This is a genomic window from Rhizobium sp. 01L410 (assembly GCF_056400165.1).
The window spans coordinates 219,770-274,513 of the sequence record NZ_JBFTST010000007.1 but is presented as its reverse complement, the minus strand read 5'-3'; the positions used below and the strand labels follow the sequence as shown (position 1 = coordinate 274,513).

Annotated in this window: 57 protein-coding genes and 1 pseudogene (1 of these 58 running past the window's edge); 32 read left to right on the top strand and 26 right to left on the bottom strand. The window is 61.9% G+C overall.

Annotated features, from left to right (window positions below):
• The 3 genes from mmsB to chvE form a co-directional block, all read right to left on the bottom strand.
• Positions 1 to 131 carry the beginning of a multiple monosaccharide ABC transporter permease gene (gene mmsB / locus AC1DV9_RS17635; protein WP_477949426.1) on the bottom strand. Its footprint begins 1,075 nt before the window's first position, so only the first 131 of its 1,206 coding nucleotides appear in the window; the start codon lies at positions 129 to 131; its stop codon lies off the left edge, out of view.
• Complete coding sequence (gene mmsA / locus AC1DV9_RS17630; protein ID WP_477949424.1) at positions 128 to 1,666, bottom strand: multiple monosaccharide ABC transporter ATP-binding protein; 1,539 nt, start codon at positions 1,664 to 1,666, stop codon at positions 128 to 130. The genes mmsB and mmsA overlap by 4 nt, the downstream gene beginning before the upstream one ends.
• A 97-nt stretch (positions 1,667 to 1,763) precedes the next feature.
• Complete coding sequence (gene chvE, locus AC1DV9_RS17625; RefSeq protein WP_112515571.1) at positions 1,764 to 2,828, bottom strand: multiple monosaccharide ABC transporter substrate-binding protein; 1,065 nt, start codon at positions 2,826 to 2,828, stop codon at positions 1,764 to 1,766.
• Between the two features lie 273 nt (positions 2,829 to 3,101).
• On the opposite strand from chvE, the gene AC1DV9_RS17620 reads away from it, so the two are divergent.
• Both AC1DV9_RS17620 and AC1DV9_RS17615 read left to right on the top strand, forming a co-directional pair.
• The gene (locus AC1DV9_RS17620) at positions 3,102 to 4,106 is read left to right on the top strand and encodes a LysR family transcriptional regulator (RefSeq protein WP_477949422.1); all 1,005 of its coding nucleotides are present in this window, start codon (positions 3,102 to 3,104) and stop codon (positions 4,104 to 4,106) included.
• Between the two features lie 59 nt (positions 4,107 to 4,165).
• Positions 4,166 to 4,669 (top strand): hypothetical protein, encoded by a 504-nt coding sequence (locus AC1DV9_RS17615; protein ID WP_477949420.1) that lies wholly within the window; start codon positions 4,166 to 4,168, stop codon positions 4,667 to 4,669.
• On the opposite strand, the gene AC1DV9_RS17610 is transcribed toward AC1DV9_RS17615, so the two are convergent.
• Positions 4,670 to 4,915, bottom strand: coding sequence for a hypothetical protein (locus tag AC1DV9_RS17610; protein ID WP_477949525.1), 246 nt, complete (start codon positions 4,913 to 4,915; stop codon positions 4,670 to 4,672).
• 154 nt (positions 4,916 to 5,069) lie between these two features.
• Here AC1DV9_RS17610 and iolG point away from each other — a divergent pair, with 154 nt between their 5' ends.
• Entirely contained in the window at positions 5,070 to 6,062 is a 993-nt protein-coding gene (iolG, locus tag AC1DV9_RS17605) for an inositol 2-dehydrogenase (RefSeq protein ID WP_112390249.1), read from the top strand.
• Between the two features lie 171 nt (positions 6,063 to 6,233).
• A pseudogene (locus AC1DV9_RS17600) lies at positions 6,234 to 7,120 on the top strand (DMT family transporter).
• Here the strand turns inward: AC1DV9_RS17600 and AC1DV9_RS17595 are convergent.
• The 3 genes from AC1DV9_RS17595 to dctP all read right to left on the bottom strand — a co-directional run bounded on the left by AC1DV9_RS17595 (position 7,121) and on the right by dctP (position 12,261).
• The gene (locus AC1DV9_RS17595) at positions 7,121 to 8,905 is read right to left on the bottom strand and encodes a B12-binding domain-containing radical SAM protein (RefSeq protein WP_477949418.1); all 1,785 of its coding nucleotides are present in this window, start codon (positions 8,903 to 8,905) and stop codon (positions 7,121 to 7,123) included.
• A 261-nt stretch (positions 8,906 to 9,166) separates the two neighbouring features.
• On the bottom strand, positions 9,167 to 10,822 hold the full coding sequence (locus AC1DV9_RS17590; protein ID WP_477949416.1) for a DEAD/DEAH box helicase: 1,656 nt from the start codon (positions 10,820 to 10,822) through the stop codon (positions 9,167 to 9,169).
• 365 nt (positions 10,823 to 11,187) lie between these two features.
• A complete protein-coding gene (dctP, locus tag AC1DV9_RS17585; RefSeq protein WP_477949414.1) occupies positions 11,188 to 12,261 on the bottom strand; it encodes a TRAP transporter substrate-binding protein DctP in 1,074 nt (357 codons plus the stop codon).
• A gap of 168 nt (positions 12,262 to 12,429) precedes the next feature.
• On the opposite strand from dctP, the gene AC1DV9_RS17580 reads away from it, so the two are divergent.
• Positions 12,430 to 13,014 carry a TetR/AcrR family transcriptional regulator gene (locus AC1DV9_RS17580; RefSeq protein WP_162702690.1) on the top strand — a complete coding sequence of 195 codons (585 nt, stop codon included), beginning with the start codon at positions 12,430 to 12,432 and terminating at the stop codon, positions 13,012 to 13,014.
• A 70-nt stretch (positions 13,015 to 13,084) separates the two neighbouring features.
• On the top strand, positions 13,085 to 13,486 hold the full coding sequence (locus tag AC1DV9_RS17575) for a GFA family protein (protein WP_477949412.1): 402 nt from the start codon (positions 13,085 to 13,087) through the stop codon (positions 13,484 to 13,486).
• Between the two features lie 43 nt (positions 13,487 to 13,529).
• Here the strand turns inward: AC1DV9_RS17575 and AC1DV9_RS17570 are convergent, their stop codons facing one another.
• The gene (locus tag AC1DV9_RS17570; protein ID WP_477949410.1) at positions 13,530 to 13,832 is read right to left on the bottom strand and encodes a hypothetical protein; all 303 of its coding nucleotides are present in this window, start codon (positions 13,830 to 13,832) and stop codon (positions 13,530 to 13,532) included.
• 322 nt (positions 13,833 to 14,154) lie between these two features.
• Here AC1DV9_RS17570 and AC1DV9_RS17565 point away from each other — a divergent pair, with 322 nt between their 5' ends.
• Complete coding sequence (locus AC1DV9_RS17565) at positions 14,155 to 17,535, top strand: response regulator (RefSeq protein WP_477949408.1); 3,381 nt, start codon at positions 14,155 to 14,157, stop codon at positions 17,533 to 17,535.
• On the opposite strand, the gene mnmC2 is transcribed toward AC1DV9_RS17565, so the two are convergent.
• Positions 17,530 to 18,249, bottom strand: a complete 720-nt coding sequence (gene mnmC2, locus AC1DV9_RS17560) for a tRNA (5-methylaminomethyl-2-thiouridine)(34)-methyltransferase MnmC2 (RefSeq protein WP_477949406.1) — start codon at positions 18,247 to 18,249, stop codon at positions 17,530 to 17,532. The two genes, AC1DV9_RS17565 and mnmC2, sit on opposite strands and share 6 nt — an antisense overlap.
• Between mnmC2 and AC1DV9_RS17555 the strand changes: the two genes are divergently transcribed.
• From AC1DV9_RS17555 to AC1DV9_RS17500, 12 genes are all read left to right on the top strand, one after another.
• Entirely contained in the window at positions 18,248 to 19,423 is a 1,176-nt protein-coding gene (locus tag AC1DV9_RS17555; RefSeq protein WP_477949405.1) for an NAD(P)/FAD-dependent oxidoreductase, read from the top strand. The genes mnmC2 and AC1DV9_RS17555 overlap by 2 nt on opposite strands.
• Before the next feature lie 115 nt (positions 19,424 to 19,538).
• The gene (locus AC1DV9_RS17550; RefSeq protein WP_112390259.1) at positions 19,539 to 20,246 is read left to right on the top strand and encodes a DUF1045 domain-containing protein; all 708 of its coding nucleotides are present in this window, start codon (positions 19,539 to 19,541) and stop codon (positions 20,244 to 20,246) included.
• A gap of 47 nt (positions 20,247 to 20,293) precedes the next feature.
• Complete coding sequence (locus AC1DV9_RS17545; RefSeq protein ID WP_112515595.1) at positions 20,294 to 21,151, top strand: AraC family transcriptional regulator; 858 nt, start codon at positions 20,294 to 20,296, stop codon at positions 21,149 to 21,151.
• Positions 21,152 to 21,257: 106 nt separating this feature from the next.
• Positions 21,258 to 21,923, top strand: a complete 666-nt coding sequence (locus tag AC1DV9_RS17540; protein WP_477949523.1) for an AzlC family ABC transporter permease — start codon at positions 21,258 to 21,260, stop codon at positions 21,921 to 21,923.
• Positions 21,920 to 22,225 carry an AzlD family protein gene (locus tag AC1DV9_RS17535; protein ID WP_112537966.1) on the top strand — a complete coding sequence of 102 codons (306 nt, stop codon included), beginning with the start codon at positions 21,920 to 21,922 and terminating at the stop codon, positions 22,223 to 22,225. Before AC1DV9_RS17540 ends, AC1DV9_RS17535 begins: the two co-directional genes overlap by 4 nt.
• 87 nt (positions 22,226 to 22,312) lie before the next feature.
• Complete coding sequence (gene puuE, locus AC1DV9_RS17530; protein WP_477949402.1) at positions 22,313 to 23,236, top strand: allantoinase PuuE; 924 nt, start codon at positions 22,313 to 22,315, stop codon at positions 23,234 to 23,236.
• Entirely contained in the window at positions 23,236 to 23,733 is a 498-nt protein-coding gene (gene uraD / locus AC1DV9_RS17525; protein ID WP_477949400.1) for a 2-oxo-4-hydroxy-4-carboxy-5-ureidoimidazoline decarboxylase, read from the top strand. The genes puuE and uraD overlap by 1 nt, the downstream gene beginning before the upstream one ends.
• 65 nt (positions 23,734 to 23,798) lie before the next feature.
• Positions 23,799 to 24,089, top strand: coding sequence for a nucleotidyltransferase family protein (locus AC1DV9_RS17520; protein ID WP_477949398.1), 291 nt, complete (start codon positions 23,799 to 23,801; stop codon positions 24,087 to 24,089).
• A gap of 32 nt (positions 24,090 to 24,121) precedes the next feature.
• Positions 24,122 to 24,448: a HepT-like ribonuclease domain-containing protein gene (locus tag AC1DV9_RS17515; protein ID WP_477949396.1), complete on the top strand. Its 327-nt coding sequence runs from the start codon at positions 24,122 to 24,124 to the stop codon at positions 24,446 to 24,448.
• A 2-nt stretch (positions 24,449 to 24,450) separates the two neighbouring features.
• On the top strand, positions 24,451 to 24,951 hold the full coding sequence (locus AC1DV9_RS17510) for an ureidoglycolate lyase (RefSeq protein WP_477949394.1): 501 nt from the start codon (positions 24,451 to 24,453) through the stop codon (positions 24,949 to 24,951).
• Positions 24,948 to 25,304 (top strand): hydroxyisourate hydrolase, encoded by a 357-nt coding sequence (gene uraH / locus AC1DV9_RS17505; protein ID WP_477949392.1) that lies wholly within the window; start codon positions 24,948 to 24,950, stop codon positions 25,302 to 25,304. Before AC1DV9_RS17510 ends, uraH begins: the two co-directional genes overlap by 4 nt.
• A 3-nt stretch (positions 25,305 to 25,307) precedes the next feature.
• Entirely contained in the window at positions 25,308 to 26,045 is a 738-nt protein-coding gene (locus AC1DV9_RS17500) for a metallophosphoesterase family protein (RefSeq protein WP_477949390.1), read from the top strand.
• A 1-nt stretch (position 26,046) separates the two neighbouring features.
• On the opposite strand, the gene AC1DV9_RS17495 is transcribed toward AC1DV9_RS17500, so the two are convergent.
• Together AC1DV9_RS17495 and AC1DV9_RS17490 are read right to left on the bottom strand one after the other, a co-directional pair.
• Positions 26,047 to 27,183 (bottom strand): alpha-hydroxy acid oxidase, encoded by a 1,137-nt coding sequence (locus AC1DV9_RS17495; protein WP_477949521.1) that lies wholly within the window; start codon positions 27,181 to 27,183, stop codon positions 26,047 to 26,049.
• A 71-nt stretch (positions 27,184 to 27,254) separates the two neighbouring features.
• Positions 27,255 to 27,647 (bottom strand): winged helix-turn-helix transcriptional regulator, encoded by a 393-nt coding sequence (locus tag AC1DV9_RS17490; RefSeq protein WP_477949389.1) that lies wholly within the window; start codon positions 27,645 to 27,647, stop codon positions 27,255 to 27,257.
• Positions 27,648 to 27,733: 86 nt separating this feature from the next.
• Here AC1DV9_RS17490 and AC1DV9_RS17485 point away from each other — a divergent pair, with 86 nt between their 5' ends.
• Complete coding sequence (locus AC1DV9_RS17485; protein ID WP_477949387.1) at positions 27,734 to 28,537, top strand: SDR family oxidoreductase; 804 nt, start codon at positions 27,734 to 27,736, stop codon at positions 28,535 to 28,537.
• 31 nt (positions 28,538 to 28,568) lie between these two features.
• On the opposite strand, the gene AC1DV9_RS17480 is transcribed toward AC1DV9_RS17485, so the two are convergent.
• Genes AC1DV9_RS17480 through puuD form a run of 3 tightly spaced genes read right to left on the bottom strand, consistent with a single transcriptional unit; the run spans position 28,569 to position 32,062 of the window.
• Positions 28,569 to 29,486, bottom strand: a complete 918-nt coding sequence (locus AC1DV9_RS17480; protein WP_477949385.1) for an adenylate/guanylate cyclase domain-containing protein — start codon at positions 29,484 to 29,486, stop codon at positions 28,569 to 28,571.
• A gap of 27 nt (positions 29,487 to 29,513) precedes the next feature.
• Positions 29,514 to 30,821 carry a guanine deaminase gene (gene guaD, locus AC1DV9_RS17475; protein ID WP_477949383.1) on the bottom strand — a complete coding sequence of 436 codons (1,308 nt, stop codon included), beginning with the start codon at positions 30,819 to 30,821 and terminating at the stop codon, positions 29,514 to 29,516.
• Positions 30,818 to 32,062 (bottom strand): urate hydroxylase PuuD, encoded by a 1,245-nt coding sequence (puuD, locus tag AC1DV9_RS17470; protein ID WP_477949381.1) that lies wholly within the window; start codon positions 32,060 to 32,062, stop codon positions 30,818 to 30,820. The genes guaD and puuD overlap by 4 nt, the downstream gene beginning before the upstream one ends.
• A 128-nt stretch (positions 32,063 to 32,190) precedes the next feature.
• On the opposite strand from puuD, the gene AC1DV9_RS17465 reads away from it, so the two are divergent.
• Positions 32,191 to 32,901, top strand: coding sequence for a Type 1 glutamine amidotransferase-like domain-containing protein (locus tag AC1DV9_RS17465; RefSeq protein WP_477949379.1), 711 nt, complete (start codon positions 32,191 to 32,193; stop codon positions 32,899 to 32,901).
• Here the strand turns inward: AC1DV9_RS17465 and AC1DV9_RS17460 are convergent.
• Positions 32,871 to 33,350: a hypothetical protein gene (locus AC1DV9_RS17460; protein WP_477949377.1), complete on the bottom strand. Its 480-nt coding sequence runs from the start codon at positions 33,348 to 33,350 to the stop codon at positions 32,871 to 32,873. The genes AC1DV9_RS17465 and AC1DV9_RS17460 overlap by 31 nt on opposite strands.
• Before the next feature lie 178 nt (positions 33,351 to 33,528).
• Between AC1DV9_RS17460 and AC1DV9_RS17455 the strand changes: the two genes are divergently transcribed.
• Positions 33,529 to 33,861, top strand: a complete 333-nt coding sequence (locus AC1DV9_RS17455) for a hypothetical protein (RefSeq protein WP_477949375.1) — start codon at positions 33,529 to 33,531, stop codon at positions 33,859 to 33,861.
• Here the strand turns inward: AC1DV9_RS17455 and AC1DV9_RS17450 are convergent.
• Entirely contained in the window at positions 33,855 to 34,760 is a 906-nt protein-coding gene (locus AC1DV9_RS17450) for a LysR substrate-binding domain-containing protein (protein ID WP_477949374.1), read from the bottom strand. The genes AC1DV9_RS17455 and AC1DV9_RS17450 overlap by 7 nt on opposite strands.
• A gap of 103 nt (positions 34,761 to 34,863) precedes the next feature.
• Here AC1DV9_RS17450 and AC1DV9_RS17445 point away from each other — a divergent pair, with 103 nt between their 5' ends.
• Positions 34,864 to 35,067, top strand: coding sequence for a hypothetical protein (locus AC1DV9_RS17445; protein ID WP_477949372.1), 204 nt, complete (start codon positions 34,864 to 34,866; stop codon positions 35,065 to 35,067).
• Here AC1DV9_RS17445 and xdhC read toward each other — a convergent pair.
• The 8 genes from xdhC to AC1DV9_RS17405 all read right to left on the bottom strand — a co-directional run bounded on the left by xdhC (position 35,046) and on the right by AC1DV9_RS17405 (position 44,144).
• Positions 35,046 to 35,852, bottom strand: coding sequence for a xanthine dehydrogenase accessory protein XdhC (xdhC, locus tag AC1DV9_RS17440; protein ID WP_477949370.1), 807 nt, complete (start codon positions 35,850 to 35,852; stop codon positions 35,046 to 35,048). The genes AC1DV9_RS17445 and xdhC overlap by 22 nt on opposite strands.
• 223 nt (positions 35,853 to 36,075) lie before the next feature.
• Positions 36,076 to 38,415, bottom strand: a complete 2,340-nt coding sequence (xdhB, locus tag AC1DV9_RS17435) for a xanthine dehydrogenase molybdopterin binding subunit (protein WP_477949368.1) — start codon at positions 38,413 to 38,415, stop codon at positions 36,076 to 36,078.
• A 177-nt stretch (positions 38,416 to 38,592) separates the two neighbouring features.
• Positions 38,593 to 40,059, bottom strand: coding sequence for a xanthine dehydrogenase small subunit (xdhA, locus tag AC1DV9_RS17430; protein WP_477949366.1), 1,467 nt, complete (start codon positions 40,057 to 40,059; stop codon positions 38,593 to 38,595).
• Between the two features lie 29 nt (positions 40,060 to 40,088).
• Entirely contained in the window at positions 40,089 to 40,865 is a 777-nt protein-coding gene (locus AC1DV9_RS17425) for a 3-hydroxybutyrate dehydrogenase (protein WP_477949365.1), read from the bottom strand.
• A 77-nt stretch (positions 40,866 to 40,942) separates the two neighbouring features.
• Entirely contained in the window at positions 40,943 to 41,962 is a 1,020-nt protein-coding gene (locus tag AC1DV9_RS17420; protein ID WP_477949363.1) for an ABC transporter substrate-binding protein, read from the bottom strand.
• Positions 41,959 to 42,723, bottom strand: coding sequence for an ABC transporter ATP-binding protein (locus tag AC1DV9_RS17415; RefSeq protein ID WP_477949362.1), 765 nt, complete (start codon positions 42,721 to 42,723; stop codon positions 41,959 to 41,961). The genes AC1DV9_RS17420 and AC1DV9_RS17415 overlap by 4 nt, the downstream gene beginning before the upstream one ends.
• The gene (locus AC1DV9_RS17410) at positions 42,720 to 43,508 is read right to left on the bottom strand and encodes an ABC transporter permease (RefSeq protein WP_477949360.1); all 789 of its coding nucleotides are present in this window, start codon (positions 43,506 to 43,508) and stop codon (positions 42,720 to 42,722) included. The genes AC1DV9_RS17415 and AC1DV9_RS17410 overlap by 4 nt, the downstream gene beginning before the upstream one ends.
• Before the next feature lie 27 nt (positions 43,509 to 43,535).
• Positions 43,536 to 44,144 carry a YkoF family thiamine/hydroxymethylpyrimidine-binding protein gene (locus AC1DV9_RS17405; RefSeq protein WP_477949359.1) on the bottom strand — a complete coding sequence of 203 codons (609 nt, stop codon included), beginning with the start codon at positions 44,142 to 44,144 and terminating at the stop codon, positions 43,536 to 43,538.
• 242 nt (positions 44,145 to 44,386) lie between these two features.
• Between AC1DV9_RS17405 and glpK the strand changes: the two genes are divergently transcribed.
• The 3 genes from glpK (at position 44,387) to AC1DV9_RS17390 (ending at position 47,227) form a co-directional block, all read left to right on the top strand.
• On the top strand, positions 44,387 to 45,880 hold the full coding sequence (gene glpK / locus AC1DV9_RS17400; RefSeq protein WP_477949357.1) for a glycerol kinase GlpK: 1,494 nt from the start codon (positions 44,387 to 44,389) through the stop codon (positions 45,878 to 45,880).
• A gap of 315 nt (positions 45,881 to 46,195) precedes the next feature.
• On the top strand, positions 46,196 to 46,657 hold the full coding sequence (locus AC1DV9_RS17395) for a nuclear transport factor 2 family protein (RefSeq protein ID WP_477949355.1): 462 nt from the start codon (positions 46,196 to 46,198) through the stop codon (positions 46,655 to 46,657).
• Between the two features lie 12 nt (positions 46,658 to 46,669).
• Positions 46,670 to 47,227: a TetR/AcrR family transcriptional regulator gene (locus AC1DV9_RS17390; RefSeq protein ID WP_477949519.1), complete on the top strand. Its 558-nt coding sequence runs from the start codon at positions 46,670 to 46,672 to the stop codon at positions 47,225 to 47,227.
• On the opposite strand, the gene AC1DV9_RS17385 is transcribed toward AC1DV9_RS17390, so the two are convergent.
• A complete protein-coding gene (locus tag AC1DV9_RS17385) occupies positions 47,217 to 48,170 on the bottom strand; it encodes a hypothetical protein (RefSeq protein ID WP_477949353.1) in 954 nt (317 codons plus the stop codon). The genes AC1DV9_RS17390 and AC1DV9_RS17385 overlap by 11 nt on opposite strands.
• Before the next feature lie 187 nt (positions 48,171 to 48,357).
• Here AC1DV9_RS17385 and AC1DV9_RS17380 point away from each other — a divergent pair, with 187 nt between their 5' ends.
• The 6 genes from AC1DV9_RS17380 to AC1DV9_RS17355 all read left to right on the top strand — a co-directional run bounded on the left by AC1DV9_RS17380 (position 48,358) and on the right by AC1DV9_RS17355 (position 54,029).
• Positions 48,358 to 48,732 carry a YciI family protein gene (locus AC1DV9_RS17380; protein WP_477949351.1) on the top strand — a complete coding sequence of 125 codons (375 nt, stop codon included), beginning with the start codon at positions 48,358 to 48,360 and terminating at the stop codon, positions 48,730 to 48,732.
• Positions 48,729 to 49,988 (top strand): RNA polymerase sigma factor, encoded by a 1,260-nt coding sequence (locus AC1DV9_RS17375; protein WP_477949349.1) that lies wholly within the window; start codon positions 48,729 to 48,731, stop codon positions 49,986 to 49,988. The genes AC1DV9_RS17380 and AC1DV9_RS17375 overlap by 4 nt, the downstream gene beginning before the upstream one ends.
• Before the next feature lie 101 nt (positions 49,989 to 50,089).
• The gene (locus tag AC1DV9_RS17370; RefSeq protein WP_477949348.1) at positions 50,090 to 50,557 is read left to right on the top strand and encodes an SRPBCC family protein; all 468 of its coding nucleotides are present in this window, start codon (positions 50,090 to 50,092) and stop codon (positions 50,555 to 50,557) included.
• A 198-nt stretch (positions 50,558 to 50,755) separates the two neighbouring features.
• A complete protein-coding gene (locus tag AC1DV9_RS17365) occupies positions 50,756 to 51,817 on the top strand; it encodes an LLM class flavin-dependent oxidoreductase (RefSeq protein WP_112390295.1) in 1,062 nt (353 codons plus the stop codon).
• Between the two features lie 43 nt (positions 51,818 to 51,860).
• Complete coding sequence (gene map / locus AC1DV9_RS17360; protein WP_112390296.1) at positions 51,861 to 52,619, top strand: type I methionyl aminopeptidase; 759 nt, start codon at positions 51,861 to 51,863, stop codon at positions 52,617 to 52,619.
• A 177-nt stretch (positions 52,620 to 52,796) separates the two neighbouring features.
• Positions 52,797 to 54,029 (top strand): acyltransferase family protein, encoded by a 1,233-nt coding sequence (locus tag AC1DV9_RS17355; protein ID WP_477949346.1) that lies wholly within the window; start codon positions 52,797 to 52,799, stop codon positions 54,027 to 54,029.
• A gap of 17 nt (positions 54,030 to 54,046) precedes the next feature.
• Here AC1DV9_RS17355 and AC1DV9_RS17350 read toward each other — a convergent pair whose 3' ends face one another.
• Positions 54,047 to 54,637, bottom strand: coding sequence for a PadR family transcriptional regulator (locus AC1DV9_RS17350; protein ID WP_477949344.1), 591 nt, complete (start codon positions 54,635 to 54,637; stop codon positions 54,047 to 54,049).
• Positions 54,638 to 54,744 lie beyond the last annotated feature (107 nt).

Sequence of the window (54,744 nt, the reverse complement as noted above, 5' to 3'; positions counted from 1 at the left end):
GTATAGATCTGGAAGAACAGCATGATCGCGACCAGCGCAATCAGCATGCCGTATTCGCGAATGTTGCCGCGGATGTAGTCAACAACGGAAACGACGTTGCTTTCCTCGGTTGTTGGGTTGACCGGAGTCATTGTTTCTTCTCCCCTGAGCGCATGATAGCGCGCATGATGGTTTCCTGGCTCGCTTCTCCCTTCGGCAGTTCCGCGACGATCCGTCCTTCGTTCATGACGTAGATACGGTCGCACGTACCGAGAAGCTCGGGCATTTCCGATGAGATCATCAGAACGCCTTTACCGTCGGCGGCAAGCTGGTTGATGATAGTATAGATTTCATATTTCGCACCCACGTCGATACCGCGGGTCGGCTCGTCCAGGATCAAAACATCGGGATCGGAGAACAGCCACTTGGAGAGAACAACCTTCTGCTGGTTGCCGCCCGAGAGATTGACCGTTTCCTGGAAGATGCCCGACGAGCGGATGCGCAGCTTCGACCGGTAGTCGGTCGCGACCCTGCTTTCCTTGATGTCGTCGATGATCGTGTTGTTGGAAATGCCGGCGAGGTTGGCAAGCGAGGTGTTGTGCAGGATGCTGTCGTTCAGCACCAGGCCGAGATGCTTGCGGTCTTCGGTGACGTAGGCGAGGCCCGCGTCGATCGCCTTGCGGACGGTGCTGACGTCGACGGGCTTGCCGTGCATCAGAACGTCGCCGGTGATCTTGTGGCCGTAGGCCTTGCCGAAGACGCTCATGGCGAACTCGGTGCGTCCGGCACCCATCAGGCCGGCAATGCCGACGACTTCGCCCTTGCGGACGTTGATGTTGATGTCGTGCAGCACCTGGCGGTCGCGGTGGTGCTGGTGATAGGCGTTCCAGTTCTTCACTTCGAGAATGGTTTCGCCGATCGGCACCGAGCGCGGCGGATAGCGGTCTTCGAGATCGCGGCCCACCATGTTGCGGATGATGATGTCTTCGCTGACTTCGTCGGCGTGACAGTCGAGCGTCTTGACGGTCATGCCGTCGCGCAGGACCGTGATGTGGTCCGCGACTTTGCGGATCTCGTTCAGCTTGTGCGAGATGATGATCGAGGTGATGCCCTGATTGCGGAACTCGATCAGCAGATTGAGAAGCGCGTCGGAATCGCTTTCGTTCAGCGATGCCGTCGGTTCGTCGAGGATCAGCAGCTTGACGCTCTTCGACAGCGCCTTGGCGATTTCAACGAGCTGCTGCTTGCCGACGCCGATATCGGTCACCAGCGTATCAGGGGATTCGCGCAGGCCCACCTTGGCGAGCAGCTGGCGCGTGCGATTGAAGGTTTCCTGCCAGCTGATGACGCCGTTCTTGGCGTTCTCGTTGCCGAGGAAGATGTTTTCGCCGATCGAGAGCAGCGGCACCAGGGCCAGCTCCTGATGGATGATGACGATGCCGATCTCTTCGGAGTCCTTCAGGACCTTGAAGTTGCGGACGTCACCTTCATAGACGATTTCGCCCTCGTAGCTTCCGGACGGATATACGCCGGAGAGAACTTTCATGAGGGTAGACTTGCCGGCTCCGTTTTCGCCGACCAATGCGTGGATTTCACCCTGGCGAACCTTGAGGTTCACATTCTCGAGCGCTTTGACACCCGGGAACGTCTTGGTGATGTTCCGCATTTCGAGGATTGTATTGTCCATAGTCAAAAATCCAGCGCCGTGACCTAAAAACTGCCAGGCGATCATAGAATCGAAGACCGGAACCCGCAATGAAGCGGGTTCCGGCCGACTTCTGAAATTACTTCAGCTGGTCTTCTTTGTAGTAACCGCTGTCGATCAGGACGGTCTTGTAGTTGTCCTTGGTGACAGCTACCGGCTTCAGCAGGTAGGACGGAACGACCTTGACGCCATTGTCGTAGGTCTTGGTGTCGTTCACTTCCGGCTCCTTGCCAGACATGACGGCATCAACCATGGCAACGGTGACCTTGGCGAGTTCGCGGGTATCCTTGAAGATCGAGGAATACTGCTCGCCAGCGATGATCGACTTGATCGACGGAACTTCCGAGTCCTGGCCGGAAACGACCGGGAGCGGCTGGTCCGGGGTGCCGTAGCCAACGCCCTTCAGCGACGAAATGATGCCGATGGAGAGACCGTCGTAAGGCGACAGAACAGCGTCGACCTTGGCGTCGGTGTAGTTGGCCGAGAGCAGGTTGTCCATGCGAGCCTGGGCCGTTGCCGGATCCCAACGCAGCGTGCCAACCTTGTCCATGCCGGTCTGGCCGGACTTTACGACGAGCTTGCCGCTGTCGATATAAGGCTGAAGAACCGACATTGCGCCGTCATAGAAGAAGAAGGCGTTGTTGTCGTCCGGCGAACCGCCGAAGAGTTCGATGTTGAACGGGCCCTTGCCGTCCTTGAGGCCGAGCTTGTCGACGATCGTGCCAGCCTGGAGAACGCCAACCTGGAAGTTGTCGAACGTTGCGTAGTAGTCAACGTTGCCGGAATCGCGGATCAGGCGGTCATAAGCGATGACCTTGATGCCGGCGTCATGAGCCTTCTGGAGAACGTCCGAAAGGGTCGTGCCGTCGATCGAAGCGATAACGAGAACCTTGGCACCCTTGGTGACCATGTTTTCGATCTGCGAAAGCTGGTTCGGAATATCGTCGTCAGCGTACTGGAGGTCGGTCTGGTAACCGGCGTCCGTGAGCTGCTTGACGATGTTGTTGCCGTCGTCGATCCAGCGAGCCGAAGACTTGGTCGGCATTGCGATGCCAACGAGGCCCTTGTCAGCTGCCATTGCCGGCACAACGAACGAAGCGACGCCGAAGGCAGCCGCAGCCATCAATGAGATAATGGATTTCATTTCTCTCTCCCTTGTTAATAGATCGGCGGACGAAAAATCGCCCACCACGAAACTGTGGCAGGTTCCGTAGATCGGATAGTTACTTCAGATGGTGAGAAACGAAGTAGGTCTCCTCCACGATCTCACACGTGTTGAGTGCCAACCAGCACACGGCGGCAAACTCGTACGGAATCCTATAACTGTCAAATAGAATAAGTGGTAAAGTGCATAACAAATTTGGTATATCGTTAAAAAGTATTACTTTTAATGGAAGGCGGAGGGGAGGCCGCAACCATGCCGATCATTTCCGAGCCACTTTCGCTGGATCACGTCGATATCCACAGCGATAATTTTGCCGACGATGCCTTTCTGCGTGCGGGTTTAAAGCTGAATCACCTGCGTATGATCGTCGCAATCGAAGATAGCGGCCAGATTTCCGCCGCCGCGGAGACGCTCGCCATCTCGCAGCCCGCCGCATCGCGGATGCTGTCCGAAATGGAATCAATCCTGAAGACCGCGCTCTACGAGCGGGTGGCACGCGGCGTGGTACTGACAACCTTCGGAGAAGCACTCGCCAGACGTGCACGCAAGATCCTGCTGGAGCTGCGCGAGGCGGGCCGGGAGATCGCCGAACTGAAGAGCGGGAAGGGCGGCTCGGTGTTCATCGGCGCGGTCACGGCGCCGGCAATGAGCCTCGTCGTTCCGGCCATCGACAAGGTGCGTAAGAGCTTCCCGGGGATCGAAGTCAACATCCAGGTGGAGACCAGCAACGTGCTGGCGCGCGAGCTCCTGGCGGCGCGGCACGACTTCATCATCAGCCGCATCCCCGACGATCTCAATCCGCGGCTTTTCGAGGTGCGCGAGATCGGCATCGAGAAGGCCTGCCTGATCGTGCGCAGCGGCCATCCGCTGTTGCAGGGCGGCCCGAGCAGCCTGTCCGACCTCAGCGACTATGACTGGGTGTTCCAGCCGCCGGGTACGCTGCTGCGCCGTACGGTCGAGGACATCTTCCTGGGCGCGGGTGTTCCGGTGCCCGGAAATATCGTCAACACCTCGTCGCTGCTTCTGACCTGCGCCATCGTCTGCAAGACCGATGCGATCGCGCCGGTGGCGATCGACGTCGCGCAGTTCCTGGCGAGCCAGAATTCGCAGGCCGCTGACGTGCGCATCCTGCCGACCGAATTCGAGATCAACGTGAAGCCTTACAGCCTGATCACGGCGCGAGAGCGGGCGCTGCCGCCGAGCGCGCGGCTGCTGTACGACCTGATCCTCGAGGAGGCGATGGCGCTGTCTCCATAGCCGCAAGCCCGGCGCCATGTTGGGACGCGAGACTGCGCCCTTCGAAACGGGAAGGCGACATGCTGTTCGGACAATCGGTGTTCCAGTCGGTTCTGGAGCGCCTGAAGGCGGAAGAAGGCGAGGAAGACGACGAGGCTGGCGATCAGCCCGCGGCATATCGCGTTCGCGGCTTCGCGACCGGTCTTGCCTTCGATGTGATGGAAGGGGTGTCGACAGCGGGGGAGCAGAAGCCCGGCCAGGGCTATTTCGACAATCTCGAATTCGAAGCGCCACCACCCGCGCCGGAAACGCCTGTGGCCGTGCCCGAGCCTGAACCCGCACCGGAGCCTGAGCCGGAACCCGTCATGCCCGAACATCTGTCTCGCATCGCCCCGGCCGACATTGCGGCGGAGCTGGCGATCTCATCGACGGATACGGTGCAGTCGCTCGGCGAAAAGCGCCGCGCCTTTGCCAAGGCCAATCATCCCGATCGCGTGCTGCCGCAGTTCCGCGACAACGCGACGCGGCGCATGACACTGGCGAATCTTCTGATCGATGAAGCGGTGCGCCGCCTCAGCCGCTGATCACTCCGGATCTTTGTCTTCGGCGACGGGCTCCGCAGTTGCCGTCTTCTCTTCTGCAGGCGGCTGCGGCTTGAAGGTCCAGAACAGCATATAGAAGGCGTAGATACCCGCGGCACCCGACAGCACGCCCCAGAAGGGATCGCCGCCGAAAAATTCCACACCCGCCCAGCCAAGGCAGACTGCAACGATGAGCGCACGTACCCAGACGTTGCGATAGGCGGGATGGGTTGGATCAATCAGCTGCATAAGTTCCCCGGTCATATTTCCATCACTTGTCTTTAGGATGGATTTCACAAATGTGAAAGGGTGGCGGGCTTGACGGCTCGCACAGAAAATGGAATGAAAATTCCAGAAATATTGCAATTCGGTCCATTTGTTCCGAATTCTCAGGGAGGTTCTCATGACTGTCAGATTTGGTCTTCTCGGTGCCGGCCGTATTGGCAAGGTGCATGCCAAGGCCGTAAGCGGCGATGCGAATGCCAAGCTCGTCGCCGTCGCCGATGCATTTCCGCAGGCAGCAGACGCCATCGCTTCGGCCTATGGCTGCGAAGTGCGCACGATCGAGGCGATCGAAGCCGCCAAGGATATCGATGCCGTCGTCATCTGCACGCCGACGGATACGCATGCCGATCTGATCGAGCGCTTCGCGCGCGCCGGGAAGGCGATCTTCTGCGAAAAGCCGATCGATCTCGATGTCGGCCGCGTCCGGGCCTGCATGAAGGTCGTGGAAGAGAACAAGGGCAAGCTGATGGTTGGCTTCAACCGGCGCTTCGACCCGCATTTCATGGCCGTTCGCAAGACGATCGACGATGGCCGCATCGGCGATGTCGAGATGGTGACGATCACCTCGCGTGATCCCGGCGCGCCGCCGGTCGACTACATCAAGCGTTCGGGCGGCATCTTCCGCGACATGACGATCCATGACTTCGACATGGCGCGCTTCCTGCTCGGCGAAGAGCCGGTCTCGGTCTTCGCAACGGCTGCCGTTCTCGTCGATAAGGCGATCGGCGAAGCTGGCGACTACGACAGCGTTTCGGTTCTGTTGCAGACGAAATCCGGCAAGCAGGCGATGATCTCCAACTCGCGTCGCGCCACCTATGGCTACGACCAGCGCATCGAAGTGCATGGTTCGAAGGGCATGGTCGCTGCGGAAAACCAGCGTCCCGTTTCGATCGAGGTCGCCAATGGCGACGGCTATACCCGCCCGCCGCTGCACGACTTCTTCATGACCCGCTACACCGAAGCCTATGCCAACGAGATCGCCAGCTTCATCGCCGCGATCGAAAAGGGCAGCAAGATTGCGCCTTCGGGTGCCGATGGCCTGGCAGCGCTGGCGCTTGCCGATGCCGCGGTCCAGTCCGTCAAGGAAGGCAAGCTCATCAAGATCGGCTGACGGCCTTCTCCCGACCGAAAGCTGACCATGAGATGGCCGGGCAATCGCCCGGCCATTTCGGTTTCTGGGCATCAGCCGGATTTGAATTTAGCATCAACGTTTCGCCTTTGACGCAGCGGAGCGGGGAGGCTATCAGCCGGGGATATTCTTGCTCTTGCCCCGAGCCGCATCATGACCCTCGACCGCTTCGCTCCCGCCATCTTCGTGCTTCTCTGGTCGACCGGCTGGGTCGTGGCGAAATATGCGGCGATGCATTCGGAGCCGTTCACGTTTCTCGTCATGCGCTACACGCTGTCGGCGCTCGCCTTCCTGGCGCTCTGTCTGGTGCTGAAGGCGAAGTGGCCCGACCGCGCAACCATCTGGCGGGCGATCTATTCCGGATTTTTCCTGCACGGCTTTTATCTTGCCGCCATATGGTGGGCGATCGCCAATGGCGTACCGGCCGGCATCTCTGGCGTGATTGCCGCCATGCAGCCGCTGCTGACGGCGATGGCCGCACCCTTCCTGATCGGTGAGCGTCTGCAACTGGCGCAGAAGCTCGGCCTGGCGCTCGGTTTCCTCGGCATCATCATTGCCGTGTCGCCCAAGCTTCTCGAACCGGCGACCGCCGATCTGATGCGGCGGTGCCGCTGACGATCAACCTGATCGGCATGGCCTCGGTCACCTACGGAACGATCTATCAGAAGAAGCATCTCCACAGCGGCGACCTGAAGACCATCGCGACACTGCAATATCTCGGCGCGCTCATCATCACAGTGCCGCTGGCGCTCGCCTTCGAAAGCCTGCATTTCGACGGCACCGCCGAAGCCTTCGCGGCGCTGGCCTGGTCGGTCTTCGGTCTGTCGATGGGCGGCATTGGCCTGTTGCTCTACCTGATCCGCCGCGGTCAGGTGTCACGCGCAGCGTCGCTGATCTACCTGATGCCGCCGACGGTGGCGATCGAGGCCTTTATCGCCTTCGGCGAGCCGCTGACACTGCCGCTCATCCTCGGGACTGTCGTTGTTGTCACTGGTGTCTATCTGACCAATCGAAAGAGCGTGCAGACGATTGAGGCCTGATCACTCGGCGGCCGGAGCCGCGTGGGTGAGCTTGGCGATCTTGCGGACGTGGGTGACGGCAGCGGTGCCGCCCGAGGTCTTGGTGAAGAGCTCGAGACGCTCTTCCTCGTTATCCTCGACCGGTGTCAGCGCCTGGTCCATGTAGGTCTTCGAGGCTGGATCCCTGGCGATCTTGAAGGCGGCGTAGCTCATCTTCACGATGACGCGGGCAAGCTTCATATGCTTGCTGAAGGTTTCCCACGCAAAACGCGGCCAGAAGAGCAGCGGATGAACCGGCTTCAGGCCGGGGCGCAATTCCGAGGGATGCTTCAGGCGCAGCAAGCCGCTCTGCAGCGGATGGACGTTTTCGAGCGGGACCGTCGTTGCGAAGGAGACGAGGACCTTGACGAGGCTGGCGAGCGGCACGCCTGTTGCTACCGCGCGGCGCAGCAGCGTCTTCACATGCTCGGGCGAGTAATAGAGCGACCAAGCCTCGCGGTAGACGGTTTCCCACTCCTCGCGGCTCATCTTGTCATGGGCGGTGCAGACATGCTCGACGTCGTAGGTGTTGAGGTCACTATCCATCTCGACGCCCTTGCGCCATAGCGTCTGATGGTCCTCTGAACCCGGCAGGGGTGTCAGCACGAAGAACTCGATGACATCAAGCGGAAGTTCGTGCTGGATGATCTGGATGTCGCGGCGGATGCTTTCGGGCGTATCGGCCGGGAAGCCCAAGATGTAGCCGGCCAGCGTCATGATGCCCTGCGCCTTCCAGGCGAGCAGCATCTTGCGGTATTCGGTGATCTTGTTCTGGTTCTTCTTGGCCGCCGTCAGATTGTCGGGGTTGACGTTTTCGAGGCCGATGAAGACGCGGGTGACGCCGGCGCGCTTCGATTTCTCGATGAAGTTCGGGATCTTGTGGCAGAGCGTATCGACTTGGATCATCAGGCCGAGCGGAATGCCGTCCTTCTCCCTCAGTTCGATCAGCCGGTCGAAGATCGCTTCCCAGTCGCGGTTGCGGGCGAAGTTGTCGTCGGTGATGAAGAATTTGTGGATGCCCTGCGCCCAGTTCATCCGGACCAGCTTTTCGATGTCGTCGGCCGAGCGGAAGCGCGACTTGCGGCCCTGGACATTGATGATCGTGCAGAACGAGCACTGGTAGGGACAGCCGCGTCCGGCATCGAAGCTGCTGGAGAGGCCGAGTGTATGCTGGATGTTTTCTTTGCGAAGGAAAGGGACGGGCGTGCCGCCGATGCCCGGCAGATCGTTCATGAAATTGTAGACGGGTTCCAGCTGGCCATAGGCTGCGTCCTGCAGCACCTTGTCGAGGCGCCCTTCGGCTTCACCGGCAAACATCGAGATGCCCATCTCGCGGCAGGCGTCGAGTTCCACGGCCTTGCCGTCGAGCATCGACAGACAGCCGGAGACATGGAAACCGCCCATCGACACAGGAATGCCGGCAGCCCGGAAGGGGCGGGCGATATCGAGGGCGCGGGGATACTGGTTGGACTGCACGCCGATGAGGCCGACCATGCCGAAATTGCCGTTGCGGGCAAGCAGTGACATGAGTTCGGGAATATTGACCCGGGTGTTGGTCTCGTCGATCACCTTGATATCGATGCCGACACCGGGGCCTAGCACCTCGCGTTCGGCGCAGTCGGCGGCGATGCCGTAAAGCGCGGCCAGCGAATTGGAAGGGATCATCGCCCGCCACCAGCGGATCACGTAACCGTCGTCGTCATAGTGCGACGGTTTGATCAGGATGAACTGGAAGCGGCGCGCGCTCGATCTCGAAGGCAATGACACTGGCTATCTCACTTAATCCAATGGACTTGAAAATAAACACAGTTAACGGCGCCCGCTCCTGTCCGGAGCCTGCGCCCAACAATACTGCTTGGATGACGATCCCGGCGTCTCGCATGCAGATTGCAATGTCGTTTTTCACATGTGACCGGTTCACGGCGCTTCAAGGCCGCTTATCCGGATGTAAGCCGTCTCCTATGTTTTAAAACAAAAAGAGGCCGGAATATACCGGCCTCTTCGTGAATTCAGTATTCGGACAGACGCTCAGGCCTGTTCGCGGCGCTGGCCACCGCCGTTGCGCGGGCCCTTGCGGCGAATGCCGCCGGAGCCATCCTTGCGCTCGCCCTGGGCCTGCTGGCCTTCGCCATGCTTGCGGGCTGGACGGCCGTGGGCATTGCGGGCGCCGCCCGGATGATGGCGGTTTTCGCCACCGCCATGATGGGGGCGCTGCGGCTTCTTGGCGGCAGGGCGGAAATCCGACGTCGTTGCGAGATCGTTGTCCGGGCCGAGGTCCGGAGCGACTTCGCCGCGGCGCTGGCCACGGAAGTCCTCGTTGCGCTGGGTCTGGCGCTCGGGACGGGGACGGCGCTCGCGGCGCTCCTCGCCACCGGCACGAACCTCGCCACCTTCACCTTCGCGGCGCGGGCGCTGCGGACGGTTGCCGCGGTTTTCGCCACGGGGCTGCTCGCTGCGGCCTTCGCCGCCACGGGCCTGACGCTCGCCACCGCGATTGCGGTTGTTGCCATTGCCGTTGCCGTTTGCACGGCGCGGGGCGGCGCGCATGTCGGCCGGCGCTTCGCCGCTGGCAACGGTGATGCTGATGTTCATCAGCTTCTCGATGTCGCGGAGCAGGCGGGCTTCATCTGGGGCGCAGAAGGCGATCGCGATACCGTCACGGCCGGCACGGGCCGTACGGCCGATGCGGTGGACATAGGCTTCGGCGACTTCAGGCAGGTCGTAGTTGTAGACGTGGCTGACAGCCGGAATGTCGATGCCGCGGGCGGCAACGTCGGTGGCGATCAGCGTCTTGATATCGCCGTCCTTGAAGGACTTGAGGGCGCGCTCGCGCTGGCCCTGGCTCTTGTTGCCATGGATCGAGGCGACCGAGTAGCCGACGGAATCGAGATGCTTCATCAGCTTCTCGGCACCATGCTTGGTGCGCAGGAAAACGATGGCGCGGCCATCCGGGTTCTCCGTCAGCGACTTCTTCAAGAGGTCGGTCTTGTCGTTCTTGCCGTTGACGAAGTGGACGTACTGCTCGACCTTGTCGGCAGCCTTGCCCGGAGGCGTGACTTCGACGGTAACCGGATCTGTCAGGAAGTCGGCGGCGAGATCGGCAATCGCCTTCGGCATGGTGGCCGAAAACAGCATGGTCTGGCGCTTCTTCGGCACCATCTTGGAGATCTTGCGCAGGTCATGCACGAAGCCCAGGTCGAGCATCTGGTCGGCTTCGTCGAGAACAAGGTAGCGCACGGCGGTCAGGCCGATGGCACGGCGGTTGACGAGGTCGAGCAGGCGGCCTGGGGTTGCGACGAGAATGTCGGTGCCCTTTTCAAGCTGCAGCTGCTGCTTGTTGATCGACACGCCGCCGACGACGACGTTGATGCGCAGATGCGACTTGCGCAGGAAGTTCTTCAGGTTGACGGCGATCTGGTTCACCAGTTCGCGGGTCGGCGCCAGGATCAGCGTGCGGGTCGTGCGGTTGTCGGGGCGGCGCTCTTCGGGGATCAGCTTTTCGATGAGCGGCAGGCCGAAGGCAGCGGTCTTGCCGGTGCCGGTCTGGGCTAGACCGATGAGGTCACGGCCCTGGATGAGCAGAGGGATCGCCTTTTCCTGGATGGGGGTCGGCCTTTCGATGCCGAGCTGGAAAAGAGTGGCGACGATCGGCTTGGAGACACCAAGCGATTCAAAATTGGTCAAGTCATAACCTTTTCAGGGCGCGCCAAAACCAAATCGCCGGAGCGCGGAATGCGGCCCGGTGTTGTTCTGGCGTCAAGAACCCCGCGTGAAGTGGGAACTTGTCTTGTTGGAAAAAGCTTTCCAGCGCTTCTGCCGCGTCTTGGGATGCGGTCAATACGAAATGCGCTTTTGTCCTTCTTCCTGCTCCTATTTGCTGGCAGGGGCACGCTCACGCGGCGGCCGGAAGGTGAAAGCTGGGCTGCATTTGGTCTAGTTCGCGCCGAAAGTCAAGAGGCGATGGCTATATGGCGATTGCGTGCCGATCGCCGGAGCGGCGACCGGCACCTCGATCATGTCACGGAGAAGCAGGGTGGGACCGCTGCCACTCACCCCATGATATCGTTCATGATCGCTGTAACCTCGGCCAGTACGGCACCGGCAATGCCAGTGCCGCTACGCTTCTGCTCTTCCGCCCAGGCCGACTGCACGTCTCTATATTTGGCGGCCGAGCCAAAGCGCACGGGCTCGGCGGGCTCGAGAATTCGCACGGACGCCCCAGCGGTTTTCAGTTCCGCCAGTTGTGCATCGAAGCTGCGATCCATCACCGGGCCGAGAGCGCTGTACGACGTCTCTGCGGCGCGGGCGATGGCATCCTTGTCTTCCTGAGCGAGGTTGTTCCAGACGTCCTTGTTGATCGTCAGCATATAGAGGTGGCCGAGCCACAGATCCTTCGACACCAGCACGTTGGGCGCGGCTTCGTGGACCTTCAGCATGTAGCCGCTGTCGACATTCACCATCAGGCCATCAAGCGTTCCGGCTTTCAAAGCATCATAGATTTCAGGTCCCCAATGCATGGTGACAGGGGTTGCTCCGGCATTGCGAAGGAAGTCCAGATGCCAGAAGCTCGCCGAACGCCATTTGCCGCCCTTTAAGCCATCGAGACCCGCCGTAGGCTTGGTGCTGAAGAAGGCCACGGGATATCCGGTGCCACAGAAAAGCGGAACGATGTTGTTTTTCTCCAGCTCCGCGGGGAAGGCCGGAACTTCGGCGTAGACGCGGCGGAAGAAATCGACCTGCGCGCTTCCGGCCGGGCCGGTTGGGAAACTCTTGAAAATCTGGTGCAGCGGTAATTCCTTGGCTGTGTATTCCGGCACGACGGTCGCCATGTCGGCCTTGGATGTGCTGACCGCACCGAGCGCGTCATAGGCGGCGGCGATCTCACCGTTCCAGTGATCCTCGATCTTCAGCCGCCCGTTCGATTCCCGTTCGATTGCCGGGAACAGCATGTCCTTGAGAAACCGGGTGCGCATTCCGCCAAGCGGCTCGTGATCGCTGAACGTCAGGACGCGGGGCAAGGCGGCCTGCTGGGCCGAGGCATTTGACGGCAAGGATGCCATGGCCGCGCCTGCGGCCGTGGCGAGGAACAGCCTGCGGCTGATGCCATGTTCGCGTTTGGTCATCTGGTTCTCGATCATCGCGATGCTCTTTCCCTGTTTCTGATGCTGCCCGGTGAGGCGCCGTTTGCTTGACCCTCACGTCAGCGGCAAATATACCTGAAGGATCCTTCAGTTCGGTATTCGCATTTGGAAAACGCCATCCCATCACGGCTGAAGCCGAGGAAAACGCCGGTGCAGGCACGATCGGGCGCGACGGTCGAGGCCATTCACGAGGCAGCCATTCAGGTTTTGCTGACGGGTGGATTGGCGCTGTTTACGACAACGCGGGTGGCCGAGCGTGCCGGTGTCTCCGTCGGCACCCTTTATCAATATTTCCCCAACAAGCAGGCGCTGCTCTTCGCAATTCTGCTGCGCCATTTCGAACAGATCGCCGAGGCGATCGAGGCCATACCGGGTGACGGAAAGCCGATTGCGGCGATCGCGGAAGATATTGCGGATGCCTATGTCTCGGTGAAGCTCGCGCGTCCCGACGCCACCACCGCGCTCTACCGGGTGGCCGGCGCGATCGACCAGTTCAGGATGTCGGCCGATGTGCTGAAAAGGCTGGAGGCTGCGGTCGTCAGGCTCCTGACCAATGCGGCGGATGCATCCTTTCGTCAGGCGGAGAAGACGGCCTTCACGTTGCTTTCCTCGCTGGCGGGGCTATCGAGGGGCAGCTTCGGAAAGCTGGCGGTGGCCGACGATGCGCTTGACGGGCTCGGTGCGGAGGCACGCCTGCTGTCAGCGGCCTATCTGCGGGCTGCTGCGGACGCCTGATTTTCGGCGCCGCGTTTGCCGTCGGAGCCTCGCTGAGGCAGAATGCGGTGGAGGAAGAGGAGCGGCATCGATGATGATCGGATCATGTCATTGCGGCAAGGCGCACTGGACGCTCAAGGGCGATCCGGGATCGATCACGGCCTGCAACTGTACGCTCTGCCGCCGCTACGGGACGCTCTGGGCTTATGATTATGAAAATGAGCGGGTTGCTGTCAGCGGACGCACGGCGTCCTATACGCGCTCGGGAATAGACAAGTCGCCACTGGAGATCTTGTTCTGCCCTTCTTGTGCCTGCGTTCTCGCCTGGCGCGGCCTGGTATTGGAGCCGGACGGGCGGCGGCGGATGGCGGTCAATGTCAGGCTTGCGCCGCCGGAGGCGGTGGAAGATCTGGCGATCGACCATTTCGACGGGCTGGTGACCTTCACCGATCTGCCGTCGAAAGGGCGCTGCGTGCGCGATCTCTGGTTTTAGAGAGAAGACGGCGCCGCCGGGAGGAAGCGGCGCCGCAACTCACTCAGCGTCTGCAGACTTCGATCCGGTAGGGCTGGCCCCACCGGTCATAGCGCCATGCCGGATGGCAGTAGCGGGGAGCGTAGTAGGCCGGATAGGCAGGCGGCGGGTAATAGGCATAGGGGCCGGGATAATAGGCGCGCGATGCGATCGCGCCGCCGACCACGCCGCCAACGACGCCTCCGGCAACGCCGCCCCAGAAGGCGTTGCCGCCGCGGGCATTGGCAGTTCCTGTGGTGGCGAGGGTGGCGCCGGCAAAGGTCAGCGCAATCAGGCCCGCCGCCATGGTCTTATGAAGAACGGACATGTCGAATTCCTTTCATGGACAAGGCTTGTCTTGAAGCCGGTCCCAGAATCCGCCCCGATCGCGGCACGTTGATGGTCGCGCAAGCGCCTGCGGGATTAAATTTTCTCCATGATTCCAAGGGCGCCGGGGCAACCAAGCAGCCGGAAAAGAACGAGCAATGGCAAATAGATGAGACGCCCGGCTGGTCTTCTGATTCAACTTTAACACCGCTTTTGGCGCCCGGTGCTCGCGCTCTAAGATTTTATGGTTAAAAGCTTGTTAAGCGGCTTGGCATTATGGTTGCAGTCGTGAATATTTCATTCACAGCGGGAGTGGACGCTTTTTGACATCGGCAGGTAACCTTCTGGAACTGGCATGCAGCCGGATCGCGGATCTGGATACCCCTGCTTATGTCAAGAATAGCGAGCTTCGCTACGTTGCCGTCAACGAAGCCTATGCGCGCTTCTTCGGCATGGAGATCTCCGATTTCATCGGCCGCCGCAGCCGCGAGGTGCATGACCGCCCCGAGGAAGAGGAGCGCGAGGACAAGGAGCGCCGGGCACTGGTCTTCGGTACCGAGGAAAATGCCATCTGCTTCGACCGGCCGGGGCAGGGCCACGAGCGCGTCCAGATCGAAAGCTTCATGCCGTCGGAAGACCGGGCCTATGTGCTCGGCATCTTCGAGAAGCGGCCGCAGCCCCGCCGCGCTGTTTCCACCGGGCCGGATCAGGCGCTGCTGGCCGATTTCGAGCGGGTGCGTACCGCCCTCGAAACGCTCGATCACCCGATCGGCGTCTTTGCCGCCGATGGCCGCCCGCTTGTCGTCAATTCCGCCTATCGCGGCGGTGCGCGGCCGCCCAGCGAAAAGGGCTGGCACGAAAGCGTTGCCGAACTCGATCTTCTGCGCACGATCATGGAGGATCTGCCGGTCGCCGCTTTCGTGCGCGACGAGGCCCACCGGCTCGTCTATGCCAATCAGTATTACGAGACCTTCACCGGGCATGAGCGGTCGAAGGTGCTCGGCCTCACCGAATTCGAGATGTTCGGCGAAGAGAGCGGACGCGGCATCTATGAAGAGAATATGCTGGCGCTGAAGAACGGTTCGCTGACGGAGATCGAAGGCCGGGTACCGAGCACCGACGGCAAGTCCTACCCGATCCTGTCGCGCGTCAACCGGGTGCAGACCCCTGACGGCAAGTTTTACGTCGTCGGCTCCTTCTCGGATATCTCGCCGCTCAAGGAGCGCGAAGCTGAGATCATCAATTCCCAGCAGCATGCAGAAGTGCTGCACCGGGATATCGAAAGCATCCTGCGCTCGCTGCCGGTCGGCGTGCTGATCCTCGATAACAAGCTCGATATTCTCTACGTCAACGACGAGTTCTATACGATCAGCGATCTGCCGATCGAGGACCGTTTCGACGGCCGGCCATTTCTCGATGTGATCCGCCGCAATCACGAACTTGGGCGCTATGGCTACAGCCAGACGCCGGAGGAAGTGCTGGAATCGCGGCGCCACCATTTCAGCGCTGATGGCGATCCCGAGCCGGTGGAGCTCAATTGGTCGGGCGGCAAGTCGATCATCTTCGACAGCCGGCGGATTTCCGACGACCGCATCCTGCTGACCTATTCGGATATCAGCACCATCCGCCAGCGCGAGCAGGAAGTGCATGACGCCAAGGCGGCGATCGAGACGCTCGGCGAATTGATGCGCGATGCAACGCGGGCGATGCCGCAGGGGCTGGCGATCGTTCAGGATGGCATTATCCAGCTTTCCAACGAGGCGCTGGCGCCGGTGCTGCAGATCCCTGCCGAATATCTCGCCGCAGGGCGTGGCTGGATCGATCTCTTCAATTTCTGCGCCGAGCGCGGCGATTTCGACGGTTCGGCCGCCGATACGCTGCATTACTGGCGCAGTTCCATCGCCGCGCGTGAGCCGATCATCACCGTCTTCCATATCCTCGGCGAGCGCTGGGTGAACATGGAGGCGACGATCAGCGAACGCGGCCACTGGATCGCGTTGTTCACCGATGTCACCGAGATGAAGCAGCGCGAAGGCGAGCTGCAGCGGCTCTTGTCGCGCGCCGAAGCCGCCGACCGTGCGAAGTCGGAATTCCTCGCCAACATGAGCCATGAAATCCGCACGCCGATGAACGGTGTTCTCGGCATGGCCGAGCTGATGGCGAAGACCGATCTGGATGCGCGGCAGAAGACCTTCATCGATATCATCGTCAAATCAGGCAATGCGCTGTTGACGATCATCAACGACATTCTCGACTTCTCGAAGATCGATGCCGGGCAGATGAAGCTGCGCAAGGCGTCGTTCGATCTCGTCGAGGCGGTCGAGGACGTCGCAACGCTCCTGTCGTCGCAGGCGGCGGAGAAGGATCTGGAACTTCTGGTACGCGCCGATCCGAACCTGCCTGCCGCCGTCATCGGCGATGCCGGGCGGTTCCGGCAGGTCGTCACCAATCTGGTCGGCAACGCCGTGAAATTCACCGAGAAGGGCCATGTCTTCGTCGATATCGGGTTCCGGCAGGGATCGGATGGTGAGGTGATGGTCGAGCTACGGATCGAGGATACCGGCATCGGCATCCCGGCCGAAAAGCTGCAATCGGTCTTCGACAAGTTCTCGCAGGTCGATTCTTCCTCGACACGGCGCCATGAGGGAACCGGTCTCGGGCTGGCGATCACCGCCGGGCTCGTCGACCTCTTCGGCGGCTATATCCATGCCGAGAGCGAAGCCGGCAAGGGTTCGGTCTTCACTGTCAATCTGCCGTTCGCGGTCGCCGCCGCCAAGCTTGATCCCAAGCCGCTGCCGGTCAATGTGCGCGGCGCGCGCATTCTCGTCATCGACGACAACGAGGTGAACCGCGCGATTCTCAGCGAACAGCTGACGCTCTGGGGCTTCGACGGCGTGGCGGCCGAAAGCGGGGCGACGGGGATTGCCATTCTGGAGGCCGCGCATCAGGTCGGCGTCGAGGTCGATGCGCTGGTGCTCGACTATCACATGCCGCGCATGAACGGGGCCGAAGTAGCGCGCCGGCTGCGCGCCGATCCGCGGTTCGAGAACCTGCCGATCATCTTCCTGACGTCGATGGATATTTCGGGCTCCGAGAAGGAGTTCGCGGCGCTGAACGGCCAGGCGCACCTGATGAAGCCGGCCCGCGCAAACCTGCTGCGCGGCACGATCGTCGAGGTCGTCCGGGCCAAGCGCGTGAAGCAGGCTTCGGAAACCGAGCTCGCGCGGCTGCAGGCGGAAGCGCAACTCAAGGAGCCGGGATTCGAGGAACCCGTGCGCGAGGAGACTCGGCGCAAGGCCGAGTTCGTCGATGTGCTGGTGGCCGAAGATAACGAGGTCAACCAGATTGTCTTCACGCAGATCCTGCAGGGCACCAATCTCAGCTTCCTCGTGGTCAACAACGGCCAGGAAGCGGTCAATGCCTGGGAAACCCATTCGCCACGCATCATCATGATGGACGTGTCGATGCCCGTCCTGAACGGCCACGATGCGACGCGGGCGATCCGGACCCGCGAGCGCGGGCAGGGGCATCGTGTGCCGATCATCGGCGTTACCGCGCATGCGCTGGAAAGCGACCGAGAGCTTTGCCTCGATGCCGGGATGGATGACTACATGTCGAAGCCGATCAGCCCGGAACTGCTGGAGGAGAAAATCCAGCTATGGCTCGGCAAGACCGAGCCGGTGCCGGGCCGCTCCGGCCTATAGGGGTTTCGTGCCGCAGAGCATTTCGCGCTTTCCCGCAAAGCCCTTGCGGCGCTCGACCGCAAAGCCTGCGGCGACGAGATTGCGGCGGACGAAACCGGCTGCGGCATAAGTGGCGAAGCTGCCGCCCGGAACCGTCTTCTCGCAGACCAGCCGCATCAGCTCTTCCGACCACATGTCGCCATTACGCGACGGGGCGAAGCCATCGAGATACCAGGCATTGAAGTTTGGCTCTGCAGCCTTCACGCCGTCTAACGCGGCACCGCAGACGACAGTGAGACGCGTTTGCGGATCGAGATCGAGGCTAACGATGCCGGTTGGTGCATTCGTCCAGGCGGACGTCAGCCCATCGCGTTCGGCATCGATCTCGGGCCAGTGCGACAGGGCGCGGTGGATCTCCTCGCGCTGCATCGGATAAAGCTCGAAGGACATGAAGTGCAGATGCTGGCCGTCGCTGCGCTGTAGCCTCCACTGCCGCCAGGTCTCGGCGAAGTTCAGGCCTGTGCCGAAGCCGAGTTCGCCGATCTGGAAACTCTGCTTTTTAGCCCAGCGTTCCGGCAGGCCGTTGCCCGCGAGGAAGACGTGGCTACATTCGAGGCGGCCGTCGGTCTGGCAATAAAAGTGGTCGCCAAAGGCCTGCGAATAGGGCATATCGCCGTCTCGCCATTCGAGCGGCTGGCTTTTGCTGCCAATCTGATCGGGATCGATATCTGTCATGCCACAAGCCGATAGTCCGGCTCTTCTCTCCGGTCAATCCGCCGATCTTCTGATCGCCGGCGGCGGCATCATGGGTCTGTGGGCGGCGGTTTACGCCGAGCGGCAGGGCATCGATACGCTGCTGATCGATGCAGCAACGATCGGGCAGGGAGCCAGCGGCGGTCTGCTCGGCGCGCTGATGCCGCATATGCCGGACAAGTGGAATGCCAAGAAGCAGTTCCAGTTCGATGCCCTGGTCAGCCTTGAGAGCGAGATCGCGGGGCTTGAGGTGGCAACCGGGCTTTCGGCCGGCTACCAGCGCTCCGGCCGTCTTATCCCGTTGCCGAAGCCGCATCTGAAGACCATTGCGCTCCGTCACTCCGCCGATGCCGAAACCAACTGGCGTCAGCAGGGACGGGCGTTTCACTGGCATGTCAGCGATGTACCACCTGTTCAGGGTTGGATCGACGCGGCAGCAGGCGAGAGCGGCTTCGTTCACGATACGCTGGCCGGTCGGGTGGCGCCGCGCGCGCTGATCGCCGTCCTCCGGGCGTTCCTGATGCGGGCGAAGCATGTTCGGCTTCTGGAGGAGGCGGCGCTCGACAGCCTTGATACAGGGGCGCGGATTGCCGTTATCGGCGGCCGGAGCATCGGCTTCGGCGATTGCATCATTGCCGCCGGGCACGGATCGTTCCCAATCCTTCAGCGCTTCACGCCTGATCTTCCGCAGCCGCTCGGGCAACCGGTGAAGGGGCAGGCGGCGCTGTTGAAAGCCGATGTCGATCCCGCAATGCCGACGATCTTCCGCGACGGGCTCTATGTCGTTGCGCATGAGGGCGGGCATGTCGCGGTCGGCAGCACCAGCGAGAACAGCTTTGCGGAACCGTTGTCCACAGATGCGCTACTCGATCCGCTGATTGTCGCTGCGCGCGAGATGGCGCCGGTCCTGCGCGATGCGCCCGTCATCGAGCGCTGGGCCGGCTTGCGGCCGAAGGCGATCGACCGCGATCCGATGGTGGGGCCATACCCGCTTCATCCGCATCTGCATGCGCTGACCGGCGGTTTCAAGGTCAGCTTCGGCCTGGCGCATCGGCTTGCCGAAGCTGTCGTTGCACCAATTGCAGGCGAAAAGCTCTCCTTCGACCTGCCTGAAAGCTTCGCGCTTTCGAGCCATATCACGGCCGCTTCACGCTAAACGTGAATTCGTCCAGAGTATATTTCGTTATTCTGTCATGCAAATCACCTATCTGCTTGCGCATCGACGGCGCCGGATTCGGCCGTGCGCCGCATTCTCAGATGGAGGAAATCGCATGCGCTATGCCATTTGCTTCACGCCTTCGCCGAGCGATCCGCTCAGCCATGTGGCGGCCAATTGGCTTGGCCGCAACGTTTTTTCGGGCGAGATGCTGGAGCCGCCGGCCGTTCGCGGACTCGGCATTCACGAAATTGCCTTCCACACGGCCGTCCCGCGCCGCTATGGCTTTCATGGCGTGCTGAAGGCGCCGTTCCACCTCTCCGCGGAGGTATCTGAAGCGCAACTATTGCGGGAATTGATGCGCTTTTCCGGCACGTTCCAGCCGTTCAGCGTGCCGCGCATCGAAGTGGCGCGGCTTGGAAACTATTACAGCCTGGTTCCGACGCTGCCATGCGAGAATGTCCGCTATCTCGCATCGTCGATCGTTCAGCATTTCGATGGCTTCCGGGCGCCACTTTCGGAAGCCGATATCGAGCGGAGTGATCCCGACGGCTTGTCGGCGGCGCAGTTCACGAATCTACACCGCTGGGGCAACCCCTATGTGATGGACGAATACCGGTTCCACATGCCGGTGACCGGGCCAGTCAATGTTGTCGACATGCCGCGCATCGAACAGGCGCTGCGCGGCATCTTCGAGCCGGTGCTGGCGGAGCCGATCGCCATCTCCAATATCGCGCTGATGATGGAAGAGGGCATGGGCGGGCCGTTCCGCGTTCATTCGCTGCATCCGATGGGCAAGGTCAGCGCCCGCAAGATCGCCTGATCACTTTTGTTCAAGAAGCGGCTGCGGAAAACTGCTATATCGGCGCGATGCAGAATATTTCCCAGGAACAGGCGACTGTTGCCATGCCGCTTGCCGGGGCGGAGACGACCCGCTTCTGGCGCGACCGGCGCTTCGACGGCATGGAATGCCTGAGCGCGACCTTCCTGACCCACGAGTTTGCGCCGCATGCGCATGATACTTTCAGCATCGGCGCCATCGAGAGCGGCAGCCAGATCGCCACGATCCGTGGTGCGCGCGAGGCATCCGGTCCGGGCGATCTCTACCTGATCAATCCCGGCGAGACGCATGACGGTGCGCCGACGGATGGCGGTTACCGCTACCGGATGATCTACCCTGACATGGCACTGTTCCGGGAAATTCTTGAGGACGTGACCGGCCGGGCCTTCCACGGCACGCCGGCCTTCGGCAAGCAGATCCTCCATGATCCAAAGCTCGCCAATGCCTTTCTGGAGGCGCATAGGACACTGGAGACGGGGGCCGGGGCGCTGGAGACCGGGCAGGGCATGTTCCTGGTGCTGGACGCGATGTTCCGCCAGCATGGCAGCTCGATCATCATTCCTGTCGATAGCGCCGAACGGTCGGCGGTGCGCCGGGCGCGCGACTATCTGGTAGAGCAATATGAAAGCGATATCGGTCTCGAAGAGCTCGCCGCTATCGCTGGTCTCAGCCGTGCGCATCTGATCCGCGCCTTCCGCAAGGAGTTCCACATCACGCCGCATGCCTTCCTCACAGATGTCCGCGTCAGGATTGCCCGGCGCAAGCTGCAGGCAGGCGAACAGCCGGCGGAGATCGCGCTCGAATGCGGCTTTGCGGACCAGGCGCATTTCACCCGGCATTTCAAGGCCCGCACCGGACTGACACCCGGCCAGTACCGCGCCCGGTAATCACTTTCGTTCAAGACGGCGTTCTTGCGCCGCTCTATGACCTCCGCAGCAAGCGGAGTTTTTGAACGTGAAAAAGAATGAATTCTGGGCGGAATTTTCCGGCGGTATGCGCGCGATCGCACCGCTGATCGCCGCCGTCATCCCGATCGGCCTGGTCTTCGGCGCAGTCGCTGCGACCAAGGGGCTGTCGCCGCTTGAGACCGCACTGATGAGCGCGCTGGTCTTTGCCGGCGGGTCGCAATTCGTGGCGATGGATATCTGGACGCATCCGGCCTCCTGGGCGGGCCTCGGCTTTGCGGCACTGCTCGTCAATATCCGCCACGTGCTGATGGGCGCTTCGATCGGCACCAAAATGCAGGCCTTTGCGCCGCGCGCCCGTTATTTCTCGGTGCTGTTCCTCGCCGACGAGATCTGGGCGATGGCCGAATTCCGGGCCGGTATCGCGCGGCTGACGCCGGCCTGGTTTGCTGGGCTTGCCACGCCATTTTATCTGACCTGGCTGCTGTCCAGTCTCGCGGGGGCAACACTCGGCGCCTTCCTCGGTAATCCCGTCACTCTGGGCCTCGATTTCGCTTTTCCTGCGGTCTTCATCGTGCTGGTCATGGGTTTCTGGAAGGGATCGGAGACCGGTGCGGTCCTGCTCGCCAGCGGTGCGGCGGCCGTCCTGACGCAGCATTTCATCCCCGGTGTATGGTACATCGCTGCCGGCGCATTGGCCGGGCTTGCCGCCGCGATGGTCAGCGGCAAGCGCCGCGTGGAGGTGACGCCATGACGCTCGATTTCTCGACATTGCTTGCCATCCTGGCGATGGCGGCGGCAACCATTCTGACGCGCGTCAGCGGTCTCTTCCTCATTCGCCATGTGTCGCTCGACGGCAGCAGGCGCAAGGCGATCGAATCCATTCCACCGGCGGTGCTGATGGCCGTCGTCGCGCCGACAGCCTTTGCGACCGGGATTGCCGAGACCATCGCCTGCGCCGTCACCGCGCTCGCAGCGCTTCGTTTGCCAATGCTGGCGGCCGTCGCATCGGGCGTCGTCTGCGTCGCGGTCCTCAGGGCGATCGGGCTTAGCTGAGTGATTTCGTGAGAGACTTTCGCGTTTCCGGCTCGACTTTCGCTCTCCGGGTGTTACCGTTTCGCCTGTCCTCGAGAAGGTGATTTCATGGCATCCGATACCTATCCGCGCAATCTAATCGGCTACGGCCGCAACACGCCCGATCCGAAATGGCCGGGCGGCGCGCATGTCGCCGTTCAATTCGTCATCAATTACGAGGAAGGCGGCGAGAGCTGTATTCTCGATGGCGATCCGGCCTCGGAGAACCTGCTGTCGGAAATCGTCGGCGGTGCTGCCTGGCCGGGGCAGCGCAACCTCAATATGGAATCGATCTATGAGTATGGCTCGCGCGCCGGTTTCTGGCGGCTGTGGCGGCTGTTCACCGAACTCAAGGTGCAGGCAACCGTCTATGGCGTGACACTGGCCATGGCCCGCAATCCGGAAGCCGTCGATGCGATGAAGGAAGCCGGCTGGGAGATCGCCAGTCACGGCTATCGCTGGCTGGAATACAAGGATTTTCAGGAAGATCTGGAGCGCAAGCACATTCTCGAAGCCGTGCGCCTGCATACCGAATTGACCGGCGAGCGGCCCTACGGCATGTACCAGGGCAAGCCCTCGGACAACACGCTGCGGCTCGTCCAGGAAGAGGGCGGTTTCCTTTATTCGTCGGACTCTTATGCCGATGATCTGCCTTTCTGGGTGAAGGGCGCGGATGGCAAGCCGTTCCTGATCGTTCCCTATACGCTCGAGACCAACGACATGCGCTTTGCCACCCCGCAGGGTTTCAATTCCGGCGATCAGTTCTTCACCTATCTGAAGGACGCCTTCGACACGCTCTATGCGGAAGGCAAGGAGGGTAGCCCGAAGATGCTGTCGGTCGGGCTGCATTGCCGTCTCGTCGGCCGTCCGGGCCGCGCTGCGGCGCTGAAGAGCTTCATGGAATATGTCCTGTCCCACGAGAAGGTCTGGGTGCCGCAGCGCGTCGAGATCGCCAGACACTGGCACCAGCATCACCAGCCGGAGACGATCTGATGATCGCGCGGGAGGAATTCGTAAGTCGCTTCGGCGGCGTCTTCGAGCATTCGCCGTTCATCGCCGAGCGCGCCTATGACGACGGCTTCATCCACGGCGAGCTGACGGCGGACCGTGTTCACACGCCCATGGTGGCGATCTTCCGGGCGGCGAGCGAGAAGGAGCGCCTTGGCGTGCTGCGCGCCCATCCCGATCTCGCCGGACGTCTGGCGATCGCGGGTGAGTTGACCGAAGACAGCAAGCAGGAGCAGGCAGGCGCCGGGCTCGACCGTCTGAGCGCGGCGGAACACAAGCGTTTCACCGAGCTCAACAACCACTACACCGAAAAATTCGGCTTCCCTTTCATCATTGCGGTCAAGGGTCTGAACAAGGACGATATCCTCGACGCCTTTGAAAAGCGGATCGGTAACAGCCGCGAGGAGGAATTTGCGACGGCCGCCGGTCAGGTCGAGAAGATCGCGCTTCTGCGTCTGAACTCCATGCTTCCGGAGCGCTGAACGATGCGGAATTCTTTCCTCGCCGTTCGCGCTCGCCTATAGTCTCAGTTGCAGGAGACGGTGCAATGAAGCCATCGGAAGTGCTGGAGAAAAACAGGCAGGCGATCCGCGACGCGACGAAGCGTTTCAACGCGGCGAACCCGCGCGTCTTCGGCTCGGTGGCGCGCGGCGAGGACCGGCCTGATAGCGATCTCGATATTCTCGTCGATGCGCTGCCGGGGACGACGCTGTTCGATCTCGGCGGGTTGCTGGAGGAATTGCAGGATATCCTTGGCGTCAAGGTGGACCTCGTCACACTAGGCGGGCTGCCCGACAAGATCAAGGCTCGCGTTCTCTCGGAAGCATCCGACATATGAACAATGAGCGGCTTGTCGACCATATGGACCGAATGCAGGCGGCAGCGCAGACGGCGTTCGATCTGATCGAAGGGATGAGCGAGGCGCAGTTCCTCGCCGATGTCCGCACTCAGCTTGCCGTGACGATGTCGCTAGTCTTGGTCGGCGAGGCAGCAGCACGGATATCGGCGATCGAACCCGGATTTCCGCAAAACCATCCGGAGATTCCGTGGACACGGATCAAAGGCATGCGCAACCTGATCGTCCATGATTACTATAGGGCGGAACTGCCGGTGATCTGGCAGACTGTAAGAACTGCGTTGCCCGAGCTTGTTACCCAACTTGAAAACATCCGCCATTGGCGGGCACAAGGCGAATGACAATGCCAGACTACCTCGACATCCAGCCCCTCACCAAAGCCGCCTTCGCGCCCTTCGGCGATGTGATCGAGGCCGATCCTTCGACGATGCGTTATATCAACGGCGGCACGACCGAACGTTTTCATGCGCTTGCTTCTGCCGAGGCGGCGGGCGAGGGCGCACGCGTCATCATCAATCTTTTCCGTGGCCAGCCGCGCGCCTTTCCCTACGAAGTCGGGATGATGGAGCGCCATCCTTTCGGCAGTCAGAGTTTTTCACCGGTTTCCGGCCGGCCGTTTCTCGTTGTCGTCTCGGAAGATGAGAATGGCCGGCCGGGACGGCCGCAGGTGTTTTCTGCGCGCGGTGATCAGGGCGTGAACTACAGACGCAATGTCTGGCATCACCCGCTGATGTCGCTCGGCAAGCCGAGCAGCTTCATCGTCGTCGATCGCGATGGACCCGGCAACAATCTGGAAGAATTCTTCTTCGACACCCCCTTCATCATCAGAGAGCCAGCCCTATGACCGGACTGACCACCCACGTCCTCGATACTGCCCTCGGCAAGCCGGCCGAGGGTCTGCGCATCGATCTGTTTTCGGTCGAAGGCGATCTGCGCAAGCTTCTCAAGACGGTCGAGACCAACGCTGATGGACGCGTCGATGGCGGGCCTATCCTTGTTGGCGACAGCTTCACTGCAGGAACCTACGAGCTCCTTTTCCACGCCGGCGACTATCTTCGTGCCGCAGGCACGGCGCTGCCGTATCCGGCCTTTCTCGATCTCGTGCCGATCCGCTTCGGGATCGCCGATACGACAGCGCATTACCACGTGCCGCTGCTGATCTCGCCCTACGGCTATTCCACCTATCGCGGCAGCTGAGCGATGCGGTTTGCGGCGATCGCCGATATTCACGGCAATGCGCTGGCGCTGGAGGCGGTGCTTGCCGATATTGCGGCACTCGGCATCACCGACATCGTCAATCTCGGCGATTGCTTCAGTGGCCCGCTCGAAGCCGGAAAGACGGGCGACCGGCTCTTGCCGCTCAATCTGCCGACCGTGCGCGGCAATCACGACCGATATCTCATCGAGTTTGCGCCGGAGCAGATGTTTACCTCCGATGAGGCCGCCTATCACGATCTCAGCCCACGCCATCTCGACTGGCTGCGGACGCTGCCTTCGGAACTCGTCTATCGCGACGAGGTCTATCTCTGCCACGCAACCCCTGATGACGATAATCTCTACTGGACAGAAACGGTTTCTCTCGACGGACATGTTCTCCTGAAGGCGCAGGCGGAGATCGAGGCGCTTGCCGAGCGCATCGACCAACCGCTGATCCTCTGCGGCCACACCCATTTGCCGCGGATGATTGCTCTCTCCGGCGGTCGGCTGCTCGTCAATCCCGGCAGCGTCGGCGCCCCGGGCTATGACGATGACGCGCCCTATTTCCACAAGGTCGAGGCCGGCCATCCGCTGGCAAGCTACGCCATTCTGGAGAAGACCGCGCTTGGCTGGACCGCCAATTTCCGCGCCGTCCGCTATGACCATATGGCAATGTCGGAGCTCGCAAAAGCAAACGGCCGCCTCGAATGGGCGGCCGCGCTGGCGACGGGGCGGTTGTAGATCAGGCGGCAATCACCGACGCATCCACATCCTTGATGCTGCGCTTTCCGCATAGCGCCATGGTCATATCCATTTCCTTGCGCAGGATCTCTAGCGCCAGCGTCACCCCGTCCTTGCCCATGGCGCCGAGGCCGTAGAGGAAGGGGCGGCCGATATAGGTGCCCTTGGCGCCGAGGGCGATGGCTTTCAGCACGTCCTGGCCGGAGCGGATGCCGCCGTCGAGGTGGATTTCGATCTTGTGGCCGACAGCGTCTGCGATCGCAGGCAGCATGCTGATCGAGGAGGGGGCGCCGTCCAGTTGGCGGCCGCCGTGGTTGGAGACGATGATGGCGTCGGCACCAGTTTCGGCGGCGAGCCTGGCGTCTTCGACATCGTTGATGCCCTTGATGATCAGCGGGCCGCCCCATTTTTCCTTGATCCAGGTGACATCGGCCCAGGAGAGGCGCGGATCGAACTGCTCATGCGTCCAGATGGAGATCGAGGAGAGGTCGGTGACGTTCTTGGCGTGGCCGATGATGTTGCCGAAGGTGCGGCGCTTGGTCTGCAGCATGTCCAGACACCAGAGCGGACGCGTTGCCATCTGCCAGATGTGTTTCGGGGTGAATTTCGGCGGGGCGGAGAGGCCGTTGCGCACGTCCTTGTGGCGTTGGCCGAGGATCTGCAGGTCGGCGGTCAGCACAAGGGCCGAGCACTTTGCCGCCTTCGCACGGTTGATCAGGTCGAGCACGAAATCCTTATCGCGCATCACATAGAGCTGGAACCAGAAGGGCTTTGTCGTCACCGAGGCGACATCCTCGATCGAGCAAATGCTCATGGTCGAGAGCGTGAAGGGGACGCCGAATTCCTCGGCTGCGCGCGCCGCCAGCATCTCGCCATCGGCATGCTGCATGCCGGTCATGCCCGTCGGCGCCAGCGCCACCGGCATCGACACCTTCTGGCCGATCATCACAGTTTCCAGCGTCCGGTTTGTCATGTCGACGAGAACGCGCTGGCGCAGCTTGATTTTGGCGAAGTCGCTCTCGTTGGCGCGGTAGGTGCTCTCCGTCCAGGCGCCGGAGTCGGCATAGTCGAAGAACATCTTCGGCACACGGCGGCGGGCCAAGGTCTTCAGATCGGCAATCGTCAGCGGCTTTGACATGATATCGGCATCCTCCGGAAAGCTTCCGAGAGGTAGCATATTCAAGTCCCGCTGCCAGCAGAAACATATGGTTAGGGCAGGGTTTCCGGACATCCGGCAGGCTTGGCGGCGGCCCATGTCAACAGCGCGTCGAGCGCGGGGCAGAGCGATTGGCCCCAGTCGGTGAGGCAATATTCCACCTTCGGCGGCACCTGATGGTGGACGATGCGCCTGACGATGCCGTCGGCTTCCATCTGGCGCAGCTGCTGGATCAGCATCTTTTGCGAGATCGCCGGAATCGCGCGTTCCAGATCGGAGAAGCGCAGCACATTGCCACCGAAGAGATGGAAGAGGATGACGAGCTTCCAGCGCCCTTCGAGCATGCGCAGCACATTCTCGACACCCTCGGCGGCGGTCGATGGGGTCAGGTCATCGGTGGACTTACTTTCAGGTAAGTACCCTACTTTTTCGTGCGTACTTGTCATCTCGAAAGCCTAAAGCCATCTTCGCCTTCAAGCAACGCGATTGTTTTGGACGGCGGCGCCCCGTCCTCCAACACAAGAGGACTGATATGACCATAGCTCAGACATTTCCGATCATTCCCGCGGAGTTTTCCGGCAAGCGTGTGCTGGTGACCGGCGGTACGAAGGGGGCCGGTGCCGCGATCCTGCGCCGGTTTGCAGCGGCGGGCGCTGAGACCATCACCAGTGCCCGTTCGGTGCCGGAGGCGGGCACGTCTGCGACGCTCTTCGTGCCCGCCGATCTCTCGACACCGGAAGGCGTCGAGATACTGGCGCGTGCTGCGCTCGAAAGATTCGGCGGGATCGACATTGTCGTTCATACGCTCGGCGGATCGGCAGCGCCCGGCGGCGGTTTTGCTGCCTTGACGGAAGAGCATTGGCAAAACGAGCTGGCCCTCAACCTGATGCCTGCCGTTCGTCTCGACCGGCTGCTCGTGCCGCAGATGATCGAGCGCCGAACAGGTGTGGTGATCCACATATCGTCCATCCAGCGGCGGCTTCCGCTGCACGAGGCGACGATTGCCTATGCGGCGGCAAAGGCGGCGCTCAGCAATTACAGCAAGGCGCTCTCCAAGGAGCTGGGTCCGAAGGGCGTGCGGGTGACATCGGTGGCGCCGGGCTGGATCCTCACGGAAGCATCCGATGCGCTTGTCTCGCGTATTTCGAAAGCGAATGGCATCGATACGGAGGCGGCGAAGCAGAGCATCATGGACGCGCTCGGCGGTATTCCAGCCGGCCGCCCGGCCTATCCCGAGGAAGTTGCCGAGCTCGTCGCCTTTCTTGCGTCCGATCGGGCGGCGTCGATTCATGGCGCCGAGTTCACCATCGATGGCGGAACGGTGCCGACCGTGTGAAGCTTTGGCGGGGCGGCCTTTGCCGTCCCGTTCAGCCGCGCATCACCCAGCGGATCGCGCCGACGGCGGCGAAAGCCATCAGCGGCCAGATGGCCCAGAATGTGCCGCTCCAGGAGAGCAGGTTGATGGCGATCAGGCCGAGACCGATGATAGCGAGGCCGGCGAGTTGCTGATCGACGCGGTTCTGCAGGCGGGCGATGGTCATGGCGGCGGCGAAAGCGAGCACGAGGATCGGCCAGACGGCCCAGAGATTGCCTTCCCATGTCAGCGCGTTGATGAGGGCGAAAAAAGCCGCGGCGATGGCGAAGATGCCGAGGAGCTTGCGGGCGCGTGATGGCGAAGCCGTTGGCCGCTGATCCGGGCGGGCGGGGGAGCCGGCCGGTGCTCCGGAGGGTGCGGGTTGCGCGACAGCTTGGGCTGGATGACGCTCGCCGATGCGGATGGCGTAGCTGGGGATCGCTTCGGAGACATTCTTGACGCTGAGCGGGCCGAGGAAATCGAAACCAACAGGCACCTTGTTGCGAACCTGGTCGTAGACGGTGTTGGAGATGACGATGCCGCCGGCCGGTGCCGAAGCCTGCAGGCGGGCGGCGATATTGACGCCGTCGCCGTAGATATCGGCACCCTCGACGATGATGTCGCCGAGATTGATGCCGATGCGGAACAGCATCTGTTCGCTCGCCGGTTTGGCGCTGTTGAAGCCTGCAAGCTCGGTTTGCACATCGACGGCAGCCCGGACGGCCTCGACGACGCTCGGGAACTCGGCGATCAGGCCGTCGCCCCAGGTATTGACGACGCGGCCGCCATGCGATGCGATCAGGCCTGACATCGCCTCGCGGTAGCGCTTCAGCGTCGCCAGCGTGCCTTCTTCGTCAAGGCCCATCAGGCGCGTATAATCCTGCACATCGGCGGAGAAGATGGTCGTCAACCTGCGTTGCGTCTCGCTCATGCTTCCCCCCGATTTTGAGTCCCTATCTCAAAGCGCTGCCTTCATTGCGTTGCCGGCGACATATGTCTCGACGATCGACCGGTCGTCGCCCATCGTCTGCAGCAGGAAGAGTTCTTCCACCAGCGTTTTGACCACGTCCATCTTCAGCGCCATGGCCGGCGTTGCCGCGGCATTGAGGACGACGATGTCGGCATCGGTGCCTGTCTCCAGCGTGCCGATGCTGTCTGCAAGCGACAGCACTTCGGCGTTGCCCAATGTCATATGGTAATAGCTTTCCAGCGGGTTCAAGCGCTCGCCGAGCAGCTGCTGGATCTTGTAGGCCTCGTCCATCGTCCTGAGCATCGAATAGCTGGAGCCGCCGCCGATATCAGTGGCGACGCCGATGCGCACAGGCTTTTCGCGGCGCGACAGGGCCTTCAGCGGGAAGAGGCCAGAACCCAGGAATAGGTTCGATGTCGGGCAGTGGACGGCGATGGAGCCTGCTTCGCTCATCGCATCGGCTTCGCGATCCGAGAGATGGATGCAGTGGCCGAAGAGGGTCTTTTTGCCGAGCAGGCCGTAACGGGCGTAGATATCCGTGTAGTCGATCGCCTCAGGATAGAGCTCGCAGGTGTATCTGATCTCGTCGTGGTTCTCGGAGAGATGCGTCTGGATATGCAGATCGGGGAATTCGCGCGCGAGCGCTCCGGCTGCTTCCATTTGTTGCGGCGTCGAGGTGATGGCGAAGCGTGGGGTAATGGCGACATGGTTGCGGCCCTTGCCGTGCCATTCGGCGATGACGGCGCGGGTCTCGTCGTAGCCCATTTCGGGCGTATCGAGCAGGCCCTGCGGGGCGTTGCGGTCCATCATCACCTTGCCGCCGACCATGCACATGCCGCGCTTCATGGCTTCGGCGAAATAGGCGTCGGCGGAGGTCTTGTGGACGGAGCAATAGGCAACGGCGGTGGTGGTGCCGTGTCGGATCAGCTCGTCGTAGAAATGCGTGGCGATCTTCTGCGCATGGGCGGTTTCGACGAAGCGGCATTCCTCCGGGAAGGTATAGGTGTTCAGCCATTCCAGCAGATTGGCGGCGTAGGAGGCGATCACCTGCATCTGCGGGAAATGCAGATGGGTGTCGATGAAGCCGGGCATGATGAGATGCGGGCGGTGATCGATTTCCTCGGCATTGTCAGGCGCCTTTGCCTTCACATCGGCATAGCTGCCCACAGCGATGATCTTGCCGCCTTCAATCAGAAGGCCGCCATCTGTCTCATAGCTGTAGCTCTCCTGATCGCTCAGGCTTTGCGGGGCGCGCTTGAACGAGAGCAGGCGCCCACGCAGAAGTTTCACTGTCATTCCTGTTTGCCTTCGACTGCGCTTTCGAACCAGGCGACGAGCAGCTTGCGCTCGTCGGCGGTGATCTCTGTGACATTGCCGGGCGGCATCGCATGGCTGCGGCCCGCCTGTATATAGATTTCCCGGGCGTGGGCGGCAATTTCCGCGTCGTTTTCCAGTATGACGTTCTTCGGCGCCCGGACGATGCCTTCATAGACGGGTTCGGCCGCATGGCACATGGAACAGCGCGTGCCGATCAACTGCTTGACGGCGGGAAAATGCGGATCGCCGGCGAACTGCTGGAACGCAGGGGCGACGGCCGCCGCATCGGCATCCTTCTCGCCGGTCAGCACCTTCGGCACGGTCGACAGCCACATGATCAGGATGAACAGGATGACCGTGGCGATCCACGTCCAGGTCGGGCGGCCCTTGCGGGCATGGGTGGTGTTGAACCAGTGGCGGATGGTGACGCCCATCAGGAAGACGAGGGCGGCGATCACCCAGTTGAAGGCGGTGCCGAAGGCCAGAGGATAGTGGTTCGACAGCATGAAGAAGATGACGGGCAGCGTCAGGTAGTTGTTGTGCAGCGAGCGCTGTTTGGCGATCTGTCCGTATTTCGGATCGGGTGTGCGCCCGGCGATCAGGTCGGCGACGACAATCTTCTGGTTGGGGATGATGATCATGAAGACATTGGCCGACATGATCGTCGCGGTGAAGGCACCGAGATGCAGGAAGGCGGCGCGGCCGGTGAAGAGCTGGGTATAGCCCCAGGCCATGAAGACCAGCACGGCATAGAGCACGATCATCAGGCCCCAGGTATTGCGGCCGAGCGGCGATTTGCAGAGCAGATCATAGACCAGCCAGCCGCCGGCAAGTGAGGCCAGCGAAATTAGGATAGCCGTCATCGGACTGATATCCAGCACATGGCGGTCGATGAGGAAAAGATCGGCACCGCCGTAATAGACGATACAGAGCATCAGGAAGCCGGAGAGCCAGGTGAAATAGCTCTCGTATTTGAACCAGGTCAGATGCTCCGGCATCTGCGCCGGCGCCACCAGATATTTCTGGATGTGATAGAAGCCGCCGCCATGGACCTGCCATTCCTCGCCATAGGCGCCGACCGGTAGATGCGGCCGCTTCACGAGGCCGAGGTCGAGGGCGATGAAATAGAAGGACGAGCCGATCCAGGCAATCGCGGTGATGACGTGGAACCAGCGCGCTGCAAAGGCGAACCATTCCCACGCTATGGCGTATTCATACATGCTGTTCCCCTATCTTCCTCCGACTCGTCACATTGCAGAATGTTGATGCGCGAGGGAAGGGGGAAGTTGGCTTCCCATCGCGTGCCGGATCGCCGATAGTTGCGGGGCAGTTCTGAAGGAGAGGGCCGATGATCCTTGCGCTCTACAGCGACCAGGTGATTGCCGAGAATGCGCCGATGGACAGGCGGCTGGCAGAGATCGTGCGCCAGCGCGGCAACCATATCGGCTATGTCTCCTCCGGCCCCGATCCCGACCGCCAGTTCTTCAACGAGAAGGCCGCCTACTACGCCGCGCATGGCCTCAAGCTTGATCCGTTCATCGATCTCGACAACATCGTGTCTGACGATCTCGAGCGGCTGTTTTCCTGCAACGCCATCCACCTCTCCGGCGGCCATACCGGGCATTTCCTGCACCGCTTGCGCAAAGCCAATGTGCTCGAGCGGCTGCGGACCTGGACGCACGACGACGGTATCCTGATCGGCACCAGCGCCGGAGCGATCCTGATGACGCCGACAATCGCCGTCGATGCCTTCTTCCTTGGCCAGCAGCCCGCCGAGATCACCGATGGCGAGGCGCTCGACCTCGTCCCTTTCGAGTATTTCCCGCATCTGAACGAGGACGAACGCTTCCTTCCGGCGCTGCTGCGCTACAGCGAGACGATAACCAACCGCATCGTCGCCTGCCGGGATGGCGAAGGGCTGATCGTCCACAAGGACGGGGTGGAGATATTTGGCAAGCCGCTGCTGATCTTTCGCGGATCGGCTGATGTTGTCGGGCTGGACGGGCTCGATGCTTTGATGTTCTCATTTCAATCGCCGGCCGAGCCAAAAACGATATAGACGCGCCCGCCATGTTCGATCTTGGCAAATGCTGCGGCATGACTGCCGGCACAGTCCGCAGGGGTGAAGCCCTGCGGTAGGAAGCCGGCATAGGGAGGCTCTGCCGCTTGCGTGCCGAGAATATCCTGCGCTGCCGACCGCTTGAAGCGCAGCAGCTTGATTGAAACGCCGTGATCAACGATCAGTGCCCAGTCCATTTCATCGCTTATGTAGCCAATCTGCCGAAGATGGTCGTTAAGCCTCGCTAAGTCTGGCGATTTGCCGAATAGCTGAGCCTGATAGGGTGTCAGCAGACAAATCTGGTCAAAAGGCAAGCTGGCAATTTCCGTAGCCCGTTTTACCTGGCCGACGCGCATGTTTGCGAGCGATGCGGCAACCTGCACGGGGTCACTGGCGGTCGAATATGGCCATACCGCAAGCGGCACTGCGAGAAATGCGCTATATCGCATCGAGATACTCCGGCTTCGTGAGAATTATAGCTTTCGTCATTGTGGCAATTTTGGGTTGCATTGCGATGAGGCTCGACGCCGTCTTGAAATGTGACGGCTTCGTTACACCTTCATTCGAGGGCCGCCGCATTGCTGCGAGAGCGCATATCCGGTGGGGCATTCATCTGGAGATGTGCCCATGCGAAGCATTTTGGCATGCGTATTGATTGCCTTTGCCTCCGGCGCGCTGGCGCATGATGCGGCGTCCGGATGGGCTTATGATCCCTTCTGCTGCAACGGCGACAGCGAGACCGGGGATTGCCAGATGATCCCGTCGAAAAGCGTCAAGGTGACACCCAACGGCTACCGGGTGACGCTGGTGCCGGGCGACCACCGGCTGGTGACGCGCCATCACGTTTTCCTGCTGCCTTTGACCAAGGCGATGCATTCCGGCGATGGCGATTATCACCTCTGCCTGTTTCCCAACGAGGATACGCCGCGCTGCTTCTATGCGCCCGAAATGGGCTATTGAGACGGCGCCCCGGTGCCGTGCATCTCCGTCAGTATCCAGTTGCGGAAGGCCTTGATTTTCGGGACGTTGCGGCGGTTTTCGGGATAGGCCAGCCAATAGCCGCGGCCATCGGTGCATTGCAGGTCGAAGGGGCGGATCAGTTTGCCGCTGGCGAGCTCGTCCGGGTAGAAATCCGGGGTTAGGATGGCGACACCCTGGCCGGCCACGGCGGCTGACGCCTCGAAGGCCTGCGCGCCGTAATAGCTGTTCGCCCGCGGCTTGAGGTTCGATGCCGGGACGCCTGCCGCTTCCAGCCACTGGTGCCACCAGGGGTCGGTTGTATCGAAGATTCGTAGCTTCAGGAGATCGGCGGGTTCGTGGATGCCGCCGATGGTTTCGGCGAGCGCCGGGCTCAGCATCGGGGTGAAATAGACATCCATCAACTTTTCGGCGCGCAGGCCCGGCCACTCGCCGGTGCCGGAGCGGATGCCGATATCGAAGGCCTCGCGGCCGAGATCGACCAGCGTGTCCGAGGTGTTCATACGCACGGCGATATTGGGATGGGCGAGCTGGAAGAGGCCGAGCCTCCGGGCCAGCCACTGTGAGGCGAAGGTTGCGAGGCACGTGATCTGCAGTGTCACTTCGGTCTCGCCGCGCGCCTCGGCCATGGCGAGCTGCAGCGTCTCGAAGGCTTCCGTCACCTGTGGCGCCAGCCTTTCGCCGGTTTCGGTCAGGCTGATCTGCCGCGGACGGCGCAGGAACAGCGGCTCGCCGATATTCTCTTCCAGCAATTTCACCTGATAGCTGACCGCCGTCTGGGTCATGCCGAGCTCTTCGCCCGCCTTGGTGAAACTGCCATGCCGCGCCACGGCCTCGAAGACGCGCAGCGCATTCAGCGGGAATTGCCTGGAGAGCTTCATGGATAAGTTCTCTTTATGCGTTCGCATGTTTGTTCGATTGGAATTGCAGCATTTTCGGGCGCAGACTGCAAGTCATACCGTCAAGTGAATGAAGGTGACTGTCATGCAAGACTCAACGATCGAACGCAATGAACTGCACCACGAGCTGCCGGTAAAAGCGCTTGTCTCGCGTCTTCGGGCATGGGTCTATCGCACGTTCGTATACTCCTCGCGGCTCGACCCCGACACCATGCCCGACCGGGTCAGGCGCGATCTGGGGTTCCTGGATGGCCGGGAACCGCGCGATCATTTCGAGCGCTGGCCATAAACAGCCAACGCCGTCAGAATCTCGGCGGCGGTCATGGCGGCGATCACTTCCGGGCGCTTGTCCCGGACGGCGGAGCCGCCGATCGGCAAGGTCAGACGCTCGAGCCAGCGCCTTTCGCCGCACTCGCGCGACAGCCAGCTCGAAAACGTAGCGCGCTTGGTGACCGAGCCGATCATGCCTGTGTAGGCGAGGTCGGTTCTCGCCAGCGCCTCGCCGGCGATCAGGAAGTCGAGGGCATGGTCATGCGTCAGGATGACGACGGCTGATCCTGCCGGCACCTCGGCGATCAGCGCTTCGGGCATCGGCGTCAGCAGGGTTTTGGTTTCGGCGGGCAGGTTTTCAAGTTCTTCCTTGCGGGTTTCGATGACCGTCACGGCGAGCGGCAGCGGCGCGAGGGCTGCGGCCAGCGCCCGGCCGACATGGCCGGCGCCAAACAGATAGACGGCCGGACGGTGTTCGGCTTCGTCGACGCGCCTGTTTTCCAGCTCCTCCAGGATATCGGTGGTCACCCTGCGGAAGCGCAGCTGCGTGCGCCCGCCGCAGCATTGGCCGATCTCGGGGCCGAGCGGGATGTCCATGGTTTCCTTGCCGCTGTTTTGCAGCAGGCCGCGGGCATTCTCGATTGCGAGATATTCGAACTGGCCGCCGCCTATCGTGCCCCACATGGCGGTCGGGGAGACCAGCATGAATGTGCCGGTTTCGCGCGGGGTGGAGCCCTGGGTTCCGGTGATCTCGATCAGGATGGTGGCGGGGTGGGTGAGGAGGAAGTCCTTGAAGGTGGTCATCGTTGGGCGGCCGATGGGTTCGAGGGTGCGGTACCCCCCTCTGTCCTGCCGGACATCTCCCCCTCAAGGGGGGAGATTGGCTGGGGGCACCGGTCTCCCCAAATAATGTATGTCGAGTGTTTGCGGTGGCGCGAGCGGGTGCCTCCAGCTGATCTCCCCCCTTGAGGGGGAGATGCCCGGCAGGGCAGAGGGGGGTAAGCCACGAACGCCACCCCGCCGACCCTCACACCATCTTCATCCGCTCGACCGCCATCAGCACACGCTCAGGCGTGGCAGGCGCATCAAGCCGCGGGCAGACCCTGTAATCCGCGACGCTGGCAACCGCCATGGAGAGCGCTTCCAGCACCGAGATCGCCAGCATGAACGGCGGCTCGCCGACGGCCTTCGAGCGGCCGATCGTCGCTTCCTTGTTTTCCGACCATTCCGCCAGCTTGACGTTGAACACCTTCGGGCGGTCGGAGGCGAGCGGGATCTTGTAGGTGGAGGGGGCGTGGGTACGCAGCCGCCCCTTGTCGTCCCACCAGAGCTCCTCGGTCGTCAGCCAGCCCATGCCCTGAACGAAGGCGCCCTCGACCTGGCCGATATCGATCGCCGGGTTCAGCGAGCGGCCGACATCGTGGAGAATATCGGTGCGGTCGATGAGGTATTCGCCGGTCAGCGTATCGATAGAGACTTCGGTGCAGGCGGCACCATAGGCGAAATAATAGAAGGGCGTGCCGCGGCCGGCGGCCCGGTCCCAGTGGATCTTCGGGGTCTTGTAGAAACCCGCCGCCGAAAGCTGGACGCGGGCGAAATAGGCCTGCTTGATGAAATCGGGGAAGGGGATTTCGGTCTCACCGACGCGCACGCGGTTCGGCAGGAAGATCACGTCGGCCGGATCGACGCTCCATTTCTCGGCAGCAAAAGCGACGAGGCGTTCCTTCAGCTGCCGGGCGGCGTCATAGGCGGCCATGCCGTTGAGGTCGGAACCCGAGGAGGCTGCCGTTGCCGAGGTGTTCGGCACCTTGCCCGTGGTCGTCGCGGTAATCTTCACCCGATCGATATCGACCTGAAAACTGTCGGCCAAGACCTGCGCCACCTTGGTATAGAGGCCCTGGCCCATCTCGGTGCCGCCATGGTTCAGGTGGATCGAGCCGTCCTGATAGATATGGACGAGGGCGCCCGCCTGGTTGAAGGCCGTCATGGTGAAGGAGATGCCGAATTTCACCGGCGTCAGCGCAATGCCCTTGCGGATATAGCGGCTGTCGCGGTTGAAGGCGATGATGGCGTTGCGGCGGGCCTGGTAATCGGCGCTTTCCTCGAGTTCCTCGACGATGCGCAGGACGATGCTGTCCTCGACCTCCTGATGATAGGGCGTCGTCGTGCGACCGGAGCCGGGTTGGCCGTAGAAGTTCAGCTTTCGAACCTCCAGCGGGTCCTTGCCGGTGGCGTAGGCGATCTCTTCGATGAAGCGCTCGGCGCCGAGCATGCCCTGCGGGCCGCCAAAGCCGCGGAACGCGGTGTTGGAGACGGTATGGGTCTTCAGCGGTTTCGATTGCAGATGCACATGCGGATAGAAATAGCTGGAATCGGCGTGGAACAGCGCGCGGTCGGTGACCGGGCCGGAGAGATCGGACGAGAAGCCGCAGCGTGCCGCATAGGTGGCATCGACCGCGTGGATGCGGCCTTCGTCGTCGAAGCCGAGCTCGTAATCGACTAGGAAGTCGTGGCGCTTGCCGGTCGCGGTCATGTCCTCGTCGCGATCCGGGCGGAATTTCACGGCGCGCTTCAGCTTCTTGGCGGCGATGGCGGCGAGTGCGGCAAACTGGTTGCCCTGCGTTTCCTTGCCGCCGAAGCCGCCGCCCATGCGGCGCACGTTCACGGTCACGGCGTTGGACGGAATGTTGAGCACATGGCCGACGATATGCTGGATCTCGCTCGGATGCTGCGTCGAGGACCAGACGGTGACCTCGTCATCCTCGCCGGGAATCGCCATGGCGATGTGTCCCTCGAGATAGAAATGCTCTTGGCCGCCGATGCGCATCTGGCCGCGCAGCCGGTGCTTGGCATTGTCCATCTCGCTCTTGGCTTCACCGCGCTTCAGCGTCATTGGGGTGATGACGAGAGGGCTGCCGTTCTCCAGCGCGCCGTCGATATCGCTCCAGTGCGGCAGGTCGCGATATTCGATCTTCGCCTTGCGTGCGGCATGGCGGGCGGCTTCCCGGGTTTCGGCGATGACGGCGAAGATCGGCTGGCCGTGGAATTCGACCCTGGTTTCGGCAAGCAGAGGCTCGTCATGGCTGCCGTTCGAGGAGACGTCGTTGACCCCTGGCACGTCCTTGCCGGTGAAGACGAGGATGACGCCGGGGTGGCGGCGGACGTCCGAGAGATCCATGCTGAGGATATCGGCATGGGCGCGGTCAGAGGTGCCGAGGGCGCCATGCAGCAGGCCCGCGGGTTCCGGAATATCGTCGATATAATCGGCACTTCCGGTGACGTGCTTATGCGCTGAATCATGGCGCAGCGAGCCGTGCATCGGGCCGGAGATTATCGCTTTGGGGTTTTCGAAGGTGGATTTATCCATGGGGATGCTCCGCCGTGAGGGAGGGCGCGTGTGGCCCCCTCATCCGGCTGCCGCCACCTTCTCCCCGAGGGGAGAAGGGACGTGTGGCGCGGCTCCGGTTTTCCCTTCTCCCCAGCGGGGAGAAGGTGCCCGAAGGGCGGATGAGGGGGATGCTTGCGCAGACTTTCAAGGCCGCCATCACGCCACCCCCTCGAACCGCTTGAGTTCCACCGGCGTTCCCACAGTTTCCAGATAAAACCGCATCAGCAGGTTCTTCGCCGCCAGTTGCCGGTATTCGGCGGTGGCGCGCCAGTCGGTCAGCGGCTGGAAGTCGGCGTCGAAGGTGGGGCGGGCGGCGTCGATGGTTGTTTCTGTCCAGGGCTTGCCCATCAGGTCGGATTCGACGGTGCGGGCGCGTTTCGGGGTCGCGGCCATGCCGCCGAAGGCGATGCGGATGTCGTTGACGTCACCGGCGTCGTCGAGCGTCAGGTAAAAGGCGCCGAGGGTGGCGGTGATGTCCTCGTCGCGGCGCTTGGTGACCTTGTAGACGGCGAAGTGGCTACCCTCGGCCGGGTAAGGCACGAAGACGCTTTCAACGAACTCACCGGCTTTGCGGTCCTGCTTGCCATAGGCGATGAAATAGTCCTCAAGCCGGAGCATGCGGGTGCCGGCGGCGGAGCGCAGTTTCAGCGTCGCACCGAGCGCGATCAGCGGCGGCGGGCTGTCGCCGATCGGCGAGCCGTTGGCGATGTTGCCGCCGATGGTACCCATGTTGCGCACTTGCTCGCCGCCGATGCGGTTGATCAGGGCGGCAAGCGCCGGCACCTTCTTCGCCAGCACTTCGAAGGCCTTCGTATAGGTGACGCCCGCCCCGAAGGTGACGCCGCCGTCGGTGACCTTGATCGTCTGCAATTCGCTAAGGTGGTTGATGAAGACGACGGGATTCAGCGCCCGCATCTGCTTCGTCACCCAGAGCCCGACATCGGTTGAGCCAGAGACGATGGTGGCGGATTTTTCTTCCGCCAGAATACGGGCCAGCGCCTCGACGGAACCGGGGATCATCAGCCTGCCGTCATCGGAGGTGACGGTAATGGTCTCGCGCGGCTGCATCGCCCAGAGGCGGGCGACGATATCGGAGCGGGTCTTTTCGAGCGGGTCGAACAGCGTGCTCGGGCGCGCCCTGGCGATGGCTTCCGCCGCCTTTACGATCGGCTCGTAGCCCGTGCATCGACAGAGATTGCCCTGCAGCGCCTTTTCGATCTGCGGACGGCCGGGCTTGTCGTTGGAGAGCCAGAGGCCATAGAGCGACATGATGAAGCCCGGCGTGCAGAAGCCGCATTGCGAGCCATGGTAATCGACCATCGCCTGCTGCACCGGATGCAGTGTGCCATCCTTGGCCGCCAGATGCTCGACGGTGACGACATGGGTGCCGTTCAGCGAGCCCATGAAACGGATGCAGGCATTGACGGTTTCATAGGCGAGCTTGCCATCGACGAGACGGCCGACCAGCACCGTACAGGCGCCGCAATCGCCTTCCGCGCATCCTTCCTTCGTGCCGGTCAACCGGCGCTTCAACCGCAGAAAATCGAGCAGAGTCTCGGTCGGGCGGACATCAGAGAGTGCGATGTCCTCGCCATTGAGGATGAAGCGGATGCTGTCGCTCATGATGTTCCTTATTCTTGTTTTTCTAATGGTTATGCCGCAGTCCAGCCCCCGTCAATCGAGATGTGGGTGCCGGTGACCTGCCGGGCGTCGTCGCTGGCGAGGTAGAGCGCCAGCGCGCCGATTTCCTCGGCCTTGACGAATTCGTGCGTCGGCTGGGCCTTGAGGATCACTTCAGTCTTCACCTGCTCCTCGGTCATGCCGCGGGCCTTTGCCGTATCCGGGATCTGCTTTTCGACCAGCGGCGTCAGCACATAGCCGGGGCAGATGGCGTTCACCGTGACGCCCGACTCAGCAAGCTCCAGGGCGGCCGTCTTCGTTAATCCTAATATACCATGTTTCGCCGCCACGTAGGCGGATTTGAACGGCGAGGCGACGAGGCCGTGGGCCGAGGCGATGTTGATGATGCGGCCATGCTTCTTCGCCTTCATGTGCGGAATGGCTGCGCGCATGGTGTGGAAGGAGCTCGACAGGTTGATGGCGATGATCTGGTCCCACTTGTCGATGGGGAAGTCCTCGATCTTCTCGACATGCTGGATACCGGCATTGTTGACGAGGACGTCGACGGTGCCGAAGGTTTTCGCTGCCGTCTCGATCAGATCGGCGATCTCGGCGGGCTTGGTCATGTCGGCCGGGTGATAGAGGGCGCGTCCTTCCGAAAGTGATTCAAGCCGCTCGGTGATCGCCTTGATTTCCTCGGCTTTTCCGAAGCCGTTGATGACGACGTTGTCGCCCTTGCCGGCAAAGGCGGTGGCGATCGCCAGGCCGATGCCGCTGGTGGAGCCGGTGACGACGACGGTTCTCTTCATGAACGCTTCTCCTTGGTCCGCAATGGACCAAGGTTATGCGCAAAGAGCGGTGGCTGACAATCGCCGCGTTGCCGCTATCAGCTTCCGGCGAGCAGCCCGTTGGTGAAAGCCGCCGAGAAGTCCGGGCGCTTGGCAAGCGGTGCGCCATTGGCATCCTTCAGAATACCGGCATCGAAGAGATAGTTGCCGACCGCGTTCATCTTGGCCGGCTCCATGTCGCCAGCCTTGCCTGGTCCCGTGCGCAGATAGGCGCCGTCAACGAGGGCTTTCAACGAGGCGTGCACCAGTTCGGCGTTCATCAGCGCGCCGTCCGATCCCTTGATCAGGATGTCTGCTGCCTCATCCGGATGATCGGCCGCGAATTCATACCCCTTCCGCGTTGCCTGCATGAAGGCGCGGGCAAGCTCCGGCTTCTCTGCGAGATAGGCGTTGCTGCTGCCGATGAGGGCCGTGTGTTCGTCGGGCACACCGTAATCGGCATAGACGAAGGCGCGCTGGGCCTTGTTTTCCAGTTCGGCCTGAACGCCTTCCCAGGTGTAGACTTCGAGGGTGAAATCGACGGCGCCGTTGTCGAGTGCCTGATAGGCGGAGGTTCCCAGCGTCACGGTCTCGAATTCGCCCTTGCCGCCGGCGTTCTTGATCATCGAGCCGAGCAGGGCGTTTTCCCAGGCGCTGCCGAAGCCGCCATAGGTCTTGCCGTCGAGATCCTTCGGCGTCTGAATGTCGCTGCGATCCGCCTTGAAGACGACGCGGCCGGTTTCCTTCTGGACAATGGCGAAGGTGCCGATGAGATCGGCGCCGGCGGCGCGCTGGGTCATCAGGCCGATCGAGCCGAGAACGCCGAAATCGGCGACACGGCTGGCAACGAGGGTCGCGGCCGATGTGTCCGTGTAGGGGAGAATTTCGACATCAAGACCGGCGTCGCGGTAGAAATTCCTGTCACGAGCCACGTAGAGGCCAACGTGATTGGTGTTCGGCGTCCAATCGAGGGCGACCGAAACCTTGGGGTTGGCGGCGGCGCGAACCGTGAGCGGTGCGGCGGCCAGCGACAGAATGCCGGCAAGTGCGGTGCGGCGAGAGATGGATGGAAGGGTCATGGCTGATCTTCTCCTTCGAAGAGCGTTGCGAGGATGCGGTTTTCGATTGCGATGACGTCCGCCTGCTGCCTGCCGGGTTCGGTGCGCGGACGGGGCAGCCCGACCGCCGTTTCCAGGACGATGCGGGCGGGGCGGGCCGAGAAGACGTAGATTCGGTCGGAGAGCAGCACGGCCTCGCGCACATCATGGGTGATCAGGATCACCGACAGCTCCCGGCGCCGGCAAAGCGCTTCGAGAAAGCGCTGCATCTTCAAGCGGGTCAGCGCATCCAGCGCGCCGAAGGGTTCGTCGAGCAGCAGGATCGGCCGCTGCTGGACGACGGTGCGCAGCAGAGCGACACGCTGGCGCATGCCGCCGGAGAGTTCATGCGGCCAGCTGCGTTCGAAGCCCTCCAGGCCGAATTCGGCCAGCAGCGGCGTGATTTCGGCGCTCGCGTCCCGTCTCGACATCCCCGCGATTTCGAGGCCGAGTGCTGCATTGGCAAGCAACCGCCGCCACGGCATCAGCGCATCGCGCTGCGGCATGAAGGCGAAGGGGCGGGTTTCTGAGACCAGCGTATTGCCGTTCATGCGGATAGTGCCGCCTGTTTTGGCGACGCTTCCGGTCAGGATCCGGAAGAGCGTGGATTTTCCGGCGCCCGACGGGCCGAGAATCGAGACGAATTCGCCCGCGTGAAGCTCTAGCGAAATACCATCGAGCACATCGACGGTGCCGAGGCGGCAGCTGAGATCGCGGATATCGAGAAGAGGCTGATCGCTCATCGACGGTCGTCCCGGCTGGCGCGGTGCCAGGGCATGGCGAGCCATTCGACGAGCACGGCCAGCGAAAACAGGATGAGTGTCAGTAGCGAACTGACGAGCACGGCGGCAAGCACGAGATCGGCGCGGAAATTGTTCTTGGCGTTGAGGATATAGATGCCGAGCCCGCGGGCAGCCCCCGCATATTCGGCAAAGATCGCGCCGACGACCGCGTAGGTGATCGAGATGCGCAGCCCGGCGAAGAAATAGGGCAGTGACGCCGGCAGCCGCGCCACGATGAAGCGCTTCCAACGCGAGGCGCCCATCGAGGCCAGCAGCTCCTCGATCTCCGGTTCGGCTGCCGCATAGCCGCGGGCAAGGGCCACCAGCATCGGAAAGAAGGTGACGAGGGCGACGAGCAGAATTTTTGGCAGCAGCCCGAAGCCGAACCAGAGCACGATCAGCGGTGCGATGGCGACCAGCGGCAATGTCTGGCTGATGACGAAGACCGGCATCAGGGCGGCGCGCAGGCGCGGCGCAAAGTCGATGGCGACCGAGAACAGGAACGCGATTGCTAGCGACAGGCCGAAGCCGGAGATCGTCGCCTGCAGCGTCGGCCAGCTGTTGTTCAGCAGCGCTGCGCGTTCGACGAATGCCTGGGTGATGACGCGCGATGGCGCAGGCAGCGTCGTCGGCGGCACACCGGCAAGCTCAACATAGGCTTCCCAGATGGCCAGCAGCGCGCTGACCGACAGCACGGCGGGCGCAGAACGCATGGCAAGTTCCGGCAATCGGATGAACCGCAGCATCGGCAGTCTCCTGACGTGAGGCAGCGATCAGACGGCGGATGGACTGTTGGCGGAGACGGTGAGGTCGATGGTCACATGGCCATTCGGCGGACCGAAACGGACGAAGGCTTCGTGAATGGTCGCGAAGACCGCACCGGCGTCGCCCTTGACGCGGGTACAGAAATTCTTCGAGCGGTCGAAGACGCCCGAATTCTTCAGGAAGTCGATGCAGCCGTAGATCTCTTCCATGTGATCGCCGGTGCCCATGACATACAGCGAGAACTGCGCCGCCGCTTGGCGGCCAGTGACCGGCGAGGAGGCAACGGCTTCCAGCGCTGACGCCTTGCGCTCGGCAAGCGGCAGGACCGGACCCGAGAGGGCTTCGGTATGGCACATCGGATCATCCGGCTCACCCGGGCAGCCGCGGGAGATGGTAGCGCGCAGCACCGCATGGATGCCATCGGCCGAACCGCTGACATAGAGGTCGCGCATCGCCGCAAAGACCACATCGGGCGTGCCGACGATCAGCGTCGAGATGTCGTCGGTCTCGATCCTGAGCCTGTCGCGATAGGGGTCGAGGGCCGGAAGGGCCGAGAGGATGACATCGACGAAACGGTCGGTCATCGGGTAAAGGGAAATTTGTGCGCCAGAAAACATCGCTCGCCTCGCTCCGCTGGTATTATCCAGATCAGCTCAAGAGTTCGAGACCATGCGGCCGCATCTCAGCCCCGGCTATACGGAGCACCCCTGTCGTTGGTGCCCTTTAAGCATGCGTCGGCTGGCTTGTAAAGCGGCCGATTTACGGCGAGGCAAAATTGCGATTGGCTTTCTTTTCTCTTTCGTTTCTGCGTCTTAAGTGATCTATCTGAAAGCCGCTGAGCTTAGAGGGAGGGGCAGGCATGAGCGGGTATGTTCTGGCAATCGATCAGGGCACGACATCGACGCGGGCAATCGTTTTCGATGGCGAGATGAAGATTGCAGGCGTCGGCCAGAAGGAGTTCACGCAGATCTATCCGCGCTCGGGATGGGTAGAACATGACCCGGAAGAGATCTGGGATTCGGTGGTTTCGACCATCCACATGGCGCTCCGCGAAGCCAAGGTGAAGGCCACCGATATTGCCGCACTCGGGATCACCAACCAGCGCGAAACCGTCGTCGTCTGGGAGCGTGCAACAGGCAAGCCGATCCAGAATGCCATCGTCTGGCAGGACCGCCGCACGGCGAGCTACTGCGACAATCTCAAGCGCCAGGACCTCGAAAAACTCTTCACCAAGAAGACCGGCCTGATCCTCGATCCGTACTTCTCCGGGACCAAGCTGTCCTGGATGCTGGCCAATGTGAAGGGCGCGCGGGCCCGAGCCGCCAAGGGCGAGCTCTGCTTCGGCACCATTGACACGTTCCTGATCTGGCGGCTGACCGGCGGCAAGAGCTTCGTCACCGATGCGACCAATGCCTCGCGGACGCTGATGTACAACATCGCCGACAATAGCTGGGACAAGGACCTGCTGGAGATCCTGCGGGTGCCGGCCGCGATGCTGCCCGAGGTGAAGGATTGCTCTGCGGATTTCGGCATCACCGAGAAGGCTCTGTTCGGCGCCGAGATTCCGATCCTCGGTGTGGCCGGGGACCAGCAGGCGGCGACGATCGGCCAGGCCTGCTTCGAGCCGGGCATGATGAAGTCAACCTATGGCACCGGCTGCTTCGCGCTGCTCAATACCGGCTCCGACATGGTGCGCTCGAAGAACCGGCTTCTGACCACCATCGCCTACCGGCTGGATGGCGAGACCACCTATGCACTTGAGGGATCGATCTTCATTGCCGGGGCTGCGGTGCAGTGGCTGCGCGATGGGCTGGGGATCATCGACACGGCTGGAGAAGCCGGCAAGTTGGCCGAGAGTGCCGATCCCTCGCAGGAGGTCTATCTGGTGCCGGCCTTCACCGGCCTCGGCGCGCCGCACTGGGATCCGAAGGCACGCGGGGCGATCTTCGGGCTGACGCGCAACAGCGGCCCGGCGGAATTTGCCCGCGCCGCGCTCGAAGCCGTCTGCTACCAGACGCGCGATCTGCTCGATGCGATGCAGAAGGACTGGAAGAACGGCAGCGACGACACGGTGCTGCGCGTCGATGGCGGCATGGTCGCCTCCGACTGGACGATGCAGCGGCTGTCCGACCTGCTCGACGCGCCCGTCGACCGGCCGGTGATCCTGGAGACGACGGCGCTCGGGGCTGCCTGGCTGGCCGGCAGTCGGGCCGGGGTCTGGCCTGCCCGGAAGGACTTCTCCGCCAAGTGGAAGCGCAACAAGCGCTTCGAGCCTGACATGGACGAGAAGACCCGAGCTGCCAAGCTCAAGGGCTGGCGGAATGCGGTGAAGCGGACGCTGAGCGACGCTTAGGGTCGTGCGTTAGGCGAGGTTGCGGTGGGGCGCAGCGCTTTATCCCATTCGCGGTCTTCACGTGCGAGCCTCAGCCCTACCCACCGCCGTCATGCTCGGACTTGTCCCGAGCATCTGCAACGGCTGACGGAGGGGTACGTTAGATCCTAGGCACAAGGCCGAGGATGACGGGGGTGTGTGCCGTGCCGCTCTCTGCAACTTGAAATATCGCCCAAATCATTGCGATCCGCACTGTGCGCGAATGCCGCAACCTTGCTGCTTGCGTCTTTTGTACCGATCGGTACAATGCATCCTTATCAGTACAGGAGAAAGACGATGACTGCGCTTATTCCTCCCTTCACGCTTGAAACCGCCACCCAGAAAGTCCGCTTTGCCGAAGATGGCTGGAACAGCCGCAATCCGGAGAAGGTCTCGCTCGCCTATACGCCCGACAGCGCCTGGCGAAACCGCGCCGAGTTCGTCAACGGACGGCCGGAGATCGTTGCCTTCCTGGCGCGCAAATGGGCCAAGGAACTGGATTACCGGCTGATCAAGGAGCTGTGGGCGTTCCGCGAGAACCGCATTGCAGTTCGCTATGCCTATGAATGGCACGACGACAGCGGCAACTGGTTTCGCTCCTATGGCAACGAGAACTGGGAGTATGATGCTAGCGGCTTGATGCAGCGCCGTTTCGCCTGCATCAACGACATGCCGATCAAGGAATCGGACCGTAAATACCATTGGCCGCTCGGCCGCCGTCCGGATGATCATCCGGGGCTGTCGGAGCTTGGTCTCTGAAGGATTGATGCCCTGAAGACCGTTTACGAACGCCGCGATGTCGTGCCCCTGCTTGCCGAGATTTTTCGCGAGCTCGGCTATGAGGGCACGACGCTCAGCCGGATCACCGAACGCACCGGGATTGGCAAGGGCAGCCTCTACCACTTCTTCCCGGGCGGGAAGGAGGAAATGGCGGCTGCCGTGCTCGAAGAGGTCGACCGGTGGTTCGAGGATTTCATCTATGAGCCGCTGCGCCGCGACGAGCCCGCCGTGGCGATCGCGGCGATGTGGCGTGGCGTTGACGATTACTTCCGCTCGGGCGGGCGCATCTGCCTGGTCGGCGCCTTTGCGCTGGATGGGACGCGGGAGCGCTTCAGCGAGGCGATCAACAGCTATTTCAGGCGCTGGGTCGAGGCGCTCGCCGGGGCGCTGACGCGGGCTGGCCGGAACTCCGGCGAGGCGCGGGCCGAGGCGGAGCAGGCGGTGCTGGGTATCCAGGGCGCGCTCGTTCTGTCGCGCGCCCTCGATGATCACGATGTTTTCCGCCGGGCCATCGCCGGGCTGCAGGCGAGGCTTTCGCCTACTTCTTGAGCCAGGGGCTCCTGGTGCTCCAGAAGATGACGCTGGCGCCGAGATAGTCGTCGGCGAAGGCAGTGAATTCTTCCTTGGTGAAGGGCTTCTTGGTTTGCGGGTTCCTGTAGGTCAGCGTCGGCTCCTGCACGGCCATGCCGACATAGGCGAGCTTACCCTTGTACTGGTTGAAGAACGGATAGGAATTCTTCATCTGCGCCTTGCGGTTCGGCACGATATCCGGGCCGCCGAGGCCGATATTGTTCTTCGCCGCGAAGTCGAAGAGGCGGCTCATGTACTTGTGGTCGTTTTCCCATTCGCAGGGCCAGAAATTGACATACTGGACGACCATCGACTTGGCGAAGGCCTTGCGGGCAAAGCCGAGATTTTCCATCTCGCCGGCGAAATAGGCATCGCAGCTGAAATCCTTCGGCTCGTTCTTCGGATCGAGGTCGATCGATGTCTCGGGCAGGTTGATGCCGTAGACGCGGCCGTCGAATTTCTGCGCAAGCGCGGTCAGAAGCGCCTGGTAGCGCTCGCGCACCGCCGGGTTCCATTGCTGCGCCACCCAGCCGGAGCCGATGCCCTTGTTCTCGCCGGGATTGTCGAATTGCGGGGCAAGACCGCCGCCATATTCGGCGCCTTCGAGCATGTAATCCGGAATGTTGCGGGCCTTCGGATTGAAAAAGCGGTCCTGCACCTGGATGAACAGCTTCTTGTTCAGGCTCTCGGCAATCGCCAGATCCTTCTCGATCGGCGAGAAATCGTATTCGCCCTTGGCCTTTTCCAGCATCTTCCAGTTATAGACCACCTGCGCGCCGCCGACATCCGGCCGCTCCAGCAGGGACTTTGCCGCCTCGAGGTCGCCGGAGCCGGTATAAATGAAATTCTGCGGCGCGGCATAGGCGGCGGAAGCCGCCACGGTGATCGCAGCCGATAGCAGCAGGCTTTTGAAAAGATGCATGTTTCGTCCTGAAATATGATGTTGGAAATCCAGCCGCTGGAGACATCGAAGCCGAAGGTGGCAACTCGATGGCGAAAGGCGGGATGGCCGATACAATCCCCAATGCTAAATTTTCCGGATGTAATTTTTTGCTGCGCCGTGTCGGATGCCGGGTTACTCCTTCGTCATTGAGGAAGAGGAGTAACCGATGCTGTATGCGATCCTTTGCTATGCCAATGAAGAAACCGTTTTTTCCTGGTCGAAGGAAGAGGAGGATGCCGTCATGGCGAAGCTCTACGCTGTGCAGGAGCCGCTTGCCAAATCCGGCAAGCTCGGCCCGACCGGCCGCCTGATGCCGACGACCTCGGCGACCACGCTGCGCAAGGGCAAGGACGAGCCGCTGGTGCTCGATGGCCCCTTCGCCGAAACCAAGGAAGCGCTGCTCGGTTTCTACTGCGTCGATTTCGAGACGCTGGAGGAGGCGATCGCCTTCGCCAAGGAGCTGTCGGCCGCCAATCCGGGGTCGACCTCCTACGAGATCCGCCCCTTCTACGTGTTCCATCCGGGAGATAGAGCCACATGACAGACATTGCCTGGATCGACGTGACGCTGGCTTCGGCCCGGCCAAAGGCGCTGGGCGCGCTGCTTCGCTATTTCCGCGATCTCGATATCGCGGAAGAGGCCTTTCAGGAGGCCTGCCTGCGCGCCATCCGCACCTGGCCGGACAAAGGCCCACCACGCGATCCGACGGCATGGCTGATCTTCGTCGGCCGCAACAGCGGCATCGACGCGGTGCGCAAGCAGAAGAAGACGCAGGCGCTGCCGGATGAGGAGCTGATCTCTGATACGGAGGATGCAGAAAGCGATATCGCCGACCGGCTGGACGAATCCAATTATCGCGACGACATCCTGCGGCTGCTGTTCATCTGCTGCCATCCGGATCTGCCGGCGACGCAGCAGATCGCGCTGGCGCTGCGCATCGTCTCCGGGCTGTCGGTGCAGCAGATCGCCAAGGCGTTCCTGGTTGGCGAAAGCGCCATGGAGCAGCGCATCACCCGCGCCAAGGCCCGTGTCGCCAAGGCCGGCGTGCCCTTCGAGACGCCGGGACCGGAGGAGCGGGCAGAGCGGCTCACCATCGTCTCGACGATGATCTATCTGGTCTTCAACGAGGGCTATTCGCAGGGCGATCCGAAACGCGATGCGGCCGCCTTCGCCGACGAGGCGATCCGTCTCGGGCGGCTGATGCTGCGGATATTCCCGGGTGAACCCGAGATCATGGGGCTGCTGGCGCTGATGCTGCTGCAGATCTCGCGCCGCGAGGCGCGTTTCGATGCCAAGGGCGAACTGGTTCTGCTTGAGGATCAGGACCGGACGCGCTGGAACCATGCGCTGATCAACGAGGCGCTGAACCTGCTCGACAAGGCGATCCGCCATCGCCGGCCCGGCCCCTATCAGATCCAGGCCGCGATCGCCGCGATCCATTCGCGTGCCAAGCGGGCGGAGGATACCGATTGGGAAGAGATCGAAATCCTTTACCGGGTGCTGGAGCGTCTGCAGCCTTCGCCGGTGATCACGCTGAACCGTGCGGTTGCCGTCTCCAAGCTCAAGGGGCCGGAAGAGGCGCTGGCGCTGGTCGATACGCTTGCCGAGAAGCTCGACGGCTATTTCTATTTCCATGGTCTGAGGGGCGGGTTGCTGAAGCAGATGGGACGGACGCGGGAGGCGCGCGAGGCGTTCGACCGGGCCATCGCGCTCGCCAATTCCGCCGCCGAGGCCGCCCATATCCGCCTGCAGCTCGATGGCCTGCAGAAACCGTCGGTGCTGTCCGGCGTCAAATAACCTTCGAAAAATTCAACCGTGATGTCGGAATGGCGGGAGCCGCCACGTCCTTGGAACAACCTGATCGTACACAGGTTTCGCTCAACAGGAGGAATGCCGAAATGACCGCCACGACACAGCATGAACTGGTTCTCGTCCGCGAAATGGATGTGCCGCGCGAGAAGATCTACAAGGCCTGGACCGACGAGAATTCGATCAAGGAATGGTTCGTTCCGAAGCCCTGGACGATTGCCGAAGCCAGGCTCGACGTGCGCCCGGGTGGCTCCAGCTACGTCGTCATGCAGGATCCTGACGGGAACAAGTATCCGAATTCCGGGGTCTATCTGGAGCTCGTCGAAAACGAGAAGATCGTCTTCACCGATGCCTATACGAGCGGCTGGGTGCCGTCCGAAAAGCCGTTCTTCACCGGCGTGATCCTGCTCGAAGATCTCGGCAACGGCCGCACGAAATACACCGCCAAGGCGCTGCACTGGCGCGCCGAGGACAAGGAAGCCCACGAGAAGATGGGTTTTCACGAGGGCTGGGGTACCGTCGCCGGCCAGCTTGAGGAATATCTGAAGCGGACCTGATCGGCTAAAAGCGGGCGCTGAGGCGGTTTCGATTTCGATTCCGCCGGCGCTAGCAAGCCGTTGAATTTGGATTCGGTTTGGTGGGTGGCTTGGACTGGGCCACCCATCAACTTTATCGAACGATCCGTTCCAGAATTTCCGTTTGCCCGGGGGCTTGCCGATCCTTATCTGAGAAGCAAGTTCAACAGGATGCCGATAATGGAACTGGGCCTTTACACTTTTGCCGACGTCAATCCCAATCCGAGCCGCAGCAAGGGCGCGGAGGGTGCCGAGCGGTTGAAGCATCTGATCGAGGAAATCGAGCTTGCCGACCAGGTGGGGCTCGATGTCTTCGGGCTTGGCGAGCATCACCGTCCCGACTATGCCGCTTCTGTTCCGGCCATGGCGCTTGCCGCGGCTGCGGTGAAGACCAAGAACATCCGGCTGACGAGCGCCGTCACCGTTCTGTCGTCCGAGGATCCTGTCCGCGTGTTCCAGCAGTTCGCAACGCTCGATTTGTTGTCGAATGGGCGCGCCGAGATCATGGCGGGGCGCGGGTCGTTCATCGAGTCCTTCCCGCTGTTCGGCTACAATCTCGAGGACTACGACCAGCTGTTCGAGGAGAAGCTTGATCTCTTGATGGCGCTGCGCGACGAGGAAGTCGTCAACTGGAAGGGCGAGCTGCGGGCGCCGATCAACGGGCGCGGCGTCTATCCGCGTCCGCTACAGGATCCGCTGCCGCTGTGGATTGCCGTCGGCGGGACGCCGCAGTCGGTGGCGCGGGCAGGCGCCATGGGTCTGCCGGTGGCACTGGCGATCATCGGCGGGGAATATCCGCGCTTTGCACCGCTCTTCGAGCTCTATCGCGAAGCGGCACGGCGGGCAGGGCAGGATGCCTCGAAGCTGAAGACCAGCATCAATGTCCACGGTTTCATCGCCGATACGACCGAGGCGGCAGCCGACCAATTCTATGGGCCGCAGGCCGAGGTGATGAACCGCATCGGCCGCGAGCGCGGCTGGGGGCCGACGAACCGGGCGCATTTCGATGCGGCGCGCGGACCGATCGGCAACCTCTTCCTTGGCAATCCGGAACAGGTGGCCGAGAAGATCGTTGCGGCTCATAAGGTGTTCGGGAATGACCGCTTCCTGCTGCAGATGGCGATCGGCCTGATGCCGCATGATCAGATCATGCGCGGCATCGAGCTCTACGGCACGAAAGTCGCGCCGCTGGTCAGAAAGGCATTGACTGAAACGGGCGAAGGCGCGAAAGCCACCGCCTAGACCCGCAATTGGCCTGCCGCCGATGCGGCAGCCGGGAAGAACGATGGTAATCGAAAACGACGACGAACTGGAAAAGCTGAAGGATGTCGGGCGCATCTGCGCAAACGCCATCCAGATCATGGCGGCAGCGCTAGAGCCTGGGATCACCACCCTGGAGCTTGACCAGATCGGCCGCAAGGTTCTCGAAGATGCAGGCGCCCGTTCGGCGCCTGAATTCTGCTACCAGTTTCCGGGTGCGACCTGCATCAGCGTTAACGAGGAGATTGCCCACGGCATTCCCGGCCCGCGGGTGATCCGCCCGGGCGATCTCGTCAATATCGACGTCTCGGCCGAGAAGAACGGCTTCTTCGCCGACACCGGCGCGTCCTTTACCGTGCCGCCGGTCAAACCGAAGATCGAGCGTCTATGCCGCGACGGCAAGCGGGCGCTGTTCGTCGGTCTCAACCAGATCAAATCGGGCGAGCCGCTGGCGAAGATCGGCAATGCCGTCGGCGCCTTTGCGGCGAAGAACCGCTACACGCTGGTCGCCAATCTGGCGAGCCACGGCGTCGGCCGCTCGCTGCACGAGGAGCCGGGTGAACTCTCCACCTGGCCGGACCCGTCCGAAAAGCGGATCATGACCGATGGTCTTGTCTTCACCGTCGAGCCGTTCCTGTCGCTCGGCGCCACATGGGCCGAAGGCGGTGACGATGCCTGGACGCTCTATGCCGATCCGCAGGCGCCCACTGTGCAATACGAGCACACCGTCGTTGCGACCCGCAACGGTCCGCTGATCCTGACGCTGCCGGATCTTGCTGCTTAACCGGGTAGGGCGTTCATCCTTTACGGCGCCCGGCGGCTAGGCTTAGCACCACACTCATCCGAATATTCAGGCGTCTACTGCCTATGGCCGATTAGCGGCTGCGGCATTTCCGCGGTACCGCTTGGATATGCCGGCTGAACCGTTGCCTTGCCCGCCGGCTGTTGCGGAGGGTCGGGAATGCTGCAGAGACAACAGGGCAGTGGATCGGCCGTTCAGCACGGCTATCGCTCGGATATCGACGGGCTGCGCGCAGTAGCGGTTCTGTCCGTCGTCATCTTCCATGCCTTTCCCACCTGGCTGCCAGGCGGCCTTGTCGGCGTCGATATCTTCTTCGTGATTTCGGGCTATCTGATCAGCGGGCATATCCTGCAGCAGCTGCATGACGACCGCTTCTCGATCTTCGATTTCTATAGCCGCCGCATCCGCCGGATTTTTCCGGCGCTGATCGCTGTACTGCTGTTCTGCCTGTGCGTTGGCTGGATCGCCTTGTCGGCGGCCGACAACCGGGAGCTTGGAGAGCATGTGGCGGGCGGCGCCGGTTTCGTCGCCAACCTGCTTTTCTGGTTCGAGATCGGCAGCCAGAAGGATGGCGGGATTTCCAATCCGCTGCTGCATCTCTGGTCGCTCGGGGTCGAGGAGCAATTCTACATCGTCTGGCCACTGGCGGCCTGGATTGCCTGGCGGCGCGGCATGAACGTGATCAAGACGATCGCCGTCGTGGCGCTTGTCTCAATGATTGCCAATCTGGTCATCGTCTACCTTGACCGGACAACGGCATTCTACCTGCCGATTACCCGCTTCTGGGAGCTGCTTGCCGGTGCTGCACTGGCCGAGCTTGAACGGTCCCACGGCAATCTTTCGAAACCGGCGGCCAATGCCGCTGCCATCTCCGGCATCGTGTTGCTGGTTCTGAGTTTCGCGCTGATCCGCGAGAAGCAGGCTTTTCCGGGCATCATCGCCGCCGCACCGGTTCTCGGAGCCGTGCTGGTGATTGCTGCGGGGAGGACCGCATTCCTGAAACAGGCGATCTTCAGCAATCCGATTGCCATCGCCGTCGGCCTGATCAGCTATCCTCTTTATCTGTGGCACTGGCCGCTGTTGTCATTCGGCTACATCGTCGAGAAGGACACCCCGGCGCTTTCCGTTCGCATCGGCCTGCTTGCCGCCGGCTTTGCCCTTGCAGCCTTGACTTATCTGCTGATCGAAAAGCCGATCCGCTTCGGGCGGTTCAGGAAATCGGCCGTGGCCGTTCCACTGTTTGCGGTGATGATGGCGATTGGCGTTGCCGGATATTGGGTCGCGGAGCGCGATGGGCTGCCGGGCAGTTCGGTGCGGCGCGACATGGCGCAGATCGGCCCCGTCCTGCAAAAAGACGGCCGCCACGCAGCGCGCGACGGCAGTCCGCTTTAAGGTCAGGCGTGGACAGCTCAGCCTTGCGGCTTGACATCACCGCCCTGGAGAATTTCCATTGCGGCGCGCTCCAGGATGCTTGAAATGCGGGCCGCTTCAGCCGGTGACCAGGGATGACGCATGCGCAGCGCCGAGCGGAGCAGTTCGCGGGCGGCACGAACCTCACGGTCGTCGCGCATAAACTCCTCGTTCTCCTCGTGGCGGCGGCCATGCTGTTCCGGATCGAACATACGGTTGACGAAGGCCATCTTCTCGCCGACGCGCTCAAGCTTGCTGAAAATGCCGTCAATCATGGCGCGGTTCTCCTCGACCTTGCGCTTGCCGCTTTCGGTGATCTTGTAAAGCTTCTTGGTGCCCTCGGCCTCGACTTCGGTCAGGCCGGTTTCTTCCAGATAGGTCAGCGCCGGGTAGATGACCCCGGGGCTCGGCACGTAGAAACCGCCGGAGCGCTCTTCCAGCACCTTGATCAGTTCATAGCCGTGGCGCGGCTGCTCGTTGAGCAGCGCCAGAAGCACGATCTGCAGATCGCCTGCCGAAAATTTCCGGCCCATGCCCATGCGGATCGCATCGCCGAACATGCCGCCACCACCGCCTCTAAAGCCTCTCATAGCTCTTCCTTTCATCGTTAGTCATATCGAATGCTATGTCGTAAAACATATATCGTACGATATTGCGTTTCAAGGTGCACATTTCGAATTTCTGAAATTGATCGATC

Bases quoted from the DNA above. Each gene is read 5' to 3' on its own strand.
- map (WP_112390296.1), top strand. From the start codon at position 51,861: ATGGTAATCGAAAACGACGACGAACTGGAAAAGCTGAAGGATGTCGGG.
- AC1DV9_RS17520 (WP_477949398.1), top strand. From the start codon at position 23,799: ATGAAGCCATCGGAAGTGCTGGAGAAAAACAGGCAGGCGATCCGCGAC.
- AC1DV9_RS17460 (WP_477949377.1), bottom strand. From the start codon at position 33,350: ATGCGATATAGCGCATTTCTCGCAGTGCCGCTTGCGGTATGGCCATAT.
- AC1DV9_RS17455 (WP_477949375.1), top strand. From the start codon at position 33,529: ATGCGAAGCATTTTGGCATGCGTATTGATTGCCTTTGCCTCCGGCGCG.
- dctP (WP_477949414.1), bottom strand. From the start codon at position 12,261: ATGACCAAACGCGAACATGGCATCAGCCGCAGGCTGTTCCTCGCCACG.
- AC1DV9_RS17380 (WP_477949351.1), top strand. From the start codon at position 48,358: ATGCTGTATGCGATCCTTTGCTATGCCAATGAAGAAACCGTTTTTTCC.
- AC1DV9_RS17365 (WP_112390295.1), top strand. From the start codon at position 50,756: ATGGAACTGGGCCTTTACACTTTTGCCGACGTCAATCCCAATCCGAGC.
- AC1DV9_RS17615 (WP_477949420.1), top strand. From the start codon at position 4,166: ATGCTGTTCGGACAATCGGTGTTCCAGTCGGTTCTGGAGCGCCTGAAG.
- AC1DV9_RS17550 (WP_112390259.1), top strand. From the start codon at position 19,539: ATGCGCTATGCCATTTGCTTCACGCCTTCGCCGAGCGATCCGCTCAGC.
- chvE (WP_112515571.1), bottom strand. From the start codon at position 2,828: ATGAAATCCATTATCTCATTGATGGCTGCGGCTGCCTTCGGCGTCGCT.
- AC1DV9_RS17415 (WP_477949362.1), bottom strand. From the start codon at position 42,723: ATGAGCGATCAGCCTCTTCTCGATATCCGCGATCTCAGCTGCCGCCTC.
- iolG (WP_112390249.1), top strand. From the start codon at position 5,070: ATGACTGTCAGATTTGGTCTTCTCGGTGCCGGCCGTATTGGCAAGGTG.
- glpK (WP_477949357.1), top strand. From the start codon at position 44,387: ATGAGCGGGTATGTTCTGGCAATCGATCAGGGCACGACATCGACGCGG.
- AC1DV9_RS17375 (WP_477949349.1), top strand. From the start codon at position 48,729: ATGACAGACATTGCCTGGATCGACGTGACGCTGGCTTCGGCCCGGCCA.
- AC1DV9_RS17555 (WP_477949405.1), top strand. From the start codon at position 18,248: ATGCCACAAGCCGATAGTCCGGCTCTTCTCTCCGGTCAATCCGCCGAT.
- xdhC (WP_477949370.1), bottom strand. From the start codon at position 35,852: ATGACCACCTTCAAGGACTTCCTCCTCACCCACCCCGCCACCATCCTG.
- AC1DV9_RS17350 (WP_477949344.1), bottom strand. From the start codon at position 54,637: ATGAGAGGCTTTAGAGGCGGTGGTGGCGGCATGTTCGGCGATGCGATC.
- mmsA (WP_477949424.1), bottom strand. From the start codon at position 1,666: ATGGACAATACAATCCTCGAAATGCGGAACATCACCAAGACGTTCCCG.
- AC1DV9_RS17620 (WP_477949422.1), top strand. From the start codon at position 3,102: ATGCCGATCATTTCCGAGCCACTTTCGCTGGATCACGTCGATATCCAC.
- AC1DV9_RS17405 (WP_477949359.1), bottom strand. From the start codon at position 44,144: ATGTTTTCTGGCGCACAAATTTCCCTTTACCCGATGACCGACCGTTTC.
- xdhA (WP_477949366.1), bottom strand. From the start codon at position 40,059: ATGAGCGACAGCATCCGCTTCATCCTCAATGGCGAGGACATCGCACTC.
- AC1DV9_RS17385 (WP_477949353.1), bottom strand. From the start codon at position 48,170: ATGCATCTTTTCAAAAGCCTGCTGCTATCGGCTGCGATCACCGTGGCG.
- AC1DV9_RS17540 (WP_477949523.1), top strand. From the start codon at position 21,258: ATGCGCGCGATCGCACCGCTGATCGCCGCCGTCATCCCGATCGGCCTG.
- uraH (WP_477949392.1), top strand. From the start codon at position 24,948: ATGACCGGACTGACCACCCACGTCCTCGATACTGCCCTCGGCAAGCCG.
- uraD (WP_477949400.1), top strand. From the start codon at position 23,236: ATGATCGCGCGGGAGGAATTCGTAAGTCGCTTCGGCGGCGTCTTCGAG.
- AC1DV9_RS17395 (WP_477949355.1), top strand. From the start codon at position 46,196: ATGACTGCGCTTATTCCTCCCTTCACGCTTGAAACCGCCACCCAGAAA.
- AC1DV9_RS17355 (WP_477949346.1), top strand. From the start codon at position 52,797: ATGCTGCAGAGACAACAGGGCAGTGGATCGGCCGTTCAGCACGGCTAT.
- AC1DV9_RS17545 (WP_112515595.1), top strand. From the start codon at position 20,294: ATGCAGAATATTTCCCAGGAACAGGCGACTGTTGCCATGCCGCTTGCC.
- AC1DV9_RS17490 (WP_477949389.1), bottom strand. From the start codon at position 27,647: ATGACAAGTACGCACGAAAAAGTAGGGTACTTACCTGAAAGTAAGTCC.
- AC1DV9_RS17465 (WP_477949379.1), top strand. From the start codon at position 32,191: ATGATCCTTGCGCTCTACAGCGACCAGGTGATTGCCGAGAATGCGCCG.
- AC1DV9_RS17480 (WP_477949385.1), bottom strand. From the start codon at position 29,486: ATGAGCGAGACGCAACGCAGGTTGACGACCATCTTCTCCGCCGATGTG.
- puuD (WP_477949381.1), bottom strand. From the start codon at position 32,062: ATGTATGAATACGCCATAGCGTGGGAATGGTTCGCCTTTGCAGCGCGC.
- puuE (WP_477949402.1), top strand. From the start codon at position 22,313: ATGGCATCCGATACCTATCCGCGCAATCTAATCGGCTACGGCCGCAAC.
- AC1DV9_RS17510 (WP_477949394.1), top strand. From the start codon at position 24,451: ATGCCAGACTACCTCGACATCCAGCCCCTCACCAAAGCCGCCTTCGCG.
- AC1DV9_RS17575 (WP_477949412.1), top strand. From the start codon at position 13,085: ATGATGATCGGATCATGTCATTGCGGCAAGGCGCACTGGACGCTCAAG.
- AC1DV9_RS17370 (WP_477949348.1), top strand. From the start codon at position 50,090: ATGACCGCCACGACACAGCATGAACTGGTTCTCGTCCGCGAAATGGAT.
- AC1DV9_RS17610 (WP_477949525.1), bottom strand. From the start codon at position 4,915: ATGCAGCTGATTGATCCAACCCATCCCGCCTATCGCAACGTCTGGGTA.
- AC1DV9_RS17425 (WP_477949365.1), bottom strand. From the start codon at position 40,865: ATGAAGAGAACCGTCGTCGTCACCGGCTCCACCAGCGGCATCGGCCTG.
- xdhB (WP_477949368.1), bottom strand. From the start codon at position 38,415: ATGGATAAATCCACCTTCGAAAACCCCAAAGCGATAATCTCCGGCCCG.
- AC1DV9_RS17485 (WP_477949387.1), top strand. From the start codon at position 27,734: ATGACCATAGCTCAGACATTTCCGATCATTCCCGCGGAGTTTTCCGGC.
- AC1DV9_RS17495 (WP_477949521.1), bottom strand. From the start codon at position 27,183: ATGTCAAAGCCGCTGACGATTGCCGATCTGAAGACCTTGGCCCGCCGC.
- AC1DV9_RS17410 (WP_477949360.1), bottom strand. From the start codon at position 43,508: ATGCTGCGGTTCATCCGATTGCCGGAACTTGCCATGCGTTCTGCGCCC.
- AC1DV9_RS17450 (WP_477949374.1), bottom strand. From the start codon at position 34,760: ATGAAGCTCTCCAGGCAATTCCCGCTGAATGCGCTGCGCGTCTTCGAG.
- AC1DV9_RS17570 (WP_477949410.1), bottom strand. From the start codon at position 13,832: ATGTCCGTTCTTCATAAGACCATGGCGGCGGGCCTGATTGCGCTGACC.
- AC1DV9_RS17420 (WP_477949363.1), bottom strand. From the start codon at position 41,962: ATGACCCTTCCATCCATCTCTCGCCGCACCGCACTTGCCGGCATTCTG.
- mnmC2 (WP_477949406.1), bottom strand. From the start codon at position 18,249: ATGACAGATATCGATCCCGATCAGATTGGCAGCAAAAGCCAGCCGCTC.
- AC1DV9_RS17445 (WP_477949372.1), top strand. From the start codon at position 34,864: ATGCAAGACTCAACGATCGAACGCAATGAACTGCACCACGAGCTGCCG.
- AC1DV9_RS17500 (WP_477949390.1), top strand. From the start codon at position 25,308: ATGCGGTTTGCGGCGATCGCCGATATTCACGGCAATGCGCTGGCGCTG.
- guaD (WP_477949383.1), bottom strand. From the start codon at position 30,821: ATGACAGTGAAACTTCTGCGTGGGCGCCTGCTCTCGTTCAAGCGCGCC.
- AC1DV9_RS17515 (WP_477949396.1), top strand. From the start codon at position 24,122: ATGCAGGCGGCAGCGCAGACGGCGTTCGATCTGATCGAAGGGATGAGC.
- AC1DV9_RS17535 (WP_112537966.1), top strand. From the start codon at position 21,920: ATGACGCTCGATTTCTCGACATTGCTTGCCATCCTGGCGATGGCGGCG.